Here is a 57,671-nt window from a genome sequence, read left to right on the forward strand (position 1 = left end):
ACTCAACCGGTTCCCAATCACTCGGACAGCACCTTCTACATTATCCAGTTTCATCGAATATGACTGACTCCAAGGAACTGTACGCATCGTAACCGTATTCCCCTCTATCACCGCATCAGTCAGGTACTGCAAAAATACCCCATAGGCATACGCACCCTCAATCTCATTGTCACGTAACTCAAAGCCCGGAGCTCGATAACTACTGCCCCCTCCGCTATAATACAGGCTCGCCCTTCCACCAACAATCTGACTTCCTACTATCCGGATTCCCGATGAATTCGAAAGTTCCAAACGGACATTCCCTCGGTCCACAACATCTACTTCCGTATCGGGACTCTCCATACGACAGCCTTCAATCAGAATATTGTCCAATCGGTTCACCCCGCGGAACGTAAAGGCATAGTTCGTATTCAACGCCTTTACCGTCAGGTTACGGAATACCAGGTCACTCGCATTCTCCAATAAAACAACATGGTTAGTTGCCTCCGCCTGAGAGGCAAACTGTAGGACAACATCCTCACGATTGCTCGTAGCCGATTCATAGGTCACCGTATTGCTTTCAGAGCCTCCCGCAATATCACCGATATGAACCTGCTCCTCATAAACCCCCGAAGCAATCTCGAAAATCACCGGCCCCGCTACTCCGTTCTGCTCCATCGCTTCCACCGTAGACTGTATTGTGGTGAAGTTCCTGTCTCCCGTACCTGAAGGATTGATGGTGTAGGTACCCGACAGTGGAGTCAAAGCATTCGTATCTATCTCGTTGGCCCCTATACTCGGAGTCGCATCCCGGGTAACCCCATTGATGTCCGTTGGCACCTCTGTCAACGGAGTACCAGCATTCGCCAAAGCAGGAGAACTCGCCGTCAAATCCGTGTCACTGGCAAAGTGTGGATCAAAACTCAATGAATTCGCATCCACCCCCCAGCGGCTTTGCCAGGAAGCCAAATCACCAAACTGTTCACTGGTTCCTAGTTGCGCCAAGTAAGTCCCCGAAGTATACAGATCATTATAATCCATCTCCTCCAAAGCATTCGAGTTCGATACATAAATCGCCACTGCACCATTCGACTTGAAAATATTGTTTGTGATCCTATTTCCTGTATTACCGAATCCACCCGAGTAATGCATCGGATAGGCTCCAGTCCTGTCATCGATCGCATTGAGGCTGTTGTGATAAAAATACAAATGGGAATTACTGGACAAATATACCGTACGGAAATTCCCAATATTCTGAATCCAGTTATTGGCAACCAACCCAGGTGTGTCGGCAGCAGCCTGACCACTGGAAACCGAAAGACCTTCATAAATCGAACCACTCAACCGGTTCCCAATCACTCGGACAGCACCTTCTACATTATCCAGTTTCATCGAATATGACTGACTCCAAGGAACTGTACGCATCGTAACCGTATTCCCCTCTATCACCGCATCAGTCAGATACTGCAAAAATACCCCATAGGCATACGCACCCTCAATCTCATTGTCACGTAACTCAAAGCCCGGAGCTCGATAAGTACCAGCAGTTCCTCCTTTATAATTAAGTCCTACTGATCCTCCTTGAATAGCATTGTCTATCAACTTAATATGAGATGAAGTTGAGGGTTCAAAAACTACATTCCCCCTATCTCCATTAGCTATTCCAGTATCTGGGGATTCAATAACACATCCCTCAATTGAAATATTTTGAATATCACCTTGAGCATGAATAGTCCTTGCATAAGTAGTTCCCAAAGCAAGGACTTTTATGTTTTTCAAAACATAATGACTACCACTGTCAAACCGAATCACATAATTATCAGCAGTTCCAGTAGCTGCATATTGAATGACCACATCCTCTGCAATCCCGGATTGGCTTTGAAAAGTGATAGTATTTGTCTCGGATGCTCCGGTGATTGCTCCAAGCAGAATCTGCTCCGTATAGGTTCCAGTCTGTACATCAAAAGTAACCGGACCGGAAATTCCATTGCTTGTCAAAGCTGAGACAGCATCCGAAAATGTAGGATAGTCAGCTGAAACTCCAATCGTGTAGGATCCAGAAAGTTGTTGAGCAAAGGCGAATGAAGTCGAAAAATAGAAAAATGAAAGAAGGAAAATTAATGATTTGAGCCTTCCAATTTTCTTTTGAGTGTTTGGTATACCTGTATCCATTTAAACAAGATTTTTTTGCTTGGTATTTATCAAGCTAAAAATCCAAATCTGTCTCAAGAATGGATATCAGGTATGTATCAGATGATATAAACTATGTAACATGGGTTAAAAAATGCCTTTTTGAGTTAATTGAGGCAAAAAATCTTACTTAATCCCAGGTGGGAAGTAAGTGAACAATGCAGGTTAATTCCTCTTTGGAAAGGTTCTCTGACCGAACTTTCACTAGGAATCTTTTGGCGAGAATAAATTCAAGATGGATTTGAGACATCTCTTGAATTTGCTTTTCCAAAATCCTAAACCCTTGATGCTCGTTAATAAAAATTTCCTCTTTAGAAGCCACTGGATCAAAGTCTGATTTCAACTTTTCTAAGCTTTGCTTTAAAAAGATAATTCCGCTTTCTCCGGCACCATCCATTATTTCAAGGGTAAAGAATTTATTGTTCTCAATTGCATGCTGATAGATGAACAGGACAGAGCTTACTCCTATTTCTTCCTGAGAACCTATAACCAAATCCACTTGGCTGAATGAGCCTATATTGACAGGCACCTTTTTCTTTAACTCCTCCCCTGTCAATGGAACTTTTTGAGATAAATCCTCTAAAGATTCATCATACCTTTCTATTTCTTTCTCATTTTGATGAAAGGATTGAACTTTCAAATTGGGAGTTTGACAAGAAAAGAGTAGAAAAAGCAAAAACAGAAATCCAGCAAACCAATGCCCCACAATAAGCCTATTTATTATTCAGATCAAAGCTAGAGGCAGAAAATAAAACAGAATGAAAGAATTGTAACATTGAATAACAAACAGGTAACAGATTAGAAGTAAAATTTGAATTTCTTCTAATTCCTAAAAAAATCAGTAATAAAAAGCCTCATTTTCAAAATCTTATTATCTTAAGGACTCTATAGTTGTTGAGAATTAAAGTAATGGTGAATAGGCTTAAGGAATCACTTTTTTCAAGCTTTTTATTTTTAGCTTGTTTTTTTATTGGCGCAGAATCACTTGCCCAAAATGATATCTCTTTTCGGCAATTATCAGTCAATGATGGGCTTTCTCAAAACAGTGCCATATCCATTACACAAGATCAGGATGGGTTCCTTTGGATAGCTACTCAGGAAGGTCTAAATCGATATGATGGCCGAGAATTTATCCAGTACCCCAAAAAATTCAATGATATTACCCAACCGACTCAAGTCATCTTGGGAAAGGTATATTCGGATACCAAAAATCGAATTTGGATTATTCCAGATTCTACAGTTCCTGAAAAATTAAATCGAGATTCAAATGAATTCATCCCAATTGAAGGAGTAAGTTCTGCAAATCAGATTTTCGAGAACTCGGAAGGAAATATCTGGATAGGCACCCTATCTGGGCAACTTTTTCAATGGAATGAGAATTCCCAAAAAGCAGAACTAATATGGAATGATCCTACTAAAGAGATCAACCATATTTCTGAATATCGGGACCAGCTTCTTCTAACTTTCAAAGATGAGATTTCACTTTTTAATAAGGAGTCCCAATCAATTGAACCAATATTAAGAGCTGAGGAAGAATCCTTATTCTCACGAGCTTTACCCCTGAAAAATGGTTCTATTTTATATGGAACTCTATCAAAAGGAATATGGATTTTACCTAAAATAGGTGAGGAATCTATTCCCATTTCAGATTTTTTTGATTTGGATTCCAACCCATTTGATGACGCCATGATCTTAGATATTTGGGAAGCTCAAAATGGCTTAGTTTGGGTAGCATCTTATGGTCAAGGTGCGTTTTTAATTGATTTTGACAATCAACAAATTCAGAACTTCACCTATTCCAAACAAAACCCAAGATCCATTCACTATAATGATATTCTATGCCTCTACGAGGATTACACAGGTACAATTTGGTTGGGCTCGGATGGAGCAGGGCTCAGCTTTTATGATCCATTTCTAGAGAAATTCAACTTTTTCCATAATCAGCAGCTACCTGAAGAAATTAATATTGATGTAATCCGATCTATATATGTTGGATCTGATGATAAAGTTTGGATTGGAACTTCTGGAAAAGGGTTAACCTCCTATGATCCAAAAACGGGAATTTGGAAAACATTTCATGCCGAAGAAAATAATCCCAACACTATTCGGAATGATCGGGTAATGAGTTTGTTAGGAATTCAGGATAAACTTTGGATTGGCTATCAGGATGGAGGCTTAAGCATTTTGGACACCAAATCCGGAACTTTCAGACACTATGATGATTCTTCTCAACCTTCCCTTCCCAGTAATACCATTTGGAAGATTCTAAATGATTCTAAAAACCGTGTCTGGCTATGTACCCGAAATGACGGATTGATTCAATTTGACCCTGAAAAAGGAGTTGTAGAGCAGTTTATTCATAAGGAAGGTGACCTGACCAGCATTCCCGATAATAATATCCGAACTATTCTACAATCAGGTGAAGATGAATTTTGGATTGGCACCGAAAATCAAGGTATTGCCAAATTCAATTTAAAAAGCAAAAGGTTTGAACGATACCAGCATGAAGAGGGAGATGCAAATTCGCTTAATAACAATTCCATAAAGTCGCTCTACCTATCACCTGACAACAAGTTATGGATAGGAACAAATGGCTCAGGGATCAATATCTTAGACATCAACACTAGGAAATTTGAATATATAACGACTGAAAACGGCCTTCCAAACGATGTAATCTATGCTATTCTTCCAGATGAAAATGGAAATCTTTGGTTAAGCTCCAACAAAGGAATTTCGCAAATCCGAGCCTCAAATTCAGAATACCAAATCACGAATTACACCAACTATGATGGTTTAGCAACAGAGTTCAATACAGGTGCATATTTCAAACACCCTTCAGGAACTCTTTATTTTGGAAGTTTGGAGGGTTTGTATTGGTTTGATGCTGAAGATATTTCTTTTAATCCCATTCGACCAAAAACTGCAATTACCCATCTTCAAGTATTTGGAAAGGAATTCCCATTGACCGAAAATCAAAACTTTAATTATAACCAAAACACCCTGACTTTTTCAATTGCCAGCCTGGTGTTTTCCAGTCCTGAGAAAAACCAATTTGAATATCACTTAGAGGGATATGATGAAGACTGGATAAATGGAGGAACCTTTAATATTGCTCGATACACAAATCTTCCGCCCGGGGATTATACCTTTTTTGCTCGATCCAGTAATTATGACGGCATATGGACAGAAGATATTGTTCAATACAAATTTTCCATTTTACAGCCCTGGTATTGGACTTGGATTGCGAGACTATGCTATACCCTACTTGTGATTTTTGGGATTTGGTGGTTTATCAATTACCTAAAATGGAAATGGAAAATGCAATACGAGCTTCAGCTAAAAGAAGCAGAATCGGAACGCTTGCATGAAATAGATCAGTTCAAAACCAATTTTTTCACCAATATATCCCACGAATTCAGGACACCATTAACCTTGATGATGGGTACAGTTCAGCGATTATTCCAAGAATCTGAAAACCCTGTTTTCAAATCTCAATTGAATCTGATCAAGCACAACTCATCTCGACTTTTGAATTTAGTGGATCAATTATTGGAAGCTTCAAAAATCAAAACCGGAAGATTAAATCTTAAAATTCAAAAGGGTAATCTTGGCCTATTGCTTCAGACAGTTACCATGAATTTTTTCTATTCGGCTTCTGAAAAAGGAATGAAGCTGACCAGTAAAATCCCATTACTAAGTGAAATTTGGTTTGATGCTGATAAAGTTGAAAAGATTGTTGGTAACCTCCTACAGAATGCCATCAAATACGGCAAGCCCAATACGGAAATCTTGCTAGAAGCAGAGCGTGCAGGAAGTTATGTAACCCTTAGAGTCACTAATACTAGCTCTAGAAAATACAGTACAGAAGAAAAGGAGCACCTTTTTGATAAATTTTTCAAGGCTGACCAGAATTCAGATGGTTTTGGAATTGGACTTCCTATGGTAAAAGACTTGGTTGAATTACACAAAGGGAACATCAACTTGAATTTAGATAAATCTGAATTTTTTGAAGTAGAGGTTAAACTTCCAGTTGATAAGTATTTCTTTTCTCCGGAAGATGTTTGGGAAAATAGTTCAGAGCCAATTTTGGAAGAACAACCGCCTACTCCATCTCAAGCACCAGAAAAGTCACCTTTGGTTCTAATTGTTGAAGACAATGATGATTTAAGGAAATTCATAAAAGACAATTTGAAGGGCTATTTCAATCTTATTGAAGCAAGAAATGGAAAAGAAGGCCTGTATTTAGCGCTGAAAAAGGTTCCCGATCTCATTATTTCAGATGTAATGATGCCTGAAATGGATGGTATTGAATTGTGCCATTCTCTAAAAACGGATGAAAAAACTTCTCATATACCAATCATCCTCCTTACTGCAAAATCCGAAGAAGAACATATGCTAAAAGGATTAAGAGAAGGGGCAGATGATTATATGATCAAGCCATTTTCAATTCAAAAATTACTCGTTCGAATAGAAAAACTGATCGAACTTCGAAAAAACCTCCAAATTCGGTATTCAGGAAAAACGGAGATTTCTCCTAGTGAAATTGCTGTCACTTCCACCGATGAGGTGTTCCTTCAAAAAGTTCAGGAAATTGTCGATTCTGATCTTTTGGACTCTAATTTTTCTGTAGACGACTTTAGCAAAAAACTGGGAATGAGCAGAATGCAACTTCACAGAAAATTAACCGCCTTAACAGGCCTTTCTACATCGGCATTTATTCGGGATCAAAGACTTCGCAAATCTTTACAAAAACTGGAAAAATCTGATGAAACAGTTGCAGAGATTGCTTATTCAGTTGGTTTCTCCTCTCCCTCTTATTTCATAAAATGCTTTAAGGAAACTTACCAGATGACTCCGTCTGAATACCAGCAAAGCAAACAAAAAAATTAAGGGTGTCTCATAAATAACCTTTGTCAGGCTAAGCGCCTGCCTTGCCAGTAGGCAAAAAGTCGAATTCTATTTTCAATTAGTTCAGCGACGTTTCGACTCCGCTCAACGTGACAAAAAAACAACATTTGAGACCGCCCCAATTATCATGACTCATAATGCTCTCGATAATAATCTTGATAGGATCCTGAGGTCACATGATCAAGCCAATCCTGATTTTGTAAATACCAATCAATAGTTAAATCGATTCCCTCTTCAAATTGTAAACTTGGCTCCCAACTTAGTTCTTTTTGAATTTTGGTAGCATCAATGGCATAGCGAAGATCATGTCCCGCTCTATCCTTAACAAAAGTGATCAATTGCTCAGAAGTACCAGGTTCACGACCTAATTTTTCATCCATTTTCTTACAAAGTAGTCGGACGATATCAATATTCTTCCACTCGTTAAAGCCACCGATATTGTAGGTTTCACCAGGCTTTCCTTTATGGAAAACGGTATCGATCGCTCTTGCATGGTCTTTTACAAATAACCAATCACGTACATTCTCTCCTTTTCCATATACTGGAAGAGGCCTCATATTCTTGATATTATTGATGCAAAGCGGAATCAGTTTCTCTGGAAAATGATTCGGTCCGTAATTATTAGAGCAATTGGAAATAACTGTCTTCATCTTGTAAGTATTGGCATAAGCCCTAACAAAATGATCGGAAGCAGCTTTGGAAGCTGAATACGGGGATTGTGGATCATATGGTGTGGTCTCCAAAAAGAAGCCACCATCATGAAGCGAACCATATACCTCATCTGTGGAAACATGGTAAAAAAGATGTTGATCTAATTCCTCTCCCCAAGCCTTTTTTGCAGCATTGAGAAGGTTGACTGTACCAATCACATTCGTTTTTACAAAAGCCAAAGGATCTGAAATAGAACGATCAACATGTGACTCAGCCGCCAAGTGAATAACATCTGTAATCTTATGCTTAGAGAAAACAGCATCCAAAGCTTCAGCATCTTGGATATCAACTTTCTCGAATTGATAATTTGGAGCTCCTTCTACCTCTTTCAGGTTTTCAAGATTGCCGGCATAAGTCAATGCATCCAGATTAACGATTGAATATTCTGGATATTTTTCAACAAAAAGTTTGACTACGTGGGAACCGATAAACCCAGCTCCACCTGTTATCAATATTCTCTTTTTCATTTAATATCTTTCTTGTAATAGTCTAAATACCAGTCAGTAAAAGCTTTCACCCCTTCCTCGATGGGAGTATTTGGTTTGTATCCAGTATCCCGAATCAGATCTTCCACATCTGCATGCGATGCTGGCACATCTCCGGGTTGCAAAGGCAACAAATCCATCTTGGCCTCCTTACCCAAACCTTTTTCAATAGCATGGATATAATCCATTAAAAGTACTGGTGAGGAGTTGCCAATATTGTAAATCTTAAATGGAGCTCGGCTACTTCCAGGATCGGGATTTTGAGGATCAAATTCAGGATTTGCTTTGGCAGGTCTATCCGCTACTTTTAAGATTCCCTCAACGATATCATCGATATAGGTGAAATCCCGCTTCATTTTTCCATAATTAAAAACCTGAATTGGCCTTCCTTCCAATATTGCTTCCGTAAATAAAAACAAGGCCATATCCGGTCTTCCCCAAGGACCATAAACCGTGAAGAACCGCAAACCAGTCGTAGGAATTCCAAAGAGATGGCTATAAGTATGAGCCATTAGCTCATTGGATTTCTTCGAAGCAGCATATAGCGAAATGGGGTGATCTACCGAATCTGAAGTTGAGAAAGGCATCTTCTCATTGGATCCATAGACAGAGCTAGAAGAGGCATAAACCAAATGCTTCACAGGATGGAAGCGACAGCATTCCAGAATATTTAGAAAAGCGATGATATTACTTTCAACGTAGACTTCTGGATGTGTGAGCGAATACCTTACTCCGGCCTGGGCTGCTAAATGAATGACCACATCGAATTTTTCCTCCTCAAACAACTTCATCAAGGGTTCCTTTTTGGCTAAATCCAAGCGAATAAACCGGAAGTTTGGATGCTTATTCGAAGAGGCTAATTCTCCAAATTGAATTTGATCCCGATCTACCCCAAGGTGAGCTAGTCTGTCAAATTTCAAATCCAAATCATAATAATCATTGATGACATCTAGGCCAACCACCTCTTCTCCCTGCTCAATCAAGCGCTTACAAACGTGGAACCCAATAAAGCCGGCAGTACCGGTAACCAAATATTTCATAGAGGAAGGTAAAAAGATCTACTTGGGTCAAATATAAACTATTCAGATTTTTTGACCTCATCCAAAAGCCGAAGGTAATTGGAAAATATTTCTTCTTGGATTTTTTCCCGTTGATAGTTCTCCTGGATTTCACCCAAAAGCCGACCTGCCATTTGGGCCATTTTATCCCGCTTTACAAATGCAAACTCTAATGCTTCCTTCAAAACTTCCACACTTCCAACAGGAAAGATCAAACCGGTTTTTTGTTGGGTGATGATATCCCTATTTCCAATAATATCCGAACAAATGATTGGAAGTTGCATGGCTCCGGCTTCCAGCAAAACATTTGGAAAGCCTTCTCGATGAGACGCATGAACCAAGACATCCGCCAATGCCATATAATGTGCTACATGATCTGTCCAGTCAATCTGCACGATTCGAGGATGATCATTGATTTGCTGAATTATATCAGAATTCAAAGGGTTTAAATCCTGTTCAAAGGAACCAAGAAGTACTAATTTGGAGCGATTTGCAATCTTGGACTCCAAAAATGCCTGTACCAATTCCTCGATTCCCTTATCCTTCACCAATCTCCCAACAGCCAAAATGATAAAATCATCCTCACCGGGCATGATTCGCATGGTGGCAGCTACTAAATGATTTTCCTTCAGAGCATTTCGGTTAAACTTCACTAGGTCTACACCATTGGAGGAGCCTTTACCAACCATTTTTACTTTTTCAGTAGGACAAAATCCCTGCTCCAAAATAAAATTCTTCAGCCCTTCAGAGTTTGGCCAAATCTCAGTTGCATTAGCATAAGTCCACTTTTCAGCATTTTCAAGCACACCCTTTTTTGTGCCTTTTGCGGCCATAGCAGGCATTCCAGCCAAAGTATGAATCCGAATTTTCACCCCAGCCAAATTTGCGGCAATCATTCCCAATAAACCTGCCTTCGGAGTGTGGGTATGAACAATATCGGGTTGCTCTTTTTTAAAAAGCTTATAAAGCTTCCAAATGCATGCACTGTCTTGAACAGGAGTAATTTTCCGAGTAAATGGAACTACCTGATGAGGTACTCCTTCAGCTTTTTCAATTTTTGGGATTTCCTTGCCATCGGCACTTACCATCAATACTTCCCAACCTTTTTTCTTTGCATAAGCCATTTGGCCTTGAAGAAGCAATTGCAATGAAAGTGGAACAGTAGTGATTCGAATCAGTTTTGGCATCAGCAAAAGTTTAGTAAAAGTGCAAAAGTAAAAGATTCAATCCAGAATGTCCCTTTCAAATCGATTTTGGAAAGAAGTCTTTCCCAAAAAACGGAAATTTCACAATTCTATTTTTGGATTTCTAGGAAAAGTCGGACTCTTCTAACTCGAAAATTTCTTCAACCGAAATGCTAAATACTTTAGCGATTTTTAAAGCTAAGACTGTGGACGGAACGTATTTTCCAGCCTCAATGGAATTGATGGTTTGTCTGGACACCTGCACTTTTTCAGCCAGATCCTGCTGAGTCAGATTATGCCTGGCTCGCTCTACTTTGATTGTATTTTTCATAAGCTCAATCCCAAATTCCGTTCTTGCTTAAACATCACCCATCGAAACCTCAGGATGAACAGGACTGGAATTGAAAACATATTGAAAAAGATAAAAGACAAATAATCAACTCCATAAAAAACGACTGTTCCAATCACATTCAGCAAGAAATAACCATAACAGGCCAGCAAAATAGAATCGATCCGGAGTTTCTGAATGTATTCGTCCTCCTCCTTTTCTTTGGAAAAAGAGATTAAAAACAAAGAAGCTAGTAAGCCAATAATGGCAAGTTCGTTTGTCAAATTTCTATCCTCAAAATTAAACACATCCTTTAGGGTGCCTGGACTCATTTCCAGCCAAGAAAATTCAAACTCATAAAAAGCACACAAAAAGGTAAGGACAGCAAATGGTAGAAACAGAATCCATCCGAATTTTTGAAATCGATGCGGAAGGAGAATTTTAGATAAGTTCATGGTTTTTGGTTTAGTTATTCGTTTTAGATGCTTGATACTTTTGAAGTTGAAATGCAGCGAAGATGTACAGATTGAGTAAGAACAGAACTAGATAGACGGTAAACATCTCAGAGGTCAAGCGATCATATCGGATGTAATTGATCAACATAATCGCTCCAAGTCCCCAAATCATCCAAAAGAATCCCGTTTGAAAGGCTTGAAGCCTAAAGGTGCGGATCATTTCATCTTCAATTTTCTCTCGTGTAAGGTTTAATATCCCAAAACCAATCGCCCAAAATCCATAGAGAATTTGAGCTGCTTCATTGGGATCCATATTGGGATTGGCAAATGCCAAACCAATGACCAAAAACACAGGTAGCGGAAATAAGGCATAGGCAACCTTTTTCCAGCCAGTAGATAAAAGTGGTACGTTGAAAATAGATCGATTCTCCATATGTCAATTATTTTTTACCAAATGTAAAACAAACTTTACCTTTTGTCAAAATTTCTTTTCAAAAAAATGTTAAATCACAAAAAATAGACTTATACCTATCTGATATATTTTTTCATTATTTCCAAAAAGGAAGGGCTTTTGTTTACCTTTATTTAATTGATCACATGAAAACTTGCCATTTTTATGATTTTACAATCAAAAATTGCTGTAATAGGCTGTGGGAACTTAGGAACAGCCATCGCCAGAGGACTTTTATCTATTGAAGGTTTTGAAGCGAAAAATCTAACCTTGACTAAAAGAAATGTGAATTCCTTGAAGGAATTTGCAGATAAAGGTGTCACAATTACCAGTAACAATAGTCAAGCCGCAGAAGGGGCGGATATCGTTATCCTAGGAGTAAAACCATACAATGTTGCTCCCATTCTTAGAGAAATAAGCCCTGCGATCGATCCAAAAAAGCAAATCATTGTCTCCTTGGCAACGGGAGTTACTATCGCAGAAATATTAGAAAACACCAGCTCTGATTCCATCGCTTTTCGGGCAATGCCAAATATTGCCGCCGACATTCAGGAGTCCATTACCTGCATTTGCGCTAAAAATGCCAATACTGATCAAGTAGCATTGATTACCCAACTTTTTGACTCAATTGGACAGACAGTAGAAATCGACGAAGGATTGATGGAAGCTGCCACTGTTTTGGGTGCTTGTGGGATCGCTTACGTTTTACGATTTATGCGGGCAATGATTCAAGGTGGAATACAAATCGGTTTTGATGCAGTCACTGCAAGTCGCATAGTCAATCAAACCGTAAAAGGTGCAGCGGAATTGATGATTCAAAAAGACATGCACCCTGAAGAAGCTATCGATAAAGTAACTACTCCAAAGGGCTGCACAATAGTCGGGTTGAATGAAATGGAACATCAAGGATTCAGCTCCGCTATGGTAAAAGGAGTTTTAGCCAGCTACGAAAAAATCGAAAAGTAAATCCCTACCCTCTTCTCAGCAATATCAAAGAATTTAACGATTTAATAATCTTGGGAAATTTCTGCCCTGAGGATACACGCAATCGTATGCGAAGAAAAATAATTCAATTTTTTATTCTAAAAGTTATAATAACCTGTAAAACAATTATTTGAGGATTGTTTTTTTTTTGAATCTTTTTACTAGATTTGTCTTGGGTGATAAACAACTTTTACTGTTCCTTTTTGAAAGAAACAACTTTTATAGGAAGGGTTGTTTGGTATTTTTTCTCCTTCCTTTCTTTAAAATCTTCTGCTCAATCTGGCTCCGGTTCTTTTGCCGGAGTTAGTTTTTATAGCCATTTCAATCACCCAAAATCAATCGTACACCAACAAACCCCCTGATACCCTGATTCGGTGCAAACATGTATGTAGGGTCAAAAGTAAGTGCGTAGGGATTGTCAGGAGTTGGAATTACAGAACCATCTGATGCAAATTGAACTTCTCTATCAAACGGATCAAAAGCACGTGCGATACTATTTGCAGGTGGTGTAAAATTCAAGAGGTTCTTCACTCCTCCAAAAATCTCCCAACCCTTATCAAATCGTTTGGTCACTTGAATATTCTGTATACTCCACCAAGGAGAATATTCGGGTCTAGGATCAAGATCTCCTAACAAAGGCAGTCTCATGGGACTATAAACATTTCCGGTATAATCGATTTTCCAAGAACCTTTTGGAAAAGTGTAGGCTATATTCCAAACTCCTGAAAAATTTTCCGTCAAAAGCTGTCGGATCATTTCACCATTTTCCTCAAAGGAAACATCCATTAGAGTGACTCCGACATTCCCCTCGAATCCGGATGGGAAAGCAAAGGCAGAATTGAGCGAGAAACCCTTGGAAACCGAATACCCATCTAAATTGCTATAAATGATTTGATTGGGATCTGTTTCGTAATCGGGGATAATTCGATTGGTAAAATGTGTATAGAACAAGGATCCGTCTAAGCTGAAAAACACGCCCTTATCGGTATAGAATTTCTTCACCATATTGGCATTCGCATTCCAGGACCTTTCCGGCTGAAGCTCCTCCTCAAAAATAACTTGCCTTGCCCCAGTTAAAGCCGCATGATCTTCGGTAAAGACATTGGCTACTCGAAATCCATTCCCTACTGAAAGCCGGAAGATTAGGCTTTGGTCAGAAGAACTGACTTTCAGATTCGCCCTTGGTGAAGTAATCAGTCCATGAATGGAATGATAATCCACCCTTGAACCTAGAAGAAGACTTGAATTAAGTTTAAGACGAATTTCATCCTGAACAAAAACCCCAGGAAGATGATAAATCGAAGGTTGATTGATGTCCAGATTTATTCCCGCCGTAGCTGGAGTGTTATCATCATAAAAAGTGTATCGATAAGCTACACCCGAAAGAAATTGATGATTTCCTGCTTCCTGATTCCAAGTCAATTGACTGAAAATTATCCGTTGATCGCCTAGATATTCGACATTTCCATACACTGAGTTTTGATTATGCCCATTTGCAGAAAATTGAAGATTTACTCCTTGCAGATGAGGCAATTCATAATTTCCAAAAAGCTCCCAACGACTCGTATAGATGCTTTCTCCATAAATCTCCTCTCCTCCCCGAAAATCCGGAGTCCAGTTCATCTGTCCACCCCATCTGTCTTCATATAGATATCGCATCCCAATGGAAAAACCCTTTCTGCTAGATCTTTCAAAGTCTAATTTCTGAAAAACAGAAATCCGCTTTGCCAAGGTCAAATCCGTCATTCCATCTTGATTATGATCGATGGGATTGTCATAATAAAAGCCATTTATCCCAGTCAACGATTGAATTTTGGATCCCCATGCAGACTTTAGTCCCAAATCAAAATTAATCTCACCCCAGCTGCTTCCCATGGACTCAATGGCTAAGGAAGGGGCCGATTCAGGACTTTTGGTAATAATATTAATCAGGCCTCCTACTGCTTCAGAACCATACAAGGTAGAAGCTGGACCTTTCACCACTTCAATCCGGTCAATCAAAGATTGAGGAATTCCCGTCAAACCATAAACCGAAGCCAAACCACTCACAATAGGCATCCCATCTAATAAAACCATGGTATATGGTCCTTCTAGCCCATTGATATGAATATCACCTGTATTGCAAATATTACAATTGACTTGGGGGCGGACTCCATTGATTGTGGTAAGCGACTCGAAAAGTGATGGGGCTGGATTGGCTTTAAAAAATCCTTCTTTGAAAACTTCAATGGGAACGGGACTATTGGATCTTGATACTTCCTGAAGCGTTCCACTTATTACCACCTCATCCAATGAACTGTCCAAGGCTTCAAGGTCAATTCTCAAAAAGTTGTTCTCAGGAAAAGAAATTTCCAATGTTTTTTTCCTGTATCCGAGTAATGATACTTCCAGCTTATGAACCCCATTTGGAATATTCTGAATAGAAAAGAAACCCAAAGAATCAGAGGTAGCCCCTTTGGATAATTCTGGTAAAAAGATGGTTGCGAATTCCAATCCTTTTCCATTAGATAAAACTTTTCCTTCCAAACCCTCTTGAGGAAAAGCAAATGGGGAGAGTAGAATCAAGAAGATTTGAAAAAAGAACCATCTTTTTCCAATAACCCTAAATTCCATTACCCAAACCCGGTTCATCAAAGCTTATATTTTAAATTAGATTACAAAAATACAATTTGTTAGACTATTCTAACAAATAATTTAATCAATTTTTTTCCTAATATTTGAACTATCAAAAATTGTTATGGCTTCACAAACAGAAGAGAATTATCTAAAGGCGCTTTTCAATCTGGCCAACCCAGAAGGAGAAATCAACATTTCTGACCTTGCTCAGCAATTGGAAGTGAGTATGCCGACAGCCAATTCTATGGTGAAAAACCTTCAAAAAAGAGGATTGGTGCAGTACGAAAAGTACAAGCCTGTAAAACTTACGTCAGTCGGAAAAAAAGAAGCGGCATTGATTATCCGGAAACACCGCTTGACGGAAATGTTCCTAGTCAATAAAATGGGTTTTGGTTGGGAAGAAGTACATGAAATCGCTGAGCAGGTAGAGCATATTCATTCCCCCAAGCTATTTGAAAGAATGGATGAAATGATGGGCTTTCCTACAGTTGATCCACACGGATCTCCCATTCCTGACAAACAAGGAAGAATACAAAACCTTCAATTAAAAAGTTTGATTGAAGCAAATCCCGGACAGGAGGCTGTGCTTTCTGCTTTGGCAGATTCTTCAACAGAGTTTTTACAATACTTAAATAGTCGAGACTTAAAGCTGGGGACAGAACTGAAAATCCTATCTAAAGAGCCTTTTGACCAAAGTATGATCGTTAGCTATGGAAGTGTAGAAAAGGAAACGCTAAGTCAGAAAGTTTGCGAAAAACTCTTGGTAAAAATTTTTGAGGCTAATTAAAATCAAAGATCTGGTTTCCAACCCCGATTAGACTTTTTCTCTCCGCGAGCTTTTTTTGCTTTCAGCCTATTTTCAATAGCGGATTTACTGGGTTTGGTAGCCTTTCGGATTTTCCTTTTTTGGAAGGCTTTAAGAATCAAATCGTAGAACTTCTTTATGACACGCTCCTTGTTTTGAGTTTGGGACCGCTTTTCCTGTGAAGTCAGATGTAGTATATCCTCTTGATCAATCTTGTTTGACAATTTGGACCTGAGCGTATTTTTCTCCTCCTCAGAAAGAAGCATTGATGAGCCAATATCAAAAAGTAACTCCACCTTTGTCTCGACTTTGTTAACGTTTTGACCCCCCGGTCCCGAACTACGAGATGTTTTAAATTGGAATTCATTTTCGAATAATCCTGATTGAATACGGTCAAGCAATGGTCTTTTTTCCATAATTGTAGCCCTACTTGGTCATTAATCCTTGAGCTTTTCTAACTCTCTACATCCTTACTCTTGTTCAAATTGATTTATTTTCCATTGAAAAAAACAAAAAATCCATAGCTTACCCAGTTTCAATTTTCCGTTTATAAAACAATACGGAAAATTCATCTTAAAAATTTCTGAAATATGAGTCTATTCTTATAAATTGACACAATAGATTCAATCCCTTTAATCTGACAAGGCATGAAAAACAGAAGAGAGTTTTTAATTAAGTCTGCAATGGGAGCAGCTGCACTTTCGCTTTCTCCCCTAGCTCTCCGTGGAGCTCCAGCTATCATTCGCAAATACAATCGCCCCGATAGTATGATCAATGGAGTTCAAATCGGCTGTATTACTTACTCTTTTCGATCTCTTCCAGACCAAAGCGCTGAAGCAACGCTTAAATATGTGAAGGAGTGTGGAATTTCAGCTATAGAATTAATGGGTGATCCAGCAGAAAGCTTTGCGGGAATGCCTCAGTCTAATTTCGACAGAAGAAGAATGTTTCAACTCGGTCGAAAAATGCGAGGAGGAGAAGAACTGACTGCTGATGAACAAAAAGAAATGGCTGAAATTCGGGCTCAGTCAGATGCCTATTCTAAGGAAGTGGCTGAATGGAGAGCAAAGGTGGATATGAAACCTTTCGAAACTATCCGAAAAATGTATAATGATGCCGGTGTCAGCATTTATGCTTTCAAGCCTAGTGCATTCGGCATGTCCAATACTGATGCTGAAATAGCCTACGGAATGCGAGCCGCAAAAGCACTGGGAGCTTCACATGTGACCTTAGAGCATCCGTCCAATGATGCGCATACTTTGAAATTGGGAAAAATGGGTGAACAATATGGAATGTCTGTTGCATATCATGGCCACGAGCAGCAAACTTTTGATTTTTGGGATACAGCTTTGGAACAAAGCCCAAGAAATGCGATGAACCTGGATATGGGGCATTACATTGCAGCAGGACATCCCGACTTAATTCAACTTATCGAAAAGCAACATTCACATATCCTAAGTATGCATACCAAAGACCGACAAACTCCTGAGCATGGAAAAGGGAATGTCGTCTGGGGTACAGGTGATACACCAATTGGTGATGTATTGAAACTAATTCAAAAAAATAAATATAACTTTCCGGCGACAATTGAATTAGAATATCAAATTCCGGAAGGATCGGATCCTATAAAAGAAGTTCAAAAATGTCTGGAGTTTTGCCAGAAAAGTCTTGCCTGATTCCTTGAAAGAGGATTACTTAACACAGCCTGCCGGCAGCGGAAAAGTTGCCGGTTTTTTTATAGGATTTTTGAAAGATTTTGAAGCCTATCCAAGGCTTCGGCTAATTCATTTTCCTCCTTTGCAAAGCAGAATCGGATAAACTTGGGATCTTGATGATCATGATAAAAAGCCGAAACAGGAATACAGGCCACTTTTAGCTCTTGAGTCATTCGCTTTGCCAATTCCCGATCAGAACTAGCGGAAAGGTGACCAAAATAGGCCATTTGAAAAAAGCTTCCTTGGGCAGGCTTGAAATCCAAACCAGTCCTTTTTAGACCTTCGCAAAAGAAATCTCGCTTCTTTTCGTAGAACTCCGAAACTGATTCATAATGAGCAGGATTTTGAAGATATTCTGCTAAGGCATGCTGAATAGGTGTCACAGTACTAAAAGTAACAAATTGATGTACTTTTCTAAATTCTGTCATTAGCTCCTTGGGAGCAATACAAAATCCAATTTTCCAACCCGTCACATGAAAGGTCTTACCGAACGAACCACAAACAAAACTTTTACTTCGTAATTCCTCATGCCCTACCAAGGAAAAGTGACTTCTCCCATCAAAAGCAATATGTTCATAAACTTCATCGCTAATCACATAAATATCCCGTTCCCTAACCAGAGCAGCTAGTTGTTTTAGATCTTCTTCAGTCCAAACATATCCAGACGGATTGTGAGGCGTATTGATTACAATTGCCTTGGTTCTGAAGTTCACCGCATGTCGAACTTGCTCCCAATCAATAGAAAAGTCACCGGGCCTTAAACTTACATGAATAGGATTAGCTCCTGCCAAAAGAACCGCAGGTTCATAGGAATCATAGGCTGGTTCTAATAAAATCACCTCATCATCAGGTTGGGCCACTGTAGTAATGGCACAAAAAATTGCTTCGGTAGCACCAGATACGATAGTCACTTCCTGATCAGGATCAGGTAGATAACCATAACATCGCTGGGTTTTCACAGCCAAAACATCCCTTAATTCTGGAATTCCTGACATGGGTGCATATTGATTAAAACCATCCTTAGTGTATTTCGCCACTAGGTCAAACAATTGCGGATCCGCTCCAAAACCTGGAAATCCTTGAGATAAATTAATGGCCTCAAAGTCTTTGGCCATTTGTGACATCACCGTAAAAATCGTCGTACCTACCCGAGGTAATTTTGAATGAAAAGACATAGGAAATTCTTTTTTCTAGGAAATCAGGAAACTATACCTGAAAAGTTAAAACTTTGAATTCTCTATAATTTGAGAAAAATTCTTCAAAGTGAAAGTCTTCCGCAATTCTATTATCAAAATCAGGAATTCAAGAATTGACTAGATTAAACTAAAAAAGGGGCCGCAGCCCCTGAATGATCAATCATCACTTTTTTTCCAAACCCAACTTAGCTTTTCGCGATTGGCGATTAGCCTCTTTCTTGGGTCTGCTTGCACCGAAAGTTCCTCGATTGATTTTTCCTCTCTTGGATCTCAAGTCTCCTTTTCCCATAAGATTTTAGGTTTAGTTAATAATAAAGCGAAATTAAAAAAATCTGCTTTTTCAGTCAATTTTGAGCTAATCTGGGCAGCTGAAGCAAATAAAATCACCCGATTTTCTAATTTAGAATATGAATCGAATTCATTTGGAAATCAATAGCGACTTAGGTGAGGGAGTCGCACATGAAAGTGCAATTATTCCCTTTATCGATGCTGCGAGTGTGGCCTGTGGGGGGCATTTTGGAAATGAGGAAACTATTCGAGAAACTATCACTTCCTGCTATAAACAAGAAAAGAAAGTAGGAGCTCATCCCTCCTACCCAGATAAGGAAAATTTTGGTAGAAAATCAATGTCCATTGCTGACCCAATTCTATTAGAATCAATTCATCAGCAAATTGAGCTTTTTCTCAAAGTAGCAAAAGCTACTGGAGCTCAAATGGATCATATTAAATTCCATGGAGCATTATATAATGATGCAGCAACCAAACCTGAATTAGCAAATACACTTTGTAAATTCATCACCCAAAACTATCCAAACACTCCTCTTTTTGTACCTCCACAATCAGCTACTGAAAGAATTGCCAAAGAAATCGGTATGCCTGTGCGGTTGGAGATTTTTGGAGATAGAGCATATACCGACTCCCTTAAATTGGTTTCGAGGAGCGAAAAAAACTCCGTTTTTACTGACTTTGATTCTATTTCTGAGCATTTGGAATTCATCCTTGATGAATCTAAAATTCGCACTCAAACCGGAAAATTGATACCTGTAAATGCTGAAACCATTTGCTTTCATGGCGATAATCCGGGAATACTAAGCTTCTTACCTCAAATCCGAAAAAAATGGTGGAATTGATCCCAAAGCTTAAGAAAATCACTCCTATCTGGTGGGAATTTCAATGGGATGAGAAACCTTCGGAAAAACTTCTCAATACTCTTTTGGCTTTGAATGAATGGTTATGGGATCAATATGGAAATAATTTGAAAGAAGCTAGACAAGGATATCAATGTTTATCCTTAATCTGGAAAAAGCCACCATCCATAGATATTGAGTTGTCTTTCCCTTCGATCGATTTAAATTCAAAAAAAGAAAAAGCTACCTGGAAAATCCCAGTTTGTTATGGTGGGAAATTTGGAAAAGATTTAGAGAGGCTTTGTAAAGAGAAGAAACTCACCGAAAAAGAATTTATTGAACTTCATTCAAAAACCTCCTATAGACTTGATTTTTACGGTTTTTTACCGGGTTTTATGTATTTGTCGGGTTTAGATGAATCACTCAGTTTCCCCAGAAAACAATTTCCAGAACGTGTAGTAAAAGCAGGTTCGGTAGGAATCGGAGGAAATCAAACGGGCATTTACCCTATTGATAGCCCTGGAGGATGGCAACTCATTGGAAAGACCCCAATTTCAGTTTTTTCTCCATTTGAGAATCCTCCTGTAAAACCAAAAGTAGGTGATCAAATAGTTTTTGTTCCTATCACTGAGGATGAGTTTGAGCAACTAAAAAACAATCCTTTTTCTCTCCAAAAGGTATGAGCAAAAAGCATTCATTCATTCAGGTAATCAAAACTGGCCCGGGAACAAAAATTCGTGACTTGGGACGATTAGGCTATGCCAAATTCGGAGTTCCACAAAGTGGACCGGCTGATCTTCAAGCAGTAGAATGGATCAATCATTTATTGAAAAACCATTCAGAAGATGCTGTATTGGAAATCACCCAGCCTGGGTTAAAATTACAATTTGAAGCACCTACATTGATTTGTCTGGCTGGAGCCAAAACAGAGATTAAATTGAACTGGAAGACTGAAAATCCATCTGGAATTTTAAATATCCCAACTCAATCCTTATTGGAAGTCGGAAAATTTGAACTTGGAGCGATTTTGTATTTGGGTATTTCTCAAGGTTTTCAAACGCCTATTCGATTAGGCTCCCGAAGTTTTTTCAAAGGAATTACAGAGCAGGATTTTGTTAGAGCTGGCGATCAAATCCCCTATTTTACTTTTTCAGAAAAAAATCATTCATTATCAAATAGCCGGGTAAGATGGAACTGGGATTATTTAAAAAAGGAAAGGATAAGAGCCTATCCGGGACCAGAATTCGATTTACTCTCTGAAGATCAAAAACTTCAATTCGAAAACCAGAGCTTTACCATATCCAATTTAAAAAACGGAATGGCTGTTCAATTGGAAGAACTGATTCCAAACCATTTGGGGAGCATTTATACGGCACCAGTCTTTCCAGGAACTGTCCAACTGACGCATGGTGGCAAATTAATCTGCCTTCTTCAGGATGCCCAAGTGACTGGGGGCTATCCTAGAATTCTCCAAATTCACCCGGAGGATTTAAGAATAATAGCTCAAAAACACCCAAATCAACAGATACGATTTCAGTTGATATCTACTTAAACCACCAGAAATCGCCTCTTTTCTAAAAGAGATTAAGTACCAATTGTCCCTATTTTGAGGTCCCTTTAGAGATATTTTTCGAAAAAACCAGCTTCTGATTTGAGCAAAGAAAGATAGACTGCTATCTTGAAAGGAACTTTTGAAACCCTAATTTCCATGAATGCAGAATTGATAGAAAAAATCAAAAAACAGGGAATGAACCCTGAACTTGTTCTCCAGCAAATTGAGAATTTCAAAAACGGCTTTCCATTTTTAAAAATTACTGGACCCGCAACTCCAGAACATGGAATCCGAATCATGGAGGAAAAAGATTTGGAACATTTCCATCAAACCTATCCTGATAAAGCCTCAAAAATTGAAGTCGTGAAGTTTGTCCCAGCATCGGGAGCAGCTTCCCGGATGTTCAAAGATCTATTCTCTTTTTTGGATGGAGACGGAGATTTAAGCAAAAGCAAATTCGTCCAAAAGTTCATGGATCAAATCGAGAAGTTCGCCTTCTATGATGACCTCAATGAAGTATTGAAAAGTCGCGGCACCCGTATCACGGATTGCTTGGACAGAAAAGATTACAAGGAAATTTTAGCGGCTCTATTACTGGAAGATGGTTTGGGATATGGAAGTTTGCCAAAAGGCCTTCTCAAATTCCATCGCTATGAAAATGATACCAGAACTCCTGCTTACGAACATCTGATCGAAGGAATGCAATATGCAGTTGGCAAGGGTAAAAAAGTCAAAATCCATTTCACTGTTTCTCCGGAGCACGAAGAGAAATTCAGAGCCGAGATTGATGGCATCGTCCCAATTTTGGAAGAGGAGTCAGAATACACCTTTGAGATAAGTTACTCCCAGCAAAAAAAATCAACTGATACAATTGCGGTAACTATGGATAATGAGCCATTCTTGGAAGAAGATGGTAGCATTTTATTCCGACCTGCCGGACACGGAGCGCTATTAGAAAACCTTAATGATATAGCCGCTGATTTGATTTTTATTAAAAACATTGACAATGTAGTTCCAGACCGATTAAAAGGGCCTACCAAACAATATAAGCAAGCAATCGGGGGGCTATTATTGGAAATCCAAGAAAAAGTCTTTGACGCACTTCGTCAACTTGATCAAGAAATATCAAGCGATAGTGTACAGAATGCTAAGGACGTTTTTGTTGAAGCTTTAGGAGGAAAACTCCCTTCTCACTACGATGCTTTACCTCTAATGGAGCAATATCAATTCATCAAGGGAAAACTGGATCGGCCAATTCGAGTTTGCGGAATGGTTAAAAATACCGGCGAACCTGGAGGTGGTCCATTCTGGATTTTAGAAGAGGACGGTTCTCAATCTTTACAAATCCTCGAAACCGCTCAAATCAACTTAGCTGATCCAGATTCTGAAAGACATCTCCAAGCAGCCACACATTTCAATCCCGTGGATTTGGTTTGTGGGACACGTAATTATAAAGGAGAGAAGTTTGATTTGCTCCAATTCCGCGATATGAACACAGGATTTATCACTGAGAAATCAAAAAGTGGACGTGAGTTAAAAGCATTGGAACTCCCTGGGCTTTGGAATGGATCCATGTCAGGTTGGAATACTCTTTTCGTGGAAGTTCCGCTGATCACCTTCAATCCTGTGAAGACAGTGAATGATTTGCTACGGGATGAGCATCAGTAAAAATCTATCAAATTAACCTTTCTGTCACATTGAGCGGAGTCGGAAAGAAGTCGATTCAACCATTAAAATGCTTCGACTCCGCTCAGCTTGACAGATTGATTTTATTTTTTTCCTTCGTATAGCTCATATTTCAGAAGTCGGCAATCAATGGTACCATTCCAAAATTCAATTCTCCGACTTGCTCTTAATCCTACTTTTTTGGCAAGCTCCAAATTTCCAGTAAAAATATACCCGCGATAGCCTGCACATTTTTGCTTTAAAAAATCACCAATCCGCTTGTAGGTCTCAGCCAACTCCTCCACTTCTCCTAAGCGCTCTCCATATTCCGGGTTAAACATGATGACACCTTTTGGCTTATCTGGCATTTCTGTTTCTGCAAAATCACAAACCTGAAAATCTATCAAGTCTTCCACTTCAGCTATAGCGGCATTTTCCCTCGCAAATGTAATGGCCTGCAATGAGATGTCTGAAGCAACAATTTTTACTCCTGGATTTTCTATTATCTTATTACGAAGCTTACGCATTTTAGCTTCATAGGCCTCTGATGGATAACCCAGAATATCCATAAATGCATAATGATCCCGGAAAAGTCCCGGATACCTATTGGATGCCATAAGAGCAGCTTCTATAGCTAAGGTCCCAGATCCACACATGGGATTGATAAATGGAACGCGTTTATTCCATTCAGTCGCATAAATCGTTGCCGCTGCCAAATCCTCCATCATGGGAGCCTTACCTGGAATCTTTCGATAGCCATGCTTCGCTAGAGTTTCCCCAGTGGTATTCAAGTAGATTTGAGCGTGAGTATCTTTCCAGTAAACCTGAATAACCAGTCCTCTGTACTCTGAACCTGAATCAGGTCTTCTTCCAAACTTTTCCCGAAAACGATCAACGATAGCATCTTTTACCTTCACATTGACAATTAAAGGGGTGCTTACCGATTCGTTTTCAACCACAGAATTGACAGAAAAATACCCGTCTACGTCCAAAAATTCCTCCCATGGCAAAGCTTTGATTCGACGATAGATATCTGAGGCATTTCTCAAATAAATGGATCGAATTTCAAATAAAACCTGAGATGCCGTTCGCAGATGAAGATTTAAATCCATACAATCTTCCAAAGAAGCCTTTAGTTCTACCCCAGTGCGATGGATTTTTTCGGGAAAAAAACCTAGATCTCGTATTTCCTGCTCCAAGTATGGAACCGAACGGTCCTTGCAGGTTACGAATACCGTTCTTCGTTCGTTGAAATCAAGCATGCGCAAAAGTAGAGATTTCAATAGAAAAAATTTTCTATCAGTCCATTTAAAGAATTTATTATGGAAAGATCGCTTTCGATTCCTTATCTTGAGATTGTATTGCTAGGCAATATTTACCTAGAATCAACCGATAAATAAACCCTTAAAACCCACACTTCATGAAACAGATGCGATTTCTTGTTTCCTTGTTTTTATCCTTAATTTTCCTTGGATCCTGTCAAAGTCAAAAAGAAGAACAATCGGATGGATGGAAGCCATTATTTAATGGAGAAGATCTTACAGGTTGGAAGGCAGTTGCTGGAGACGCTTCCTTTTCTGTTGAAAATGGTGAAATAATCGGAACGGCAGTAGAGGGTTCTCCGAATACTTTTTTGATTACAGAAGAGATGTTTGGGGACTTTATACTAGAGCTTGAACTGAAAGTTGAACACATTTCCTCCAATTCAGGAATCATGGCTAGAGGCCAATTCGACCCTGCTGCTAGAGATGGAAAAGGTTTGGTTTATGGATACCAGATAGAAGCCGACCCGACAGATCGAGCCTGGTCTGGAGGTGTATATGATGAAGCTCGACGTGGTTGGTTATATCCTTTGGACTTAAATCCAAAAGCAAAGTCAGGATTCAAACTTGGAGAGTATAATCAATACCGAATTGAGGTAATTGGTGATGAAATCAAAACCTGGGTAAATGGCCAGGAAGTAGCCTATGTTGTGGATGATATGGACCAAAATGGATTCATAGGTCTTCAAGTTCATAGCATCCAAAATCCAGAGGATGCTGGGAGAAAAACTTATTTCAGAAACATTCGAATCAAAACCGTGAACCTTGATCCTCAGCCCTTCAATGAAGACATCTTCGTTGTCAATAATCGAAAAAATGAATTGACAGATTACGAAATCGCCCATGGATGGAGATTACTTTTCAACGGAAGAGACTCTGAAGGATGGGTAGGTGCCTATAAAGAAACTTTCCCTGATTTTGGATGGAGCGTTTCCGATGGCATTTTATCAATTGCATCATCTGGTGGTGGAGAATCAACCTTCGCAGGTGACATTGTCACGAAAGAAGAATTCAGTGCCTTTGATCTAGCCTTTGAATTTAATATGTCTGAAGGTGCAAATAGTGGGGTGAAATATTTCGTCACTTTGAGTGAAAATAATTCAGGTTCTGCAATCGGCTTAGAATATCAAATTTTGGATGATGAAAAGCACCCAGATGCAAAGATGGGAAGAGATGGCAACCGTACGCTCTCATCCCTATATGATCTAATTCCGGCGCAAAAGCAAAGTCGGTTCATCAAACCTCCTGGTGAGTGGAATAAGGGAAGAATTGTCGTGCAACCTGACAACAAGGTGGAGCATTATTTAAATGGAGTAAAAGTTCTCGAATATGTCAGAGGTTCACAGGAATTTAGAGATTTGGTAGCCATCTCAAAATACAAAATTTGGGAGAACTTTGGAGAGGCCCCGGAAGGACATATTCTACTTCAAGATCATGGCGATCAAGTCAGCTTCAAAAACATTAAAATCAAAACCCTTAACTAACCTGGCAAATCATGAGCAAGCAATCCAGAAGAACCTTTATTAAAAAAAGTACAGCAGCAGGAATCGGAGTATCTGCTTTAGGAGCTATTGGTTTTTCAGCCAAATCCTATGGTAGAATCCTCGGTGCCAATGATCGTTTGAATGTGGCCATTGCCGGGTTGGGAAGAAGACTTGGAGCTTTTTATGAGCCTATAGGATTGAAGTCTAGTAATGTCCAACTTCTCTATCTCTGTGACGTTATGGACAAGCAATTGACTCGTGCTGCGGAGAATTTCTCTAATCACTTAGACTATCAACCTAAGCTTGAAAAAAGTATACTCAAAGTATTAGAGGACAAAGACTTAGATGTTTTAATAAATGCAACTCCAGACCATTGGCATGCTCCAGGAACCTGGCTTGCTTTAGGTCATGGAAAGCATGTCTATGTAGAAAAGCCTTGTTCTCATAATCCTCGAGAAGGGGAACTTTTGATTGCTCTTCAGAAAAAATATGGGAAAGTTGTCCAGATGGGTAACCAACAGCGGTCTGCTCCGGAAAGTCGGGAAATCATAAAAGCAATTCATGACGGCGCAATAGGAAAGACATACAAGGCGGTTGCCTTTTACAGCAACGCAAGAGGAAGAGTTGTGAATCCATCTCCAGCACCAATCCCAGAAGGATTGGATTGGGAACTTTTCCAGGGACCGGCTCCTCGTAAACCCTACATGCATGACACTTGGGACTACAATTGGCATTGGTATGGATGGGATTATGGTACAGCGGAAACAGGGAATAATGCCACCCATGAATTGGATGTTGCCCGCTGGGCTTTGGGAGTCAGCTATCCAAGCCATGTGATGGTTGACGCAGGAAAATATCACTTCGTAGATGATGGATGGACCATGTATGATACCATGGAAGCCACCTTCAAATTCTCCAATGGTTCAACCATCGTTTGGGATGGCAAAAGCCGAAACAATTACAACACCTACGGAGCAGACCGTGGGACTATCATCTTTGGCTCCGAAGGCAGTGTATTCGTCAATCGAAACGGGTACAAACATTATGATCGAAGCGGAAAACTAATCAAAGACAGCTCTTCAGCTGGAAATGAAGCAGGAACTGCTTTAGGAGGTGGCGGTGACATGAGCACTCGCCATGTGGTCAATTTCTTCAATGCTGTCAGAGGATTAGAGAAACAGAATTCTAATATTGAAGAAGGAGCAATCAGCACCTTGCTTTGCCATCTTGCTAATATCTCTTACCGAACAGGCGAAACTCTAGCTTGCGACAGTTCCAGTGGCCGAATTACCAACTCCAAAAAAGCAATGGAACTTTGGTCTCGAGAATATGAAAAAGGCTGGGAACCTCCGAAAGTCTAAAGAAGAGAGGCCGTATTCGAATGAGAAAACGGCCTTTTTTGAATCCCATTTAGTTTAATTGAGTTAGCAAAAATTTGATCTAACTCATCAAAAAGTAATTACTTATGAGTTACACCTCATCCCAAAAACCTTTTATTACAGAGGATTTTTTGCTTCAATCGGAGTTTGCGAAAACGCTGTATCATGATTACGCCAAAGATCTTCCTATCATAGATTACCACAACCATCTCCCTCCTGGTGAGATTCGTTCCAATCGGCAGTTTGAAACTATTTCTCAAGCATGGCTAGCGGGAGATCACTATAAATGGAGAGCAATGCGAACACTTGGGGTATCTGAAAAATATATCACTGGGGAGGCCTCTGATAAGGAAAAATTTGAAAAATGGGCATTCACTGTGCCCTACACCGTTAGGAATCCACTTTACCATTGGACTCATTTAGAATTACAGCGCTACTTCGGAATAGAAGAATACCTTACAGTGAAAAGCGCTTCTACTATTTACGATGCATGTAATAAAAATTTGTCCAAAGAGGAATTTCGAACTCAAGGGCTTCTGAAAAAAATGAAAGTGGAAGTGGTATGCACCACCGATGATCCAATCGACTCTTTGGAAGATCATCGAAAATTCCATTTAGGAGAATCCAAACTACTTATGTTTCCGGCTTTCCGACCGGATAAAGCCTTTGCGGCGGAGAATCCTGAGACCTACACGGAATATCTAGCTAAGCTGGAGCAAGTATCTTCTATTTCCATTCAAAGTTTTGAAGACCTGCTAGGTGCACTCTGTAAAAGAATTGAGTTTTTCCATCAGTCAGGCTGTAGATTGGCAGATCACGGCTTGGAGCAATTGTATTTCTTTGAAAAAAATGAATTCAATATCGAAGAGTTATTTAAAAGAGTTCATTCCAAGAAAAATTTAACTACTAGAGAAATTCAATTTTTCAAGTTTAAAACCCTTCAAGCCCTTTGTAAAGAATACCATTCAAGAGGTTGGGTCCAGCAGTTTCACTTGGGAGCCATTCGAAATACGAATACCCGAAAACTTGCAGAGCTTGGACCGGATACGGGTTATGATTCAATTGGAGATTTTGATCAGGCAAAGGCTTTAGCTGGTTTTTTGAATTCCTTGGATCAAAGCGATCAGCTATGCAAAACCATTCTCTACAACCTGAATCCAAGAGATAATGAGGTTTTTGCAACAATGACCGGAAATTTCAATGACGGCAGCGTAAAAGGAAAACTCCAATTCGGCTCAGGTTGGTGGTATTTGGATCAAATTGACGGGATGGAAAAACAGCTGAATGCCCTTTCCAATATGAGTTTATTATCCTGCTTTATTGGCATGTTGACTGATTCACGAAGCTTCCTCTCCTTTCCAAGACATGAATATTTTCGAAGAATTCTCTGCAATCTAATCGGAGCTGATGTTCAAAAAGGTCTTTTACCTGCTGACGAAAAATGGCTAGGCAAAATTGTATCAGATATCTGCTATTTCAATGCAAAAAATTACTTTGACTTTTCACCTGATAATTTCCAAGTTTGACCATGAGCTCTAAATTATTTGACCTTACAAACAAACGGATCGCATTTTCCGGTGCCACAGGTGTTTTAGGAAAAGCCATCAGCCTACATTTAGCAGCAGAAGGAGCTGAATTGGTGATTCTGGGCAGAAATGCTTCTAAGATCCAACAGCTTATCGAGGATATTCAGAATTCCGGAGGGAAAGCTTCTGGATATACTTGCGATGTCACTGATTGGGAGAGCGTTTCCCATGCTGCAAGTCAAATTGAAGCAGATCATGGCTCCATTGATGTTTTGATTAATGCTGCAGGAGGAAATATGCCGGGAGCAGTAATTCGACCGGATCAGGATTTTCTGGATTTAGACCTCTCAGCTTTAAAACAGGTAATGGATTTGAATTATCTTGGATCGGTATTACCAATAAAAGCTCTGCTCCCTTTGATGCTTAAAAACAAAAGTGGAAACATTTTAAACATCAGTTCGATGGCAGCATCCCGGCCTATGACCCGGGTTATGGGATATGCTTCTGCCAAAGCTGCTATCGATAATTTCACCAAGTGGCTTGCAGTAGAACTTACCACTAAGCACGGCCCCGCATTTCGAGTGAATGCATTGGCACCGGGCTTTTTCCTAACCGAACAAAACAGAAGCTTGCTCACTGAAGCAGATGGATCTTTAACAAGCCGAGGGAATCAAATAATTACCCATACTCCCATGAATCGCTTTGGAAAGCCTGAAGATTTGTTGGGTGCCGTTCAATGGCTTTGCTCCGATGCTTCAGCATTTGTCACAGGAACCATTGTGGAAGTAGATGGAGGTTTTAGTGCTTATTCAGGCGTGTAGATCATTTTGCCAAACAAAAATTATATGACACCAAGAATGGAACAAACCATGCGCTGGTACGGACCAAATGATCCTGTCAGCCTTCGGGATATCAGACAATCAGGAGCTACCGGAGTAGTAACGGCACTTCATCACATCCCAAATGGAGAAGTTTGGCCTATTGATAAAATCCAAAAACGAAAACAGATAATCGAGGATGCAGGCCTGACTTGGTCGGTTGTAGAGTCCGTTCCTGTCCATGAACAAATAAAAATTCGATCTGGAGATTATGCCCAATTGATCGAAAACTATAAGCAAACCATACGGAATTTAGCTTCTGAAGGGATTTTCACGGTCTGCTATAATTTCATGCCTATTCTAGACTGGACTAGAACGGAGTTGTACAAAGAACTACCTAATGGGGCCAAAGCTTTATTCTATGAGAAAAAAGCAGTGGAAGCTTTCGATCTTTTTATCCTCCAACGACCTGAGGCATTTGAAGAATATAGCCAAGAAGAAATTAAAGAACTGAAGGCCTATTATGATGCATTGACTCCCGAGAAAAAGCAATTAATCATCGATAATATTTTGAAAGGCCTTCCTGGCTCGGAGATTGGTTACACTTTGGATGAATTCCGTGAGATGCTCAAAACCTATGATGGGATCGATACCAATAAACTTCAAGAACACTTACGGCTTTTTCTTGATGCTGTAGTACCAGTCGCTGAGGAAGTAGGAGTTTATCTAACTATTCATCCCGACGACCCTCCATTTTCTCTTTATGGTCTTCCCCGAATTGTATCTACTGCGGCAGATGTAAGGAGAATAATTCAAGACAACCCAAGTCCCCATAATGGGCTTTGCTTTTGTACAGGTAGCTATGGGGTTCGTCCTGATAACGATCTCGTGGCCATGATTCGAGAATTTGGCGATCACATCAACTTTATACACTTAAGAAGTACCAAGCGCGATGCTGAAGGAAATTTCATGGAAGACAACCACCTAGATGGAGACGTGCCCATGGCTGCGGTCGTTCATGAATTGCTAAAAGTTCAGGAAAAACGTGGAAAGCGAATTCCTATGCGTCCTGATCATGGTCATCAAATGCTGGATGATCTAGGAAAAAAAACCAATCCAGGCTATTCTGCAATTGGTAGATTGAAGGGATTGGCAGAAATAAGAGGAATTGAGGAAGCAATCCTTTACCTAAAATCAAATGACTGAAAAAGAAAAAATGATCGCCGGCCAATTATATCAAGCTGGCGATCCTGTTTTAGAAGCAGAGCGAACTCAGGCACGAAAACTTCTCAAAAGGTTTAACCATACTGATCCCGAAGAAAAAGAATTGCGAAAAAGTATTCTTGAGGAGTTATTGGGAAAAACTGGCAAAAATCTCTGGATAGAGCCTCCCTTCTATTGCGATTATGGATACAATATCAGCTGTGGAGACAATGTCTATTTTAATTTCAACTGTGTGATTTTGGATGTGGTCTCGGTCAGCTTTGGGGATCGGGTTTTAGTTGGTCCAAATGTTCAGTTTTATCCGGCCACCCACCCCATTGATGCCAAAACCCGAGGAGAGCTTTGGGAATTTGGGAAAGAAATTGAAGTAGGTTCAGATGTTTGGATCGGAGGAGGGAGTATAATCTGTCCTGGAGTAAAAATAGGCGATCGGTCGATTATTGCTGCCGGTACAGTTGTCACAAAGGATGTCCCGTCAGATGTAATTGTAGGTGGAAATCCGGGGAAAATTATTCGAGAACTTTAATTCATTCTGAAATGACTCCATTTTATTCAAAAAAAGACCTGTTTTTCCAGCTTTTCGAGCATTTAGGAGTAGAAGACCTCAATCGTTATCCATTTTTCCGAGACCACAATCAGGAAACATTTGAGTTGGTTTTGGATGCAGCCGAGCAAATTGCCAATAAATCCCTCCGACCTTTATTGACTGAAATGGACCGACAAGAACCTATTCTTGAAAACGGTCAAATTAAAATTCATCCCGGAATGAAAGCCATTGTGCAGCAATTCGGTCAGGATGGTTGGATAAATGCAACTTTCCCATACGAAGAAGGAGGGCAGCAATTACCTTGGACAATTCATTTGGCAGCCGGCTACATTTTACAAGCCGCAAATTATTCAGCCTCGGTTTTTCCCTTTCTCACCACAGGGGCGGCTAATCTCATTCGAACTTTTGGAAGCAATGAGTTAATTCAACGCTTCACTCCTTCCATGTATAACGGAGCTTGGCAAGGGACTATGGCCTTGACAGAACCTGATGCTGGGAGTTCCCTTTCTGATTTAACTACTACTGCTTATCCCACATCCGATTCAGGAGTTTACCGAATCAAAGGACAAAAAATCTACATTTCCTGTGGAGATCATGATGCCTGCGAAAACATCATCCATTTAATGCTTGCTAGAATCGAAGGAGCTCCTGCTGGCACGAAAGGTATTTCATTATTTGTAGTGCCCAAAATCATCCCGGAAACCGGAGAGGCTAATGAGGTTTTCACCGAAGGCTTATACCACAAAATGGGTTACAAAGGAGCTCCTATTGCTCATCTGATGATTGGTTCTGAAAAAGGAGCAATTGGGTATTTGGTTGGTGAAGAAAATCATGGCCTGAAATACATGTTTCAAATGATGAATGAGGCTAGAATTGGAGTTGGCATGAATGCAGTAGCAATAGCTCAAGCTGCGTTTCAATCATCACTTGCCTATGCAAAAGAAAGACCTCAGGGAAGAAAACTTTCTGAAAAAGACCTTTCCAAACCCCAAATCCCTATCATTCAGCATGCGGATGTCAAGCGAATGCTCTTATTTCAAAAAAGCATTTCCGAAGGTTCACTTGCTCTTTTACTTTTCAGTTCCAAATTGATGGATGAATCCGTCCATGAGTCAGACCTAGTTACCAAAAAGCAAAAGCATGCATTATTAGAGTTATTGACTCCGATAGCCAAGAGCTATCCATCCGAAATGGGGATACTGAGTACCTCAGCTGCCGTACAAGTTTTGGGAGGTGCTGGATATACACAAGATTTTCCAGTGGAGCAGTATTACCGGGAGGCCAGAATTCACCCGATTCATGAGGGAACTACCGGCATACATGGATTGGATCTTTTGGGAAGAAAAATCTTCCTAAACGATGGATTGGGCTGGGAAGTCCTCTACCAATACATTGAGGAGGACTTAGCAAAATATGAAGGCCCTGAAGATATAAGAGCCGCATTCGATGAAGCTTGGAAAGAAGGACAAAATGCTGCTGCTACAATTCTCCAAAAAGCTCAAGAAGGACCTGAAAAATTCCTTGCCGATGCTACGCTTTTCTTGGAATTATGCGGAATCATTTGTGTAGGATGGATGTGGATAAGGCAGGCACATATAGCTTATATCAACCTCAAGAAAGAAAATGCCAACACGGCTTTTTTCTCGGGAAAAATTGAAACTGCTCGGTATTTCATGGAATATGAAAGCCCGAAAATTTCCGCAATTTCAAAAAGGATACATTCCGCATCATATCCTACTCTAGATATGCGGGATTATTGGTTTTGACTTATCGCGAATATGATTCCCTTATTTAGAAAACATTTATTTATTTTGGAGAGAAAATTTTGAAGAGAAGAATTTAATGAAACGAATTTTAGTAAGTGGTGGTGGAGGTTTTCTAGGAAGCCACCTTTGTGAGCGATTGCTCCAAGAAGGAAACGAAGTACTTTGTGTGGATAATTTTTTTACCGGTAATCGAAGAAACATCCACCATCTTTTGGATAATAAAAACTTCGAACTTCTAAGACACGATATTACTCATCCGCTTTTTGTAGAAGTAGATGAGATTTATAATCTAGCTTGTCCTGCCTCTCCTATTCATTATCAATTTGACCCGGTGCAAACAACCAAAACTTCGGTCATTGGTGCAATGAATATGCTTGGATTAGCAAAGCGTCTTAAAATCAAGGTACTTCAAGCCAGTACCTCTGAAGTTTATGGAGATCCAGAAATCCATCCTCAACCGGAATCTTATCGAGGTAATGTGAATACCCTAGGTCCAAGAGCCTGCTATGATGAAGGTAAGCGATGTGCAGAGACATTATTTTTTGACTATCACAGACAGCATGGAGTAGCCATCAAGGTTATGCGAATTTTCAATACCTATGGTCCTAGGATGCATCCGAATGATGGTCGAGTAGTCAGCAATTTCATAGTTCAGGCACTAAAAGGAGAAGATATCACAATTTATGGAGATGGGAAGCAAACCCGATCTTTCTGCTATGTAGATGACTTGATCGAAGGAATGTATCGATTGATGAATTCCAGAGATGGTTTTACAGGCCCAGTGAATATTGGTAATCCCGGTGAATTCACCATGCTGGAATTAGCTAATCTTGTAATTGAACTTACAGAAAGTAAGAGCAAACTTAAATTCCTTCCTCTACCTCAGGATGATCCTATGCAGAGAAAGCCAGTGATAGATTTGGCTAAAAAAGAATTGGGTTGGGAGCCTACTATTCCATTACGAGAAGGACTTATCAAGACAATTGATTACTTCAAAGGGATTATTTAATTCTCAAAGATTCAGATACTAAATCCTGCTTCGAAAGAGTCAGGATTTTTTTGTGAATTCATTTTCCTTCTGAATAAATCATTTTGTAGCAAGCTTTGATTTTTTATAATTTCCAAAAATTATCACCAATAAAATCGAGCTAGATAAAACCGAATTATCAAGAGGTAAAAAGCTTTGCGAGATTTTATTTAATCATTAAACATTAATCAGATGAAAAAACTGATTTCCCTCTTTCTATTCCTTATCTCTTCTATAGGATTTTCACAAACTGTCCCTTCCAAAGAGATTTTGGAATCTTGGACAGATGAATATTGGCAACATGGTTTAAGCCTTTTGGAAGAAATTGTCAAGATCCCAAACGATGCGGTTTATCCTGAACAAATCGAAGCTAATATCAACTGGTGCGAAGAACAGTTTTCAAATAGAAATTGGTCCTCCGAAAGGTTGGAAACCGGAGGTATTCCTATCCTATTGGCACAAAAAGTAAATCCAAACGCGAATAAAACCATACTCTTCTATTTTCATATTGATGGACAGGCTGTGGACAGAAGCAAATGGAATCAGCCGGATCCATACCAAGCAGTCTTGAAGGAAAGGGATGCAAATGGAGAATGGAAAACTATTGAGATCGAAAGACTAGAGAATGAGTACAATCCGGAATGGCGAATTTTTGCCCGCTCTACTTCTGATGACAAAGGTCCCTTTGCCATGTTTTTAACTGCCTGGGATGCGCTCGTAGAGAAAAATAGTGAGCCAGATTATTCTATAAAAATCATCTTGGACTTTGAAGAAGAACAAGGTTCTCCGAGGCTTCCAAAAGCTGTATTGGACTACAAAGACAAACTAGAAGCCGACATCATGCTCATTATGGATGGTCCTCGCCATATTTCTAATCAACCTACCTTGACTTATGGGGCAAGAGGAATAGCCGAAATGACCCTAACCACCTATGGTCCTAGGCTTCCTCAGCATAGTGGACATTTTGGAAATTATGCTCCAAATCCTGCCTTTTTACTTGCTCAACTTTTGGCAAGCATGAAAGATGAAAATGGAAGGGTTAGTATTCCAGGATATTATGATGGAATTGAATTTACGGAGAAAGAAAAAGCCATTTTGGAAGCTGTACCTGATGATGAACAAACCATTCAAACGCGATTGGGAATAGGCCGGACAGATCAAGTAGGTAACACTTATCAAGAAAGTATTCAATATCCTTCCTTGAATATTCGAGGGATGGAATCTGCTTGGGTAGGCCCAGAAGCTCGTACAATTGTACCTGCAACAGCCTTGGCAGAGTTAGACATCCGTTTGGTTCCAGAATCAGATCCAGAGAGGCTTTTTAGTTTGATCAGAAGTCACATTGAGAAGCAGAGATTTCAAATCTTGGATCATGATCCGAGCGATGAGGAGCGGATGAAATATCCAAAAATCGTGAAATTGGAGAGCAAAATTTCTTATCAAGCTTTCCGAACTTCCATGGAATCACCTGCTGGAGAATGGCTGCGTTCGGCAATGTATCGTGCTTTTGAGGAAGAACCTGTTCAAATCAGAATTTCAGGAGGAAGTATTCCAATTTCACCATTTGTGGACGCACTTAACATCCCAGCTGTGACAATCCCTACAGTCAACTCAGACAATAACCAACACAGTCCTAATGAAAACATCAGGCTGGGCAATTATAAAGAGGGGATTCAGACGATTATGAGCGTTTTGACAGAGCCCTTAAACTAGAGCTTATCCTTTTTTCTTGATACTGTAGAGATAAGGAGCTTTGTGCGAACCTCCAGAATAAAGCTTCTCGTGTCTATCCAAAATTCCTAAACTGAGCATCTTTCTTTGGAAATTTGCTCGGTTTAGTTTTTCTCCTAAAATCGCTTCATACACCTGCTGTAATTCCTTCATAGTGAAGCGCTCGGGAAGTAAGTTTACCGAAAGCAGTTTTTCATCAAGATGGGTCCGGAGATGATCGAGTGCCTTTTTTACAATAAAATTATGATCAAATAATAGTTCAGGGATCTGATCTACATCATACCAATTGATAGAATCTGACAAAGCATCTGGCGTGGGCTCAACCTTATCATAATCAATCAAGGCATAGTACCCAACCGAAATAAAACGATCCAATAACCAATGATCATCGGAAATATCTTTATCGTGAGCTGTCAGGATTTTTTTCATAATCTCAGGCTTCACACGCTCCAAAGATCCAAAGGTGTAAAACTGCTCTAAAAATATCTGATCTAAACCTGTTCGTTCGCGAAGCCCTCGCTTAACAGCCTCATCAAGAGGCTCATTTACCTTGACAAATCCACCTGGAAGAGCCAACCAACCTGTATTGTGGTATTCAATCAGAAGAATTTTCAGCTTTTCACCTGAAAACCCAAAGATCACAGAATCATATGCTATATGCGGGAGATATCCCGATGTATTCAAGGTCATGAAATTTGAAAATTTCTTCAAATAAATAGGATTTCAGACAAAATGCAATTACTATTGTTTCAATCAGAAACAATAAACTCAGCAAGGATGAGAAAGACAATCTTAGTGTTTATCCTCACACTTTCGCAAATGACTCTTCATTTTCAAAGCTTTAGTCAAGGTAATAATGGATTTCCTGTTCAAAAAAGCATACAGACAGGTACAATTGAAGGAATTTATGATACCAAAACAGGGGTTCAAAAATATTTTGGAATCCCTTACGGACAGGCTCCAATAGGCCCATTACGCTGGAAAGCTCCATTGCCAGCGAAGAATTGGGACGGCGTAAAAGAAACAAAAGCTTTTGGACCAAGAGCAATTCAGGCACCCATTTTTGGAGATATGAATTTCAGATCAGATGGAATCAGTGAGGACTGCCTCTATTTGAATGTCTGGAGTCCTGCCAAAAGAAATGAATCTGGACTTCCAGTTTTGGTTTATTTCTATGGCGGTGGATTTGTAGCGGGTGACGGAAGCGAGCCCCGATATGATGGGGAAAGCATGGCTCAAAAAGGAATTGTAGCCGTGACAGTAAATTACCGATTGGGGCTATTTGGTTTCTTTGCTCATCCGGAATTATCAGCTGAAACTGACTATAAAGGTTCAGGAAATTATGGCCTAATGGATCAAAGTCTAGCCTTAAAATGGGTTCAGGACAATATTGCTTCTTTTGGAGGCGATCCTAAAAAAGTAACCATTGCAGGTGAATCTGCCGGATCCATATCTGTAAGTTATCAAATGGCTTCTCCTCTTTCCAGAGACTTAATTGCTGGAGCGATTGGTGAAAGTGGTGCGGGCATCAACCCTACCCTAGCCCCGGTTTCTTTGAAAGAAGCGGAGGCTACTGGAAAGGAATTCGCAGAAAAAGCGGGAGTTTCTTCTATCGCTGAATTGAGAAGTCTTTCAACACAGGAATTGTATGAAATCTATCAGGAATCAGGAAGATTCGGCTTTCCTGTAGTGATTGATGGATACTTCCTTCCTAAAACCCTCCCTGAAATTTTTGAATCTGGAGAACAAGCACAAGTTCCATTGCTCGCAGGCTGGAATTCAGCAGAAATTCCTGGAATGGCTTTTATGCAGGGAAAGCCTTACACCAAAGAAGCCTTTATCCAAAAAGTGAAAGAAGTTTATCCTGAAAATTGGGAAGAGGTTTTAGCTCTTCATCCAAATGAAACAGTTCAAGAAGTAGAGCAATCAGCTACGGATCTAGCCTCAGACAGATTTATTGCCTACAGCACTTGGAAATGGCTAGACCTTCATTCAAAAAATTCTGATCAAGCTGTTTATCGTTACCTCTACAGCAAATTACGACCTCCATTAAGAGATGCTAACCTCATGCCTGGATTAGCCGGAGGAACTATGGAAAGAAATGGGCAGGAAGCGCCTAAAGCTATTGGTGCGCCACATGCCTGTGAGATTGAGTATGCAATGGGGAATCTTCCGATTGTAAAGGATTATGCTTGGGAAAAAGAAGACTATATCGTTTCAGAAACCTTCCAAAATTATTTTGCCAACTTCATTAAAACAGGAAATCCAAATGGTGAGAATCTACCAAAATGGGAAAAGGTAGAAAAGAATTCTAGCACACCAAGTTTCATCAATATTGACGTGGAAACTAAATTAGAAAAATCCACCGTTGAAGAACGATACCATTTCCATGACCGCTTCTATGGAAATGTGAAGTAATTTTAAAAAAGGAGCTTTGGAGCTCCTTTTTTTAGGTATTCCTGGTTCCAGCAAAGACCATTTTCAAAGTTCCATAATCATATTTTCCCTTAAAATGGTCCCGCAATTCCTTTATTCCTTTAAATTTTTCCGAACTACTTAAGATTTCCAGAATTACCTCAGCAGGCAGGCAATCTTCTAAATCTATTCTTCCAAAAGCAATTCCCTCCGCTAAATGAGATTTGATGGTTGATTCTGCAAGCCCTCTTTCCAAAGCTATTTCGGGAATGGATTTTCCAGACTCGAAGAGCTCCATTGTCAATTCGAGCGAATCACCTTTTTGTCTTTTTGGATTTGCACTTCCTGCTTTTCTTTTGCCGGTTTTGGATTTGATCTCTCGAAGCCTTTCAGCTGCATCAACTTTTGCTTGTTCTACATATTTCTTTCTGACTTTTAACAAATCCCGGTCAATTCCTTCCATGTTTGAAATGACAGCACCTGACAAAAGCTCTTCCAAAATCAACTTGATTTTCTTGATTTGTGCGATTTTTTGGAAAATTAACTGCTCAAGCGATTCCAAGCCCTGAAGGTACTTTTTGGTTTTAGAAAAATGGGAAACCATCGCCATTTGCTCGATCAACCTCTTTAATATCTTTAAAAGCTTTTCATCATAATAATCCGATCCCTTTTGAATCCGCTCTAGGAGAAACTCTTTGCTTCCGGAAGAAAGCAGATGTAAAAGTTGATTTTGAAAGCGACTGGAATTCACTAACTCAGCTTGAATCTGCTCTTTAATCCAAGGAATCGTTTCCTGCATCTTTTCCTCCTCAAACTCAAAACTGGACTCATGCTCTTTTTGGAAATAAGCCAATTCTTTTAGCAATGGCTCAAAATCGAAGGTCTCTTGAATGATTTTTTGAAGGTACCGGTCCCGATGAATTTCCAACAATTCATTTAGCCTCTTTTGAGCTTTGGCAGAAACCGAAAAGTCAACAACAGCACGATCAGAAAACAACAAATCAGTTTGGACCCTACTTCGAAGAATTAGTCCATCCAAACTCCTCAAACGGCTGAGTGCCACATAAACCTGTCCTGGAGCAAAGGCCTCTCCCACGTCAATGATTGCTTTGTCAAAGGTCAAACCCTGACTTTTATGGACTGTCACCGCCCAGGCTAGTTTGACAGGATAATGACTGAAAGTCCCAACAACTTCCTCATCCAATTCCTTGGTGGTGGGATTGATTACATATTTTTTATTTTCCCAGATTTCTTTGCGAAGTGAAAACTGCCCACGGTCTCCATCCATTTTGACGGTGATTGAATCATCATCCAAAGCGGTAACCGTAGCCAGTTTTCCATTAAAATACAATCCCATTCCCGAGCTGTCATTTTTTATAAACATGATCCTTGCACCCTCACGCAATTCCAGTTTTTCAGGGATTGGAAACAATGACTCTGGGAAATCACCCCAAATCTCAGCTGAGTAAAAGGAGGACCCTCCTGGCAAATTTTGTAGCTCTCGAGAGTTAATCTGATCCGCCTTGTAATTATGTGTGGTAAGTGTAATGCAATCGTTTATGGATTGAATTTCCTTTTCGGATTTAAAATGCTTATTCAAAAGCTTGATATCATCCGCAGTCACTTGGTTTTCCCGCAAGTGATTAAGCACTTGGATAAATTCATCGTCTTCCTGCCGAAAAATTTTATCCAATTCAAGATATACCATACCGGATTGCTGAAGGGCCTTGGCCTCAAAAAAATGCATGGACTGATAGAATTTTCGAAGAATCTGCCATTCTTGATCTCTAACAATGGGTGGTAATTGATACAAATCTCCTATGAGTAAAACTTGTACTCCACCAAAAGGCTCTCGGAAATTCCCCTTGACACTTTTCATTCTGTAATCAATCGCATCAAGGACATCCGCCCGCAACATACTCACCTCATCAATAACTAAAAGATCTAATGATCGAAGAACGCTCTTCCTAACTTGATTTAAAGGATGCTTTCTTGCTAATGTACTTTGAGTATAAAATCCATGTTGATCGGTAAAATTCCCTTCGGGCTCTCTGACTGGCAAGAAACTTCCTAATGGCAGTAAAAATTGAGAATGAATCGTCACCCCTTTGGCATGCAAGGCGGCTATACCTGTTGGAGCTACTACGATGTAATTTTTGTAAGTATGATTGGCAAGTTCCCTTAGAAAAGTTGTCTTTCCTGTCCCAGCCTTGCCTGTGAGAAAAATCGGGGCAGCTGTTTGGTTGATAAATTGAGCGGCTAATTTTAGTTTATCTCCTGAAAAATCATTCATACAACTAATGTAAAACGAAGTAATCTGACTTACCAACTAAAGTTGGACACAAAGAGAATCTTTTGAAAAAAATTAGATTTCTATTTTCTGGAATTCTTCTTCGAATTTTTCTCTTCCGGGCTTTTTAAAAAAATCCTAGCAACACCTGAGGGCATGATTTCCGAAACTCCAGCTTTACAGGTTTCCCAAATAAAATTGAAAGGACCTCGGTATACATTTCTGGTAGATTGGTAAGAAGCTTTTCTATAACTTTTAGCTTCTGGCAAATTGGATGTTCTTAAGGCGATATTCCCTGCAAATGTTGCCATCTTATTTGCGCCCCCTGATTCACCTTTTTTCTCAACTTCAATGTGAAAATCCTCATAATCAAAGGTTAGAGTGTTTTGAGCCACATACTCATTTGCCTGCATTTGAAGCTCAAATTTATGGAGCTGTCCTGAGTTAATCTTAACACCTGCAAGTGGCTCTGTCACCTCAGATAGTTTGTTTAAAGCTAAGGGAGACAGGGTTAAATTCAACCAAAAGGCTTCTTTGTCATAGGGCACCCTAATCTCAGCATTTAAAGGCGTATGCCCCATAAAATCCGATTGGAGAAAAACCTTCATTTCCTTTTGTTTTCGAAGAGAATCAACGGTCACAAATCCCTCGATTCGGGCATTCAAATTATCAAATCGAATCAAGCCTGGAGATTCCTTTCCACTTCCTACTTCCAAATAATCCAATCGACTATTTTGAATCAGAACGGTATCTAAATCCACCGGAAAAGGAATACTCGCCATTAAGCCAGCAAATAACTTTTTGGTGGATTCTACCGGTCGGGATTTGTTTTTATTTCTCAAATCCACAAAAACCAGACTATCCAAGGTTAATTTTTTAGCAATTGCGGACCACTGCCCATAAAGATCACTATTGGCATCAATGCCCTCTAGCTTCAAACTTTTCAAGTCAAAATTCAACAAGTCTTCTTGGTGTACCAATCGATTAGAAACATCAATCAAGTCATCTGCATAATGAAGGGATACATTCTCAACCTGAATTGATTGCTCCAGTAAATCAAAACTCATGGCCCCGATTCGAAGCTTTTTTTCATCCCTCAAGTCTAATTCCAGGTTTTTCAAACTGGTTTTTATCTCATCCAATTCAAAAGGAACAATATGAGTCAGAATCCTCCTATCAGTCTTCAAACCGCTAGCTGAAACCTCCAAATCAGTAAAACCTCCGATTCTTACTAGTTCTTCTTCTCCATTAAACAAATCCGCTTTTCCATTAATCACCTGAAAATTTTCAATCTCTCCCCTCCTAACAATATCCTCGAAAATAGATTGAAATGCATGAGAGCCTTTTTTACCTTGAGATTGCTGGTCTTTTAGTGTTAGTTGAAAAACCGGGTCATATAGAATAACATCTCCAATTACCAATTCCTTGGAGGAGAAATAATCCCAAATATGAAAGTCTTTCAAAAGGATTTTTTCCAAACTTCCACGAATTGAGGAAGATTCATCCTCTTTTAAAGGAACGATGGTAATCTTATCCAATTGAACTCTTTGCCTCAAAAGGCTCACATGGATTTCTTCAAAATTTAAATCATAAGATCGGTCAGGATTTTTATTGATCTCAGCTTGTATGCGCTCACTGATGTTAGAAGAAATATAAAAACCTGCACCTACTAACAGAATTAAGAAAATGCCAAGACCAAAAAGAATTCTTTTCATGGATAAAATTTAATGAGATATTTATAAAAGCAAGCTATAAATCATAGAGATGAAGGCCCTTTTACCAATTTTGAAGAATGCATTTTTAATTTCCTTAATCATTATCGGATCATTTTCTCCTCTTATGGCCCAAGATCAAACCATAAAGATTCTGACATATAATATTTACCATGGAGAAGATCCTTTCACTCCTGGGAAGACTAATTTGGACTCGATTGCCATTCTCCTTAATGAATTAGACCCTGATATTATAGCCCTTCAAGAAGTTGATAGTATGACGGTAAGATCAGCGAATTTGTATGGGAGAAAAGTAAATCTCGTCGATGAATTAGCAAAGAAAACAGGAATGGATGGATACTTTGCGAAAGCTATGGATTACTCCGAAGGAGGCTATGGTGAGGGTTTACTCGTGAAAAAAGCAGAATATTTTATCCATCAAAATTTACCAATTCCTGCTGGCGGAGAGCCGCGAGCTGCAGCCTGGACTTCCTTGAAAATAGGCGAGAAAAATATATGGATTGGGGGTACTCATCTTTGCCATCAGTTTCAAGAAAATCGAATAGCCCAAGTCCAAGAAATCTTGGGTTTTGCCGAAAGCAAAAGCAATCCAATTATTTGGATGGGTGATTTAAATTTTACCCCACAGGACAATGAATATCAGTTAATTAAAGCTAACTGGAAAGATGCAGCAAAAATAGCAAAAGATGAATCTTCTACTTATCAGTCAGCTACCGATGAAGGCAGGATTGATTATGTGTGGTTTTCAAAAAATCACTTCGAACTTATAGGTTATCAAGTTATTCACGTCCCCTATTCAGATCATTTTCCAGTCCTTGTAGAATTAAAATTAATCACTCCATGAAAAAGACTCTTGCCACGGTTGCTTTGGGATTGTTAGCATTTGCCTGTTCTAAAACCGAAAAGGAAACAGAAATTGAGTGGATTCAACTCTTTAATGGAAAAGATCTTCAAGATTGGCGGATAAAAATCCGAAATCATGATTTAGACGAAAATTTTGGAAACACCTTTCGGGTGGAAGATGGATTACTTAGCGTTCGGTATGATGAATACGAAGCATTTGATCAGCAATATGGTCATATTTTCTTCAAGGAGCCTTTCTCCTATTACCTGCTACAGGTAGAATACCGATTTATTGGGGAGCAGGCACCTGAAGGTGAAGGATGGGCTTGGCGGAATAGTGGAGCCATGCTTCATTCACAAGACCCTGAAACAATGTTGAAAGATCAGGATTTCCCTATTTCCATCGAAGGTCAGTTCCTTGGAGGAAATGGGAAAGACAAAAGAACTACTTGCAATCTCTGTACTCCGGGAACTAATGTAGTTTTGGCTGATACACTATTTACCCCTCATTGCATCAATTCAAATTCCAAAACCTATCATGGAGATCAATGGGTTCAGGCAAACTTCATTGTACTCGGCTCAGAAGAAGTTCACCATATGGTAGGAAGAGATACAGTATTCACCTACTTCCAACCTCAAATTGGAGGAGGGATGGTCAACCCTGTGGATTCTCTTATTAAGCAAGATGGAAAACTATTGGAATCAGGATACATTGCCTTGCAAAGCGAAAGCCATCCCATTGATTTCAGAAGAGTTGCTGTTTTAGACCTATCTGCCTTCAAAAATGACCGAGAAAAAATGAAGGAATTGGTTAATCGGGCATTATCAATAAAAACTTTGAAATGATGCCAAAAAATAATCACGTATTATCAAATTCTAATTTACAATTAGATTATTCAAAGAATTAAAGGCCCCATTTTTTAAAATTTGTTTTTAGCGATTGAAAATTTTTAGCCTGAAAATTTCAATTTACCCAAAAATTAGGCTAGATTTTACTAGAAATTTTTCTTGACACTAGCCTGATTCTTAATGATTTTCAAAAAAATTTGGAATGCTTTTCTTCGCATTTTTGGTAAGGAAACGTCCACCCCAGCACATTCCCCCACACACGAACCTTTACTTAAAACCTCCAATAAGGAGATTAAAGGTACCTTAAAAGTTATTGAAGGCTCTCTACCTTCCGACATAAATGGGGTTTTCAATGTTTCGCTTCCTGTAGGTTCCATCAATTCGGATGGTCTTCCATTTCCTGAAAAAACCAAGGAAGGAAAACACAATCCAGAGTATGGTTCTCCTATCATGAATGGAGATGGAATGGTAATTCAGGTAAACTTCAATCTGCCCCAGCCTGAAATTCAAAGCAAAATCATGAAAACTCCTTGCTATTATGCTGATTTGGCAACCAAACAAGGTACAAAGCACCATGGATTGATGGGTTTTCACAATATGGGTATCACCCGTATGAGTATGGTTTTTGGAGCAAGGAATGAATTGAATACTGCCACTCAGCCCGTAAAATTCAAAGGACAAAAGACTGGAAGTCTTATGGCAACCTACGACGTAGGACGCCCTTACCTGCTGGATTCTCAATCCTTGGAATTGATTACACCTATGGGTAAATGCAGCGAATGGATGACCGCCGAACCGCCTATGGTACCTTGGCCTTTTGGGATAGTTCAGACTTCAGCTCACCCGATTTTTGATCCCGTTACGCAGGAAGTATTTACAGTGAATTACTCAAGAGACAAAGGGTCTTTCACCCACCTGGAGCAGACTATCCATCATCTAAAGCACAATAGAGAATCATTCAAAGAAAAACTTGAAAAACTGGCTCACGACCTAGTGGATCATGAGGATGATAAGCATGTGCATCATCATGTGACCAATTTCTTTCAAGACTTAAATACCCATGTGGAAGGACAGGCACATGATCCTGACGAGCCAAAAGGCGATGTTTTCATGTATTTATTGGGCTGGAATGGTGACGGGCCTGTTGTTCATTGGGATCTTGAAGATCAGAATGGAGATAAATTGGCGATATATGAGTGCATGCATCAGATGGGAATCACCGAGGACTTCATTATCCTGACTGATTGCTCATTCAAGTTTGCCCTGGACCTATTGTTTGATAATCCTTTCCCAGAAAGCAAAGTAATCGAGCGCTTGATTAGAAGATTGGGGACTGTGAAAATGGAGCCATTCACAACCGTGTATCTTGTCAAGCGTGCCGATTTAGATCCTAAAAAAGAAAAGGTAACTGCCTATAGACTTGAAAGTCCAATTCCTCTGGAAACAATTCATTACAGCTGTGATTACTCCAATCCAGATGGCGTTATCACCCTCTATGGAGTTCACAATGCAGCAACTTGTATTGCAGAATGGGTACGAACCTTTGACAGAAGGGCATTGGACAAGAAGCCGGTCGATCCTGATTATTATTCTCTTTTTGCCGTAGGGAGTATGGATATAAGCCGATTGGGGAAATGGAAAATTGATTCCAAAACCTTAAAAGTTGTCGAAGAAGACAGTCAGGTTTATGAAGATCCAGGAAAATATAAGGAAGAAAACTTAGGCCCTAATACCTGGACCATAGTCCTTTATACCTACAGAGATATTCTTTCCGCAGAAAAAGCTGTTCCTACTATAAAACAGCTTTGGTATGTGAGTGATGGAACAGATCCAAATTTATTGACTGAGTTCGTCTATAAGCTGTATAAAAAATATCCTCATCGAAAATTATCCCTAGAGGAAATCAAAGATGCCACAAATAGAGAACTTCCGTTCAGTATCACTCGAGTCAATTTGGAAACCATGCAGCCTGAGGATTATTACCAATGCGACAAGAAAACCTACATTCGGGGAATCCATTTCATTCCAAAGAAAACACCTACCCCATCGGTTCCGGAAGAATTGGACGGCTACCTTTTCTGCCCTGCTCAAGTAGGACATCAACAAGCAGATGGAGACTACAAATACACAAGTGAGTTTTGGGTTTTTGATGCAACTTCAATCTCAAAAGGCCCGATTTGTAAACTGGCTAATGATGAAATCAAATTTGCCTTTACCCTCCACACTTCTTGGATGCCAGAAAGCGGCCCTTCAGATCAAACATTCAAAATATCCACTCGTGATGATTATAATGAAGTCATCAATAACATTGGAATAAAAGCCGATAAAAAGTTTTTGAAGGAATTCTTTGAAGAAAATATCTACCCTCATTTCAAGTAAATGCTAAAAGAAATTGGTGATATCCATTCTCTAAAGCTGCTCTATGAAAGTAACCGCAGCAAACTCTTCACAGGAAGTAATGAAGGGGGTGAAAACATATTGATTAAAGAAGATTTGACTGGGGATTTAGGGCGCTTGCACAATGAAGCCATGATCTCTAATCGATCCCCTCATAATGGCTTCAATCCTCAGGTAATACTCTACAATAGTAGAGTCGTCATGGTCCGAGAATTTTTGAAAGGAAAATCACTTATTGAGATCATTGATAAAAAGCCCCTATCCATTGAGAAATTCCTTCATTTTGCTATCAAAATTTGCCATCAGCTTCAGGACATTCATGCTACGGGAACGCTTCATAACGACCTAAATCCAAGAAACATTATCATTGATGAAAAGGAAGAATTCTGCCGTTTAATTGATTTCGAATTTGGTACTTCCATTCAAAATTTAGAATTACAGTTTGAACCGTTAAGTACCATTTCCGGAACCATTGAATACATCTCCCCGGAACAAACCGGACGAATGAATAGAAAGCTGGATCAGCGAAGTGATTATTATTCTTTGGGAGCAACTTTCTACGAAATGCTTACCGGTCAGCCTCCTTTTGAAGGAGATGATGTTTTGGCGATCATTCATTGTCATCTGGCAATTCAACCTATTCCTCCTAGTAAGCTTAATCCAAAGGTTCCTGAATTTATAGATAAAATCGTCCTAAAACTTTTAGCAAAAAATGCTGAAGAGCGCTATCAGTCCATTCCAGGCTTATTGGCAGACTTGAATCTTTGCGAGCAACAACTAAAGAAGAATGGCAAAATTGAAGATACCCAGCCGGGCCTGACTGACATTGCTTCGAAGCTTCATATCAGTCAGCATCTCTATGGCAGAGATAAAGAGGTTGGGCTTCTAAAAGCTCGATTTGCAGATGCTTGCCTTGGCAAAAAAATCCTCATGACTATAGGAGGATACAGTGGTGTGGGAAAAAGTGTCCTTTGCCAGGAACTATACAAGGAAGTCTCAGTTCAAAATGGCCTTTTTCTGTCGGGAGCTTTCGATGTATTGGATCGTCAAACACCCTATTTAGCCTTTATCAAGGCATTTCGACAGTTTGCTGATTGGTTGATGGCTGAATCTCAAGAAGTGCAACAATATTGGGCTAAAAAACTAAACCGGGATTTAAAAGGACTAGGACAGATAATCGTGGATATGGCGCCAAAGCTGCGCTTTATCTTACCTCCTCAGCCAGAATTGGTCAGCCTCACTGGCTTTGAAAATCAGCAACGAATTCAGTTTACCATTAATGCCTTTCTTCAAAGTCTCGCATCAGAAGATACTCCTTTGGTGTTATTTCTTGATGATTATCAATGGGCAAATGAAGCTTCCATTGAATTATTGAAAAGTCTATTCAATAATTATAACCTGACCCACTTGATGGTTTTGGTTGCTTATCGGGATAATGAAACCCCGGAATTCCATCCATTTTCCCAGGCGATCCGTAGCATCAAATCCAACAATCTTGATGAAAATCATCTCTTGATCGAGGAGATTCACCTTCAGCCCTTGAGCGAGAAGCATGTTGCAATTTTGATTTCTGACACACTAAAGCTGGAATCTTTAGAGGTAGCTGAACTTGCGGAATTGATTTATTCCAAAACGAAAGGAAATCCATTTTCCATCAATAAATTTTTGGAGTCACTCTACAAAAACAAACTGCTAGAGTTTGACTATACCAAAAACAAATGGACTTGGAGCATTAAAAAAATCCAGTCTCAGAATTTAAGTGATGATATTGTTGAGCTATTGCTCTTACGGATTCGTGAACTTCCAGAGAATGCTCTTCAAGTCATCAAGGCAGCATCTGTTTTTGGAATAGAGTTTTCTCTTCATCAGTTGGCAATCATCACGGGAAAACCAACCACTGAAATTCACTCCTTCCTATGGCCTTTGATTCAGGAAGGATCCTTGATACCACTTGGAAATGACTACAAATTCATTCCCGAATATTACAGCGAAACCAACCGGGATATACATTTCCGGTTTGCTCATGCAAGGATTCAGCAAGCTGTCTATGCATTATTAGAAGCATCGGAAAAATCCCGTTTTCATTTTGAAGTTGGTCAGATATACCTCCAAAAATTAAGCGAACAAGAACTAGCAGAACGCCCTATTGAGATTGCCCTTCACTACTCCTTAGGGTATGATGAAATCTCGAAATCTAAAAACAAAGAGGAAATTGGATGGCTGCTTCTAAAAGCAGGTAAAAAATCTGCCCAATCAGCCTCTTTTGAAGGGGCCTTAAATTTCACAGAGATCGCTTTCGAACTTCTTGGCAAAAAGCTTAAGAAGTCTGAAAAATTCCAACTCTTGATAGAAGGCCTAGAGTACTCTTATCTCCTGAAAGATCCCGAAAAACAGGAAAAATTTGAAAAACTAGCATTTGGCGAAGCCGAAACCTTAGTCGATCGAGTATTGGTGAATGAGGTGATTGTACGCTGCTTAGGTTTTGCCAACCTGCCCAAAAAAGCGGTTGATGTCGCACAGAAAGCTTTGGCAGAAGTTGAAATTAAAATTCCTGAAAAGGCCAGCAAGCTTCAGGTGATGTATCATGCAATAATGATTCAGGTTTTAATCCCGAGAAAAAAACTATTGAAAATCAAGGATATTCCTGAAACGGATGATCCTTTGGCTTTGGCTACATTTAAACTTTTGTTGGCAGCATTATCTTCCTACTTTTTTGTCAACATTTCGACCTACCCTATTTTGATTTTTCAGATGCTAAAACTCACAATTAATAAGGGAATGGCTCCTGAATCAGTGGTGGGAATAGCTTCTTATGGATTAATCTTAACGACCGCCCTCAAAAAGCCAGCTGATGGCTACGAAGTCGTCAATAACTCGATGGAATTGCTGAATAAGCCAGATCGGATGAAATATGCAGCAACCATCAATATGATGTATGTTTCATTTACATCTCACATTAAAAACAATATCGTGGATAGCGTTCCACTTACCTACGAGGGGTATTTAAAAGGTCTCGAATACGGAAACATGGAATATGCTTGCTGGAATTTATTTTTCAGTACCGCTATAAAATTCCATGTCGGAACTGATTACAAAGCACAATTGGAAGAAGCGATTGAGACTGAAAAGTTTTCTATTCAATATAATTTTACGAATCAGGCAGCCATCACTCAACTTATCGAGAAATGCTTATCAGTTCATATTGCCGATGAAAAAGATATCGAAAAAGAATTAAGCAGCCTTCCAAAAAAGATAGAAGAGAATTTCCGAACAGCCGAAAGGGAATCCAATCATATTTTTCTCCTTTCCTACTACGGATATATAGGAGCTACGAATTTGTTCTTTGGTAAATACAGTGAAGCCTTTGAATATTATGAAAATTTACCCCTTCATATCAAAGATCAACCGAACTCATTTTTCATCAACTATTACAAGATCAATCGAGCGATTAATGCAGTCTTCTTGATGAATCAAATCCGGGATGAAAAATTCCGTGGAGTTAATCTAAAAGACATAGTAAGTGAAACTATCGCCGAACTGAAATATCTCTCAAAATTAAATCCAGTTTCTTACGGGCCCTATATGTCTTTGCTAAAGGCCGGGATGGACTACCAGATTCATCAGCAGTTGGATGTAGAGACGATGGAAAACAGTATCGGGCAGCTGAAAGAATTACATCATCCGAGGTATTTCATCCTATTCGCTGAATTGCTGAGTATATTATTCAAATATGAAAAGAATCCACGGCATGAATATTGGCGAAATCAGGCAGCTTCTGAATCAAGAAAAATTGGAGTAGAAGCAAAATCCATTCGATTGCTTCAAGAGGATGAAGACGAAACGGATCAGCAAACTGCTAAAGAAAAAATTAGAAGAGGATCTGTTTCTTCCAGTGAAATTGGACAAATAGACACCAAAACCTTGGTCAAAACCATGGAGGCTTTGGTGAGTGAAATCAAGCTAGAGGCTTTGCTTGAAAAACTCATCACCTATGCCATGGAAAACACGGGGGCACAGGAAGGGCATTTTCTGATCAACAGGGAAGGTAAATGGATTTTGGAGGTTTCGACTATTGCAAATCACCAATTACATACCCACTTCCCAAAAGTAGAACTGGAAAAAACTCAGGAGGTAAGTGCTGCCATCATCAACTATTCCAAAGCAAGCAAAGAACCTTTATTGATTGAAGATGCCCTGCTTTCTCAGCCGTTTGATACGGATCCAATTGTGAGAGAAAAATCGCTCCGATCTGTTTTGTGCATTCCTTTCATCAATCAATCGAAAATTTCAGGGATAATTTACTTAACCCATTCTTTGACCAAAAACGCCTTCTCTAAAGAACAGATTTCTTTAATGCGTCTAATGGCGGCACAAATTGGTGGAGTCATCGAAAATGCGCTACTCTATGAAAACATGGAGCGATTGGTGGCAGAAAGGACCCGTGAATTGGAAGAAGAAAAGCAAAAAAGCGATTCTTTACTTCTTAATATCCTTCCAAAAGAAATTGCTTCAGAACTGATACAAACTGGAAAAGCATCTGCAAGGCTTTATGAAAAGGTTTCGGTCATGTTCGTGGATATCAAGGATTTTACGCGAATTGCCCAGCGAATGAGCCCGGATGAATTGGTGCAAAATCTTCAGGTTTTCTTTACCAAATTTGATGAAATCATGGACAAGTATGGTATCGAAAAAATAAAAACTATAGGAGATGCCTACATGGCTGCAGGAGGAATTCCAAGCCCTACTGAGGATCATGCATTTCAAATAACTGAGGCTGCAAGAGAAATACTCCTTTTTTCAGATAAATTCAATGAGCGAAGCGCTCTGGAAAACAAGCCTATTTTTAATGTCCGAATAGGAATTCATATCGGTCCAGTGGTAGCAGGAGTAGTTGGTCATCGCAAGTTTGCTTATGACATTTGGGGAGATACGGTGAATATCGCATCCCGTATGGAAAGCAATTCTGAAACAGGAAAAATCAATGTTTCAGAAGACTTTTATAAAACCATTAAGGAAAAATACAGCTGTGAATTCCGAGGTGAAATTGATGTAAAAAATAAAGGGATGATGAATATGTATTTCATTCACCATCCCAAAAATTCTGAACACGTCGAAACCTAAACCCTAACCTTGGTGGTTCCGCCACCTTCTAAAGTTATCGGAACGGGCTTGTTTGTTTTCCAGCTTCCTCCCGTAAAATCAGGCACATCGATAGAATTAGAGCGATTTGCAACCGACCACTCACTTAATGGACTGATACAGCTCCATAATGCCGCATCGTAAACATCCTGATCCAATGGAAGCCCATTTCTCAAGCAATCTATCAATCGCCAATCCATCATAAAATCCATCCCTCCATGACCGCCAATTTGCTTGGCTAATTCACCTACCCTTTGGACGATTTCAGGGGTATATTTTTTTTCTAGTTCCTTCATTTCTTCCTCTTTCATCCAACTGTGGCCTTTTGCAACTCGAGGTTGGGGATATTTCTGTGCATAGCCCTCTGTCCCACTCACCACATGCAAACGGCTATATGGACGAGGGGAGGTAACATCATGCTGAATCATAATGGACTTTCCGAGTTTTGTTTTTACCACCGTGGTATTCATATTCCCTCGATAGGACTTGGAAGCAAACTCTGTCCAAAAAATGTCTTGTTCTGCCAGCTCTTCCGCTTTCTTTTTCATCTGAAAATCATTAGAGCTCAACGAAGTCAAATATTCCATTTGATCTCCTCTATTCACATTGAGAATTTGGCAAATGGGCCCCAAACCGTGAGTTGGATACAAATTCCCATTTCGATAATTCTCTCGAAGTCTCCACATATTTTGATAACCATTATCCTTATCGAAATTCAACCAAAGCAAATCATGGATATAAGCTCCCTCCACATGAACAACTTCTCCAAAGAATCCTTCTCGAGCCATTTTTAAAGTCATCAACTCAAAGAAATCATAGCAGCAATTCTCCAACTGCATACAGTGTTTCTTTGTCCGCTCCGATGTTTCTACTAATTGCCAGCACTCATCCAAAGTTCTCGCTGCAGGAACTTCCACTGCTGCATGTTTTCCAGCCTCCATTGCATAGACAGCCATTGGAGTATGCCACTCCCAAGGGGTAGCAATGTAGATCAAATCCAAATCAGGACGATTGCACATTTTTTTCCATGCATAGGTACTTCCTGAATAAAGCTCTGGCTGATGGACAGTACCTGCGAGTGATTGTTTAGCTTTTTCTGCACGCTCTGGTAAAAGATCGCACAAGGCTTTAATCTCTACCCCTTCAATTTTACTCAGCCTGTCTACAGCACCAGGGCCTCGCATTCCTAAACCTACGATTCCGATTCGTACAGTTTCGAGTTTAGGAGCTGCATAACCACACATGTTGAATACTTGTTCGCGATTATTCCCGTATTGAGCTTCCCAAGGCAAAAGAGATTTTGATTGGGCTGCGGCATTTCCTAGCCCGAAAAAACCCATACCTGCTGCACTAGCAGATTTCAAAAACTCTCTTCTTCGATTGGATTTCATGTTGATTTGGATTGGTTTGGTAAACTAGTTAACAAAAAAACAGTAAAAGTCTAAATGCAATTTGACCAATGAACCAAACAAAAAAACCGGAGACAACTTATCTCCGGCCTTTCCCAAAACTATTACGCATTATCTAAGTCTATTCGCCTGTACGCTTACAGGTATTTAATCCTAATGGCTTGTATAATGGACAAAATCCAACGAAACTAGTTAGGGTAAAAACAATGCCCACAACCAGCGCAATTATTCCTATTGTTCCTACAAGTACTTCTGAGAAGTATAACCCGATTAACACCGCTGCTATAATAAGTCTAACAGCTCTATCGGCATTTCCCATATTTTTTTTCATGGCCTATTGGGTTAAAAGATTGGAAATGAATTAAAATAACAGCTTGAAGGTCAGGAATTTCCTATGGCAATACCATGACAAAAGTCACAGATAGAAGTGATTTTCAGAATTCTGCAAAAAATTCTTTTACAAAATCAGAACTCAGCACTAAAAAGATTTCGAAGCCCAATAAAAAAATCTCAGCTCATCAATTCTGTCTTAATCAAAATATCTTCCTCCAAAGTTCGATGGACAGGGCACCTATTGGCGATCTCAAGCAACCTTTGTCTTTGATCGGAATCCAAATCTCCCTCCAGTGAAATCCTTCGAGTAAACTGACTTACCTTAGATTCGGATTTTTCTGAATGTTCGGAATCTTCCCGGTGAACTCGTTCATGATTTAAATAAACAGTCACTTCCTTAAGAGGCCATTTTTTTCGCTCCGAATACATTTTTAAAGTCATCGCCGTACAACTTCCCAAAGAAGCCATTAAAAAATCATATGGGGTTGGACCTAAATTTTTTCCTCCCACGGCAATCGGTTCATCACCAATTAAATGGTGATGTGGGGTTTTTATTTCTGTGGTATAGCCATCCCCGGCACTTAGCCTCACCATAACAGGATGACCCTTAGTTTCATTCTCTTTCTTTGGACTCACCGGCACATATCGAGTGCTCCAAGAAGCCACAAGCTGACCAATGTAGATTGAATCTGTATCCTTGGAAATCAAATGATCAGCTCCGTCCAATGAAACAAAACTTTTCGGGTAAAATGCCGCTTTATAGATTTTCTGAGCATTTTCTATTTCCACCACTTCATCCTGAGGAGAATGCAAAATCAAAATGGATTTCTTAAGTCCTTTTAGTAAAGCCTTTAAAGGTTCTTTTTTAAGATCCTTTACAAAATCATCCCCGACAAAAAAGGGCTTCCCTCCTATTGAAACAGGAGTTTTTCCTTTAGGGAAATTTTCGACTTCCGAATTTATAGAAAGCGCTTTGACATGGTCAGGATCTGCAGGGGCACCAATTGTCACCAATGCAGAAACAGAAGGAATAGTAGCGGCTGCATGCAAAACAGCCGTGCCCCCGAGAGAATGCCCCAACAATAATCTAGGGGCTTCATAATGCTCTTCCAAAAAGGTCGAGGCATCTATCAAATCCGAAATACTGGAACTGAATTCTAGGTTAGAATCACTTTCTTTCTGTGACCTTAAACCTGTAAAATCAAAACTTAAAACCGCAATCCCTTCATTGGATAAAGCCTTAGAAATCAAACTGATGGCTGAAAAATTTTTAGAACACGTGAAACAATGCGCGAAAACGGCAAAAAATAAAGGCTGGCTATCGAGGGGATGATACAAATACCCCTTTAAGTTGATGCCTTTTCGATTTTTAAAAATGATTTCTCTGGGGTCCATAATGGTTATTTTACCATCTCTACTTTAATATTTTCCAGATTAATCTCTGATAACAACTCTAATTCACCTCTTTCATAAAGATCCTGCATCTCTTCAACTGGGGTATCTTTATTTTCAGGTTTAAGATTCAGATAATTCTGAAAACGGATTCCATCCACCGTTTGAGCAGAACTCACTTCCCGAAAACGAATTCCTCCTCCGTCAGTGTGGTAACTGTATGCCATATAATCAACAAAAGAAGTCCCCGTGTGAATCCAATAAAGAAACTCATCATCAAAATCATCTCCGCCTCCTTCTTTTTGGAAAGTAACTTTGATTAGATGGTAAGGCTCACCTTTTAATTCGGTTTGTCCCAAATATTCCTTGATTACTGCTGGGTCATTTAGCCCATAAGGCAAAAAGGCAAAATAGGCAACAGAATTTACCGATCGGGAAAATGCTCCTATCCGCTCCTCAGTTAAAGTATCGATGGGAGTTCCATTTACCGTACGAAGAAATCCCTCATTATTTAATACATCCCGAACGAAACCAGTAGAATCCGAAAACTCTCGAGAATACTCATATCGATTGGGGCTTTTGAAAATTTGATAGTGGAAATCCCTGAAATCAAAATCAATTCTAGCTGACTCATAGCGCTTTCCTCCATGTGCCTCAATTGCATCATCAACGATTTTTTCAGCTTCTGTTCTAGGTGAACAAGCAATTAACAAACCCAAAAAAAGGATTAATAATGTATTGATCTTCATTAGTTTAGAAATTTAAATTCAAAGTTATCATAGAGGTAATCTGCTCTCAAATATAATTTTTCTCCAGCTTCATTTATCCGATAACTCTTTCTTGTTCTATAAAAGGTAAAAGGCGAAACTTGATTGAAATCTATATTTTCCACCAAACTTCGATGGTCGCTCAACTGTACTTCATTTCCCATCATTTTTTTTGAAACCGGATCAAAATAATACCACCAAATATCACTTCCTTCTCCGTAATCAACTCGAACCACTGCTGCCTCACCCATAGGAGTTTGACGGATTCCCTCTGAAATAAATATTGACCCCTCTTCTTCCAACAATTTCCAAGGTTGGGCAAAAGCATAATAGGCTGCATCAAAATCCTTTTTTTTGGAAGCCAAAAAGTCTGTATTTTCTATCGAATTGCCGGCAATGGAATAATGCGTTTTATTATTTGAAAAAGAAAGCACATGTTCCACAGAGTCTTGAATCCAAGTTACCTTTCCAGAAAATTCAGGTTGGAAAGAAAAGCTGATTAGTTGATCAGTTTCTTTTTCTATAGAACCATCCTCAAGCAAAAGCTGTGTCCATTTTCTGAAAGAAATTTCAGCTAAATCATCCCAACTTTCCTGACCACCATGCGCTTCAATTGCCTCTTCAATGATTTTTCTTGCATCTTTTTGCTCCTTGGGTTCACATCCCCAAAAAGAAATAAAAAAGAGCACAATAAGACTACCGACAAACTTTTTGAAATACATACTCTCCGATAACTTTTCTTTAAAAATAGGGAAGTAATCCCAAGCAAGAGCTATTAAAAGCAATGCATATTCCAAGAAAAGCCAAACTACACTCTCTTCAACTGGTGACTTACCATAAGCCTGATAAGAAAATATCAAGGAAAAACTCCAAACAAGAGGCGCGATTCGATTGGTAAATAGACTAATTCCCAGCAAGGGCAGTACATACCATGGATGAACGACAGGCTGAAACAAAAAATACAGCATATAAACTGAAACCCAAAGATCGATTAAAGGTATTAATCGCTGCGGTTTGTGTTTTATACTTAGATAAAGAATAAGGAAAAAAGTTATCCCGGATAAAATTTTGGTCAAGTAATAGATCGTGTTGTAACCTTCAATCCAATACCCGATTTCTCTTCCCAGATAATAAATAGAAGCATTGAATTCGAATTTCCCCTGATATAGCTGAAGCGTTTGAATAAAATTCCCCCAAGCATCTTCCCAAATCAATGGCAAAAAAGAAATACTGATTGCTAGGATAGCACCCATCCAAAAAAACGCATGAGCCCGAGTTCGTCTAAATAAAAACAGGGATGGAAGAAGAATCAACGGAAGCAATTTCGTGCTCACTGCAAGCCCCCAAAATGTACCCGCAAGGTATTTATTATGCCGAGTCAAAGCCCAAATAAAGGCGAGAAGGAAGAAAAGAACCAATCCCTCAAAATGAAGATTCCCAATAATTTCTTGAATCACAAAAGGATTCAACCAATAGAAAATCACTCTTCTAGCTGGAATGGCTAAATGCCTGAACACTCTCAAAAACAATAAAAAAACACCTATTTCACCTCCCAATAAAATAAGTCGAAGGGCGATAATCCCATTTTCTATATCTCCATTGGAGAAAAAAGAAGCAGTTGCAAAAAGCAGCTGATTTAAAGGAGGATAGACCGAGAAATAATCCGGTGAATTCAATAAAGGGAGGCTCTTTTCAAAAAACCGAGTAGAATCGTCCAATTCTTCATTGAGCATCCATTGATTTGGCGTGAACTCATACGGATTCTCTCCTGAAAGCACAACTTCTCCGTCCCAGAGAAATCTGGCATAATCTTCCGACCAAGGAGGAGTCACATTAAAAAGAAGTAATCTTAAAAAAAGTCCGAAAATGAA

General features: G+C 39.5%; 43 protein-coding genes (1 of these 43 cut by a window edge). 22 read left to right on the forward strand and 21 right to left on the reverse strand.

The window, feature by feature from the left end; translation table 11 throughout:
* Window positions 1–2,151 (reverse strand): right-handed parallel beta-helix repeat-containing protein (locus NY014_RS04625; RefSeq protein ID WP_259413372.1); only part of this gene is annotated, 2,151 nt, incomplete at its 3' end.
* Window positions 2,152–2,299: 148 nt separating this feature from the next.
* Window positions 2,300–2,809 (reverse strand): hypothetical protein, encoded by a 510-nt coding sequence (locus tag NY014_RS04630; RefSeq protein ID WP_259413373.1) that lies wholly within the window; start codon window positions 2,807–2,809, stop codon window positions 2,300–2,302.
* A gap of 254 nt (window positions 2,810–3,063) precedes the next feature.
* On the opposite strand from NY014_RS04630, the gene NY014_RS04635 reads away from it, so the two are divergent.
* Window positions 3,064–7,059, forward strand: a complete 3,996-nt coding sequence (locus tag NY014_RS04635; protein ID WP_259413374.1) for a two-component regulator propeller domain-containing protein — start codon at window positions 3,064–3,066, stop codon at window positions 7,057–7,059.
* A gap of 143 nt (window positions 7,060–7,202) precedes the next feature.
* Here the strand turns inward: NY014_RS04635 and rfbB are convergent, their stop codons facing one another.
* The 6 genes from rfbB to NY014_RS04665 all read right to left on the reverse strand — a co-directional run bounded on the left by rfbB (window position 7,203) and on the right by NY014_RS04665 (window position 11,731).
* The gene (gene rfbB, locus NY014_RS04640) at window positions 7,203–8,255 is read right to left on the reverse strand and encodes a dTDP-glucose 4,6-dehydratase (RefSeq protein WP_259413375.1); all 1,053 of its coding nucleotides are present in this window, start codon (window positions 8,253–8,255) and stop codon (window positions 7,203–7,205) included.
* Window positions 8,252–9,313, reverse strand: coding sequence for an NAD-dependent epimerase (locus NY014_RS04645; RefSeq protein WP_259413376.1), 1,062 nt, complete (start codon window positions 9,311–9,313; stop codon window positions 8,252–8,254). Before NY014_RS04645 ends, rfbB begins: the two co-directional genes overlap by 4 nt.
* Window positions 9,314–9,351: 38 nt before the next feature.
* On the reverse strand, window positions 9,352–10,518 hold the full coding sequence (locus NY014_RS04650) for a glycosyltransferase family 4 protein (protein WP_259413377.1): 1,167 nt from the start codon (window positions 10,516–10,518) through the stop codon (window positions 9,352–9,354).
* A gap of 121 nt (window positions 10,519–10,639) precedes the next feature.
* Window positions 10,640–10,846, reverse strand: coding sequence for a helix-turn-helix transcriptional regulator (locus NY014_RS04655; protein ID WP_259413378.1), 207 nt, complete (start codon window positions 10,844–10,846; stop codon window positions 10,640–10,642).
* The gene (locus NY014_RS04660; RefSeq protein WP_259413379.1) at window positions 10,843–11,298 is read right to left on the reverse strand and encodes a hypothetical protein; all 456 of its coding nucleotides are present in this window, start codon (window positions 11,296–11,298) and stop codon (window positions 10,843–10,845) included. The genes NY014_RS04655 and NY014_RS04660 overlap by 4 nt, the downstream gene beginning before the upstream one ends.
* Before the next feature lie 10 nt (window positions 11,299–11,308).
* Window positions 11,309–11,731, reverse strand: coding sequence for a hypothetical protein (locus NY014_RS04665; RefSeq protein WP_259413380.1), 423 nt, complete (start codon window positions 11,729–11,731; stop codon window positions 11,309–11,311).
* 183 nt (window positions 11,732–11,914) lie between these two features.
* On the opposite strand from NY014_RS04665, the gene proC reads away from it, so the two are divergent.
* Complete coding sequence (proC, locus tag NY014_RS04670; RefSeq protein WP_259413381.1) at window positions 11,915–12,715, forward strand: pyrroline-5-carboxylate reductase; 801 nt, start codon at window positions 11,915–11,917, stop codon at window positions 12,713–12,715.
* A gap of 339 nt (window positions 12,716–13,054) precedes the next feature.
* Here the strand turns inward: proC and NY014_RS04675 are convergent, their stop codons facing one another.
* On the reverse strand, window positions 13,055–15,364 hold the full coding sequence (locus NY014_RS04675; RefSeq protein ID WP_259413382.1) for a TonB-dependent receptor: 2,310 nt from the start codon (window positions 15,362–15,364) through the stop codon (window positions 13,055–13,057).
* Window positions 15,365–15,470: 106 nt separating this feature from the next.
* Between NY014_RS04675 and NY014_RS04680 the strand changes: the two genes are divergently transcribed.
* The gene (locus tag NY014_RS04680; RefSeq protein ID WP_259413383.1) at window positions 15,471–16,136 is read left to right on the forward strand and encodes a metal-dependent transcriptional regulator; all 666 of its coding nucleotides are present in this window, start codon (window positions 15,471–15,473) and stop codon (window positions 16,134–16,136) included.
* Between the two features lie 2 nt (window positions 16,137–16,138).
* Here the strand turns inward: NY014_RS04680 and arfB are convergent, their stop codons facing one another.
* Window positions 16,139–16,570 (reverse strand): alternative ribosome rescue aminoacyl-tRNA hydrolase ArfB, encoded by a 432-nt coding sequence (gene arfB, locus NY014_RS04685; RefSeq protein WP_259413384.1) that lies wholly within the window; start codon window positions 16,568–16,570, stop codon window positions 16,139–16,141.
* A 231-nt stretch (window positions 16,571–16,801) separates the two neighbouring features.
* Here arfB and NY014_RS04690 point away from each other — a divergent pair, with 231 nt between their 5' ends.
* Entirely contained in the window at window positions 16,802–17,830 is a 1,029-nt protein-coding gene (locus tag NY014_RS04690; protein WP_259413385.1) for a sugar phosphate isomerase/epimerase family protein, read from the forward strand.
* A gap of 59 nt (window positions 17,831–17,889) precedes the next feature.
* Here NY014_RS04690 and NY014_RS04695 read toward each other — a convergent pair whose 3' ends face one another.
* Complete coding sequence (locus NY014_RS04695; RefSeq protein ID WP_259413386.1) at window positions 17,890–19,044, reverse strand: methionine aminotransferase; 1,155 nt, start codon at window positions 19,042–19,044, stop codon at window positions 17,890–17,892.
* A 184-nt stretch (window positions 19,045–19,228) separates the two neighbouring features.
* Window positions 19,229–19,354: a 30S ribosomal protein THX gene (locus NY014_RS04700; RefSeq protein ID WP_259413387.1), complete on the reverse strand. Its 126-nt coding sequence runs from the start codon at window positions 19,352–19,354 to the stop codon at window positions 19,229–19,231.
* 118 nt (window positions 19,355–19,472) lie between these two features.
* Here NY014_RS04700 and NY014_RS04705 point away from each other — a divergent pair, with 118 nt between their 5' ends.
* The 4 genes from NY014_RS04705 (at window position 19,473) to NY014_RS04720 (ending at window position 23,412) form a co-directional block, all read left to right on the forward strand.
* Complete coding sequence (locus NY014_RS04705; protein WP_259413388.1) at window positions 19,473–20,195, forward strand: LamB/YcsF family protein; 723 nt, start codon at window positions 19,473–19,475, stop codon at window positions 20,193–20,195.
* Complete coding sequence (gene pxpB, locus NY014_RS04710) at window positions 20,183–20,875, forward strand: 5-oxoprolinase subunit PxpB (RefSeq protein ID WP_259413389.1); 693 nt, start codon at window positions 20,183–20,185, stop codon at window positions 20,873–20,875. Before NY014_RS04705 ends, pxpB begins: the two co-directional genes overlap by 13 nt.
* Window positions 20,872–21,744: a 5-oxoprolinase subunit C family protein gene (locus NY014_RS04715; RefSeq protein WP_259413390.1), complete on the forward strand. Its 873-nt coding sequence runs from the start codon at window positions 20,872–20,874 to the stop codon at window positions 21,742–21,744. The genes pxpB and NY014_RS04715 overlap by 4 nt, the downstream gene beginning before the upstream one ends.
* 156 nt (window positions 21,745–21,900) lie before the next feature.
* Window positions 21,901–23,412: a DUF4301 family protein gene (locus tag NY014_RS04720; RefSeq protein WP_259413391.1), complete on the forward strand. Its 1,512-nt coding sequence runs from the start codon at window positions 21,901–21,903 to the stop codon at window positions 23,410–23,412.
* 101 nt (window positions 23,413–23,513) lie between these two features.
* Here NY014_RS04720 and NY014_RS04725 read toward each other — a convergent pair whose 3' ends face one another.
* A complete protein-coding gene (locus NY014_RS04725; RefSeq protein WP_259413392.1) occupies window positions 23,514–24,671 on the reverse strand; it encodes a THUMP domain-containing class I SAM-dependent RNA methyltransferase in 1,158 nt (385 codons plus the stop codon).
* 158 nt (window positions 24,672–24,829) lie between these two features.
* Here NY014_RS04725 and NY014_RS04730 point away from each other — a divergent pair, with 158 nt between their 5' ends.
* From NY014_RS04730 to NY014_RS04770, 9 genes are all read left to right on the forward strand, one after another.
* On the forward strand, window positions 24,830–26,215 hold the full coding sequence (locus NY014_RS04730; RefSeq protein WP_259413393.1) for a 3-keto-disaccharide hydrolase: 1,386 nt from the start codon (window positions 24,830–24,832) through the stop codon (window positions 26,213–26,215).
* Between the two features lie 11 nt (window positions 26,216–26,226).
* On the forward strand, window positions 26,227–27,576 hold the full coding sequence (locus tag NY014_RS04735) for a Gfo/Idh/MocA family protein (RefSeq protein WP_259413394.1): 1,350 nt from the start codon (window positions 26,227–26,229) through the stop codon (window positions 27,574–27,576).
* A 104-nt stretch (window positions 27,577–27,680) separates the two neighbouring features.
* The gene (gene uxaC, locus NY014_RS04740; RefSeq protein ID WP_259413395.1) at window positions 27,681–29,120 is read left to right on the forward strand and encodes a glucuronate isomerase; all 1,440 of its coding nucleotides are present in this window, start codon (window positions 27,681–27,683) and stop codon (window positions 29,118–29,120) included.
* 2 nt (window positions 29,121–29,122) lie between these two features.
* Window positions 29,123–29,941 (forward strand): SDR family oxidoreductase, encoded by an 819-nt coding sequence (locus tag NY014_RS04745; protein WP_259413396.1) that lies wholly within the window; start codon window positions 29,123–29,125, stop codon window positions 29,939–29,941.
* 24 nt (window positions 29,942–29,965) lie between these two features.
* Window positions 29,966–31,144 (forward strand): mannonate dehydratase, encoded by a 1,179-nt coding sequence (gene uxuA / locus NY014_RS04750; protein WP_259413398.1) that lies wholly within the window; start codon window positions 29,966–29,968, stop codon window positions 31,142–31,144.
* Window positions 31,137–31,688, forward strand: coding sequence for a sugar O-acetyltransferase (locus NY014_RS04755; RefSeq protein ID WP_259413399.1), 552 nt, complete (start codon window positions 31,137–31,139; stop codon window positions 31,686–31,688). Before uxuA ends, NY014_RS04755 begins: the two co-directional genes overlap by 8 nt.
* An 11-nt stretch (window positions 31,689–31,699) precedes the next feature.
* The gene (locus NY014_RS04760; protein ID WP_259413400.1) at window positions 31,700–33,475 is read left to right on the forward strand and encodes an acyl-CoA dehydrogenase family protein; all 1,776 of its coding nucleotides are present in this window, start codon (window positions 31,700–31,702) and stop codon (window positions 33,473–33,475) included.
* Between the two features lie 76 nt (window positions 33,476–33,551).
* Entirely contained in the window at window positions 33,552–34,484 is a 933-nt protein-coding gene (locus NY014_RS04765) for a UDP-glucuronic acid decarboxylase family protein (protein ID WP_259413401.1), read from the forward strand.
* A 210-nt stretch (window positions 34,485–34,694) separates the two neighbouring features.
* Complete coding sequence (locus NY014_RS04770) at window positions 34,695–36,215, forward strand: M20/M25/M40 family metallo-hydrolase (RefSeq protein ID WP_259413402.1); 1,521 nt, start codon at window positions 34,695–34,697, stop codon at window positions 36,213–36,215.
* A gap of 3 nt (window positions 36,216–36,218) precedes the next feature.
* On the opposite strand, the gene NY014_RS04775 is transcribed toward NY014_RS04770, so the two are convergent.
* Complete coding sequence (locus NY014_RS04775) at window positions 36,219–36,923, reverse strand: NUDIX hydrolase (RefSeq protein ID WP_259413403.1); 705 nt, start codon at window positions 36,921–36,923, stop codon at window positions 36,219–36,221.
* A gap of 87 nt (window positions 36,924–37,010) precedes the next feature.
* Between NY014_RS04775 and NY014_RS04780 the strand changes: the two genes are divergently transcribed.
* On the forward strand, window positions 37,011–38,651 hold the full coding sequence (locus NY014_RS04780) for a carboxylesterase/lipase family protein (protein ID WP_259413404.1): 1,641 nt from the start codon (window positions 37,011–37,013) through the stop codon (window positions 38,649–38,651).
* A gap of 31 nt (window positions 38,652–38,682) precedes the next feature.
* Here the strand turns inward: NY014_RS04780 and NY014_RS04785 are convergent, their stop codons facing one another.
* Together NY014_RS04785 and NY014_RS04790 are read right to left on the reverse strand one after the other, a co-directional pair.
* Window positions 38,683–40,941: a helix-turn-helix domain-containing protein gene (locus NY014_RS04785; RefSeq protein WP_259413405.1), complete on the reverse strand. Its 2,259-nt coding sequence runs from the start codon at window positions 40,939–40,941 to the stop codon at window positions 38,683–38,685.
* A gap of 80 nt (window positions 40,942–41,021) precedes the next feature.
* Window positions 41,022–42,653, reverse strand: a complete 1,632-nt coding sequence (locus tag NY014_RS04790) for an AsmA family protein (RefSeq protein WP_259413406.1) — start codon at window positions 42,651–42,653, stop codon at window positions 41,022–41,024.
* A 49-nt stretch (window positions 42,654–42,702) separates the two neighbouring features.
* Between NY014_RS04790 and NY014_RS04795 the strand changes: the two genes are divergently transcribed.
* The 4 genes from NY014_RS04795 (at window position 42,703) to NY014_RS04810 (ending at window position 51,881) form a co-directional block, all read left to right on the forward strand.
* Entirely contained in the window at window positions 42,703–43,515 is an 813-nt protein-coding gene (locus NY014_RS04795) for an endonuclease/exonuclease/phosphatase family protein (protein ID WP_259413407.1), read from the forward strand.
* Entirely contained in the window at window positions 43,512–44,360 is an 849-nt protein-coding gene (locus tag NY014_RS04800) for a 3-keto-disaccharide hydrolase (protein ID WP_259413408.1), read from the forward strand. The genes NY014_RS04795 and NY014_RS04800 overlap by 4 nt, the downstream gene beginning before the upstream one ends.
* A 183-nt stretch (window positions 44,361–44,543) precedes the next feature.
* Window positions 44,544–46,742, forward strand: a complete 2,199-nt coding sequence (locus tag NY014_RS04805; RefSeq protein ID WP_259413409.1) for a carotenoid oxygenase family protein — start codon at window positions 44,544–44,546, stop codon at window positions 46,740–46,742.
* Complete coding sequence (locus tag NY014_RS04810) at window positions 46,743–51,881, forward strand: adenylate/guanylate cyclase domain-containing protein (RefSeq protein ID WP_259413411.1); 5,139 nt, start codon at window positions 46,743–46,745, stop codon at window positions 51,879–51,881.
* Here the strand turns inward: NY014_RS04810 and NY014_RS04815 are convergent.
* The 5 genes from NY014_RS04815 to NY014_RS04835 form a co-directional block, all read right to left on the reverse strand.
* Window positions 51,878–53,290: a Gfo/Idh/MocA family protein gene (locus NY014_RS04815; protein ID WP_259413412.1), complete on the reverse strand. Its 1,413-nt coding sequence runs from the start codon at window positions 53,288–53,290 to the stop codon at window positions 51,878–51,880. The genes NY014_RS04810 and NY014_RS04815 overlap by 4 nt on opposite strands.
* A gap of 139 nt (window positions 53,291–53,429) precedes the next feature.
* The gene (locus NY014_RS04820; protein ID WP_259413414.1) at window positions 53,430–53,639 is read right to left on the reverse strand and encodes a YgaP family membrane protein; all 210 of its coding nucleotides are present in this window, start codon (window positions 53,637–53,639) and stop codon (window positions 53,430–53,432) included.
* A 179-nt stretch (window positions 53,640–53,818) separates the two neighbouring features.
* The gene (locus NY014_RS04825; RefSeq protein WP_259413416.1) at window positions 53,819–55,036 is read right to left on the reverse strand and encodes a bifunctional alpha/beta hydrolase/OsmC family protein; all 1,218 of its coding nucleotides are present in this window, start codon (window positions 55,034–55,036) and stop codon (window positions 53,819–53,821) included.
* Window positions 55,037–55,041: 5 nt separating this feature from the next.
* Window positions 55,042–55,782: a DUF6503 family protein gene (locus NY014_RS04830; protein WP_259413418.1), complete on the reverse strand. Its 741-nt coding sequence runs from the start codon at window positions 55,780–55,782 to the stop codon at window positions 55,042–55,044.
* Window positions 55,782–57,671 carry the 3' portion of a glycosyltransferase family 87 protein gene (locus NY014_RS04835; protein ID WP_259413419.1) on the reverse strand. The gene runs 213 nt beyond the window's last position, so only the last 1,890 of its 2,103 coding nucleotides appear in the window; its start codon lies off the right edge, out of view — the gene reads right to left on this strand; it ends in the stop codon at window positions 55,782–55,784. The genes NY014_RS04830 and NY014_RS04835 overlap by 1 nt, the downstream gene beginning before the upstream one ends.

The sequence above is a fragment of the Algoriphagus limi genome, assembly GCF_024919275.1.
In the GTDB taxonomy this organism is placed as follows: Bacteria; Bacteroidota; Bacteroidia; order Cytophagales; family Cyclobacteriaceae; genus Algoriphagus; species Algoriphagus limi.

What these genes read in the sequence shown, in the direction of transcription:
- NY014_RS04655 (WP_259413378.1), bottom strand. Translation starts at nt 10,846, where the DNA reads ATGAAAAATACAATCAAAGTAGAGCGAGCCAGGCATAATCTGACTCAG.
- NY014_RS04705 (WP_259413388.1), top strand. Translation starts at nt 19,473, where the DNA reads ATGAATCGAATTCATTTGGAAATCAATAGCGACTTAGGTGAGGGAGTC.
- NY014_RS04745 (WP_259413396.1), top strand. Translation starts at nt 29,123, where the DNA reads ATGAGCTCTAAATTATTTGACCTTACAAACAAACGGATCGCATTTTCC.
- NY014_RS04695 (WP_259413386.1), bottom strand. Translation starts at nt 19,044, where the DNA reads ATGTCTTTTCATTCAAAATTACCTCGGGTAGGTACGACGATTTTTACG.
- NY014_RS04735 (WP_259413394.1), top strand. Translation starts at nt 26,227, where the DNA reads ATGAGCAAGCAATCCAGAAGAACCTTTATTAAAAAAAGTACAGCAGCA.
- NY014_RS04805 (WP_259413409.1), top strand. Translation starts at nt 44,544, where the DNA reads ATGATTTTCAAAAAAATTTGGAATGCTTTTCTTCGCATTTTTGGTAAG.
- proC (WP_259413381.1), top strand. Translation starts at nt 11,915, where the DNA reads ATGATTTTACAATCAAAAATTGCTGTAATAGGCTGTGGGAACTTAGGA.
- uxuA (WP_259413398.1), top strand. Translation starts at nt 29,966, where the DNA reads ATGACACCAAGAATGGAACAAACCATGCGCTGGTACGGACCAAATGAT.
- NY014_RS04730 (WP_259413393.1), top strand. Translation starts at nt 24,830, where the DNA reads ATGAAACAGATGCGATTTCTTGTTTCCTTGTTTTTATCCTTAATTTTC.
- NY014_RS04820 (WP_259413414.1), bottom strand. Translation starts at nt 53,639, where the DNA reads ATGAAAAAAAATATGGGAAATGCCGATAGAGCTGTTAGACTTATTATA.
- NY014_RS04675 (WP_259413382.1), bottom strand. Translation starts at nt 15,364, where the DNA reads ATGAACCGGGTTTGGGTAATGGAATTTAGGGTTATTGGAAAAAGATGG.
- NY014_RS04770 (WP_259413402.1), top strand. Translation starts at nt 34,695, where the DNA reads ATGAAAAAACTGATTTCCCTCTTTCTATTCCTTATCTCTTCTATAGGA.
- NY014_RS04760 (WP_259413400.1), top strand. Translation starts at nt 31,700, where the DNA reads ATGACTCCATTTTATTCAAAAAAAGACCTGTTTTTCCAGCTTTTCGAG.
- NY014_RS04810 (WP_259413411.1), top strand. Translation starts at nt 46,743, where the DNA reads ATGCTAAAAGAAATTGGTGATATCCATTCTCTAAAGCTGCTCTATGAA.
- NY014_RS04715 (WP_259413390.1), top strand. Translation starts at nt 20,872, where the DNA reads ATGAGCAAAAAGCATTCATTCATTCAGGTAATCAAAACTGGCCCGGGA.
- arfB (WP_259413384.1), bottom strand. Translation starts at nt 16,570, where the DNA reads ATGGAAAAAAGACCATTGCTTGACCGTATTCAATCAGGATTATTCGAA.
- NY014_RS04825 (WP_259413416.1), bottom strand. Translation starts at nt 55,036, where the DNA reads ATGGACCCCAGAGAAATCATTTTTAAAAATCGAAAAGGCATCAACTTA.
- NY014_RS04700 (WP_259413387.1), bottom strand. Translation starts at nt 19,354, where the DNA reads ATGGGAAAAGGAGACTTGAGATCCAAGAGAGGAAAAATCAATCGAGGA.
- NY014_RS04795 (WP_259413407.1), top strand. Translation starts at nt 42,703, where the DNA reads ATGAAGGCCCTTTTACCAATTTTGAAGAATGCATTTTTAATTTCCTTA.
- NY014_RS04680 (WP_259413383.1), top strand. Translation starts at nt 15,471, where the DNA reads ATGGCTTCACAAACAGAAGAGAATTATCTAAAGGCGCTTTTCAATCTG.
- NY014_RS04785 (WP_259413405.1), bottom strand. Translation starts at nt 40,941, where the DNA reads ATGAATGATTTTTCAGGAGATAAACTAAAATTAGCCGCTCAATTTATC.
- NY014_RS04725 (WP_259413392.1), bottom strand. Translation starts at nt 24,671, where the DNA reads ATGCTTGATTTCAACGAACGAAGAACGGTATTCGTAACCTGCAAGGAC.
- NY014_RS04720 (WP_259413391.1), top strand. Translation starts at nt 21,901, where the DNA reads ATGAATGCAGAATTGATAGAAAAAATCAAAAAACAGGGAATGAACCCT.
- uxaC (WP_259413395.1), top strand. Translation starts at nt 27,681, where the DNA reads ATGAGTTACACCTCATCCCAAAAACCTTTTATTACAGAGGATTTTTTG.
- NY014_RS04775 (WP_259413403.1), bottom strand. Translation starts at nt 36,923, where the DNA reads ATGACCTTGAATACATCGGGATATCTCCCGCATATAGCATATGATTCT.
- NY014_RS04755 (WP_259413399.1), top strand. Translation starts at nt 31,137, where the DNA reads ATGACTGAAAAAGAAAAAATGATCGCCGGCCAATTATATCAAGCTGGC.
- NY014_RS04815 (WP_259413412.1), bottom strand. Translation starts at nt 53,290, where the DNA reads ATGAAATCCAATCGAAGAAGAGAGTTTTTGAAATCTGCTAGTGCAGCA.
- pxpB (WP_259413389.1), top strand. Translation starts at nt 20,183, where the DNA reads ATGGTGGAATTGATCCCAAAGCTTAAGAAAATCACTCCTATCTGGTGG.
- NY014_RS04650 (WP_259413377.1), bottom strand. Translation starts at nt 10,518, where the DNA reads ATGCCAAAACTGATTCGAATCACTACTGTTCCACTTTCATTGCAATTG.
- rfbB (WP_259413375.1), bottom strand. Translation starts at nt 8,255, where the DNA reads ATGAAAAAGAGAATATTGATAACAGGTGGAGCTGGGTTTATCGGTTCC.
- NY014_RS04665 (WP_259413380.1), bottom strand. Translation starts at nt 11,731, where the DNA reads ATGGAGAATCGATCTATTTTCAACGTACCACTTTTATCTACTGGCTGG.
- NY014_RS04660 (WP_259413379.1), bottom strand. Translation starts at nt 11,298, where the DNA reads ATGAACTTATCTAAAATTCTCCTTCCGCATCGATTTCAAAAATTCGGA.
- NY014_RS04780 (WP_259413404.1), top strand. Translation starts at nt 37,011, where the DNA reads ATGAGAAAGACAATCTTAGTGTTTATCCTCACACTTTCGCAAATGACT.
- NY014_RS04690 (WP_259413385.1), top strand. Translation starts at nt 16,802, where the DNA reads ATGAAAAACAGAAGAGAGTTTTTAATTAAGTCTGCAATGGGAGCAGCT.
- NY014_RS04765 (WP_259413401.1), top strand. Translation starts at nt 33,552, where the DNA reads ATGAAACGAATTTTAGTAAGTGGTGGTGGAGGTTTTCTAGGAAGCCAC.
- NY014_RS04645 (WP_259413376.1), bottom strand. Translation starts at nt 9,313, where the DNA reads ATGAAATATTTGGTTACCGGTACTGCCGGCTTTATTGGGTTCCACGTT.
- NY014_RS04800 (WP_259413408.1), top strand. Translation starts at nt 43,512, where the DNA reads ATGAAAAAGACTCTTGCCACGGTTGCTTTGGGATTGTTAGCATTTGCC.
- NY014_RS04790 (WP_259413406.1), bottom strand. Translation starts at nt 42,653, where the DNA reads ATGAAAAGAATTCTTTTTGGTCTTGGCATTTTCTTAATTCTGTTAGTA.
- NY014_RS04830 (WP_259413418.1), bottom strand. Translation starts at nt 55,782, where the DNA reads ATGAAGATCAATACATTATTAATCCTTTTTTTGGGTTTGTTAATTGCT.